The organism is Trichocoleus sp. DQ-A3 (assembly GCF_039961975.1).
Taxonomy (GTDB): Bacteria; Cyanobacteriota; Cyanobacteriia; order Cyanobacteriales; family FACHB-T130; genus FACHB-T130.
Map to the genome: position 1 here is coordinate 458,681 of NZ_JAMPKC010000002.1, position 57,671 is coordinate 516,351.

The window sequence follows — 57,671 nt, forward strand, 5'->3', positions numbered from 1 at the left end:
TTTTCCAGTGAATGGCAGATCAAGGTGGAAAAACAGCAACAATCCGAGAAAGAACGTGAAGCCACAATGGAAAAACTGGGTCCCGAATTGGCAGCGCGTGTGTTTGAGCTGGCGGAACAGTTAGCAAAACATCCGAATGGAGATTTTGGTGTCGCCTATCTGATGCGGCAAGTAGGCGTCACAAAATAGCGGAAATTGCGACCTTGTTGGATTACTAATTGTTCATCACCCATTCCTTATTCCCCGTTACCGAATGACTGAGAGCCTGTTTTGTGTAGAAAATCTGCGGGTTGCTTATCCCAGCCGTCGATCTACTGCTATGCCTTCTTGGGCAGTGGATGATGTCTCTTTCACTTTAGAACCTGGAGAGAAACTGGGATTAGTGGGAGAATCGGGCTGCGGTAAATCTACTCTGGGAAGGGCGGCGATGCGCTTGTTACCAGCTTCATCTCGCGTTGAGGGGCGGGTGACGTTTGCTGGGAATTCCGTGTTCGATCTGACTCCGGCACAGTTACGGCGGTTTCGGGGGGAAGCGGTGGCGCTGGTGTTTCAAGATCCGATGACGCGCCTCGATCCCCTGATGACGATTGGGAAGCACTGTCTGGAAACGCTTCAGAGTCATCAACCTCATCTGTCACGGCAGCAGATGAAGGAAAAGGTACTCGAAACCTTGGATGCGGTGAAGATCCCGGCAAGTCGATGGTCGCAGTATCCTCACGAGTTTAGTGGAGGAATGCGGCAACGAGTCGCGATCGCGCTGGCTTTGCTTCTCAACCCAAAGTTAATTGTGGCAGATGAACCTACGACCAGTTTGGACGTAACCGTAGCCGCACAGATTTTACAAGAATTGACGCGACTGTGCCGGGAACGGGAGATGGCACTGTTGCTGATTTCTCACGATTTGGCAATGGTGGGAGAGTATTGCGATCGCATTGCGGTGATGTATGGCGGGAAAATGGTAGAAACTGGCTCACCCCAGTCTATCTTTCGGCAACCGCAACATGAATATACGCGATCGCTTTTGGACGCGGCTTTTCACATCAGGAAATATGACACGGAAGTTGAGGAGCCGAAGAGCAATCATTCATTACCAACTCCCCTTCTGCGAATCAAAAATTTGCAGCAGTACTACACCTTAGAGAGCAATTTTATCGGACAGTTTCTTTCCAAGAATGTCCCCGTTATTAAAGCGGTAGATGATATCAACTTGGAACTTTATCCAGGGGAAATTTTAGGCTTAGTGGGAGAATCTGGATGCGGCAAAAGTACCTTGTCCCGGACGATCTTGCAGTTAATTCGCCCAACGAAAGGAAGCGTTGAGTTTCTGGGACAGGATTTAGCTCAGATGTCTACTAAAGCCGTGAGGGCATCGCGACGGCAAATGCAAATGGTGTTTCAAGATCCCCATGCTTGTCTCAATCCGCTGATGACAGTCGGTGAAAGTATTGCCGATCCCCTGTTTATCCACAAACTGGCTAGCCCCGATGAAGCGAAAGTGCAGGTAATGCAGATGCTAGAGCGAGTGGGTTTAACGCCTACAAGCGATTATGATCAGCGGTATCCCTCCGATTTGTCGGGGGGACAGCAGCAACGGGTTGCGATCGCTCGTGCTTTGATTACTCGACCCAAACTGCTAATCTGCGATGAACCGGTGAGTATGCTAGATGCTAGCGTCCAGACACAAGTACTGGAGTTAATGTTAGAGTTAAAGCGGGAATTCGATTTAACGTATTTGTTTATTACTCACGACCTCTCTGTGGCAAGATTTTTGTGCGATCGCATTGCAGTTATGAATGCCGGTCGTATTGTCGAACTCGGCTCAACCCACGAGATTTTTACGAATCCCCAGCACCCCTACACCCAGACGTTGCTACAAGCCGCCCCTTTACTGGTATCGCAGCAGCCAAAATAGAATTGTTTTGACTGGTCAGCACAACATGGCATCTACGATCGGCTTCAGAGTCAGGGACTAAATGGTGTGTTAAAATCCTTAAACATAGACTTATATTCGGCTGTAGTGTTTGTTATTTCTACTGACAGGCAGTTTCTCCGGATCTAACTCTCTACACCACTTTTTTGATTCTGGAGACATTCCATGTCAATCTATGTAGGCAACCTATCCTACGAAGTTACGCAAGACGACCTCAGCAATGTTTTTGCTGAGTATGGAACCGTTAAGCGGGTTCAGTTGCCAACCGATCGCGAGACAGGTCGGATGCGTGGTTTTGCTTTTGTGGAAATGGATACAGAAACTGAAGAAACTGCCGCCATTGAAGCTCTCAACGGCGCTGAGTGGATGGGACGAGAGCTAAAAGTGAACAAAGCTAAGCCTCGTGAGGATAAAGGAGGCGGAGGTCGTCCTGGTGGTGGCTGGGGCGGCAACAATAGAGGCGGTGGCGGTGGCGGCGGCGGCGGTGGCGGTGGCGGCTATCGACGCTACTAATGCAATTAATCAAATAGTTTAGGAGGACACCGGATGACCCAAGTAGTTGTAGGCGAAAATGAAGGCATTGAGTCAGCCCTGCGCCGATTTAAGCGTCAAGTCTCTAAAGCAGGGATTTTTCCAGATATAAGACGGCAACGTCACTTTGAGACTCCTTTGGAAAAACGCAAGCGCAAAGCGATCGCGAGAAGGCGTAAGAAGCGTTTCCGTTATTAAGTCTTACCGTCCGAAAATCGAGTTTAAGACAGATTAATAACTTCATCTGTAACATTCTTCAGCACAACGCAGCCTCAAGAGCGTTTAACAGCTTGCTATCAAGCGATCTTTGCTTAGGCTCTATTTCAAAAGCTGGTGAGGCTTTAAAGCAAAATTTGAAGGCATCACCATCACAAGTTTTGAAATAGAGCCATTTCTTGTATTTTTCTCTACAAATTTTAGCAAGCATGACCCCAGAAGCAATACGTATTATCGCTGACCTAAGGCGTGAGTTTTATTCTCTCTTTGCTACTGCTATGAATGTGCCAGTGAGAGTTACTGGAAGTTCCTATAGTAGTAATTTTCCGATTGCATCTTGGATAGACAATCGGAGCCAAGTGAACTATATAAGTATTTACGCATACACTGCACCAGACAAGTTAATTCCTCAACGCCCATTTCTTCTACGAGTGGCGATTAATAAGAGCGCTGGTAGAGTTACAACGGCACAATGGGGAAGAGAATGTCGAGGACTTAATCAGGGTTGGTACTTCGAGTTAACTGTACTACCAGAGGAAATCTTAGACTTTCTACCTTGGGTCGTCAGCTTGGTGAAAGCGCACGACCGGGGTTCCCTGTCGCTTGTTCAAGACCCCCCTCATCCATTTGAATTTAAAGTATCCGAAGGGCCTTTGTCCAATGATGCTTGGACTCATTCTGCTTTGAAGATTGCAGACTCTTCAAAGTCTCAATCTTTCGTTCCCGCGATACTTCCGGAACCGAAGAACCGAGGTGCAGAGGTGTCTAGGAGTAGAAGAGCCGGAATATAAGGCCGGATTTCACCTGAAAATCTTTCGATATCACAGATAACATTGATAAACTGTCCTGGGGATCGAGGGACTAGAATTATAAAAGATTCCTTAGTTTGATTTTGGGATAAAGCCGCACAAGCGTATTCTACTTTACGTCCCAAGACTCCGGTTATACTAAACTTACTTGTCGCCTTGAATATTCATCCTGGAAGGGAAGAATCGTTTAAAGGCGGCGTTTCAAGCAGGCAGCAAGGTGACAACCGTGGGTCACACCTTTTTAATGGAGGCAGGACGATGGACGCTCCAAGGAAATTGGCTGGAGCGTCACGAGATGCCAATCACCGTGAGTGGCAGAACATTAGTGGCCTGGGGTCGAGAAAACTGGTTCACAATGGTGACAAAGCTGAGCTTTCCAGGCAGCGCCCGCGAGGAAATTTCTTTACAATATCGTGGGCGATTTGATGCTGGGGAACGCCAATATACCTATGTACTACAGCACAATCTTTTAGGTCGTGTTGAGGGCGAGGGCTGGGTTACGCCAGATTCAATCGTTCAGCGTTACTGGGTATTAGGCGATCGCCAGCGGCGCACTGGTTTCGATACCTTGCACCGTCTCAATGAGAATACCTACTACCTTTCTAGTGGCATCATGGCGGGTCATTATTTGACTAGCACGATGGAAGCAACGATGGAGCGTCAGCCACAATCATATTCTTGATCGCTCTAGAAATTCAGCTTCAGGCTCTAGATGGTCAGTAAGAAGTATAAAGTGTGAAATATGAAGTGGAATTTGGGAAATATAAAGTAAGAGGTATGAAGTAGGAAAGAACGTTTACTGGTCTTTCCGGTTTCTTGCGTGGAACTCAATATCTGTTTTCGCTTGAAGGCTTAAAACTCCATCCTGAAGACATAAGACTTCATCCTTTGAGATAAAGTTAATAGTTCCCTATAGGTAAATATTACAAATGCTCCCGATTTTAGGAGCCAAATTATGATGACAGACCCCAACACCGATCGCTTACTCGCCAATCGCTATCAACTCTTAGGGTTGGTAGGCAAAGGCGCAATGGGTCGAGTGTATCAAGCCAGGGATATGTTACTGGGAGGTGTCACCGTCGCGGTTAAGTTCCTCTCTCAGACGCTACTAAACCAAAAAATGCGCGATCGCTTTGAGCGAGAAGCAACCATCTGCGCTGTTTTGGGAGAAAAAAGTATTCACATTGTCCGAGTCAGGGATTATGGCGTGGACGAGAACGAAATCCCGTTCTACGTCATGGAATTTCTCCAAGGGGAGAGTCTGAGCGAGGTTCTCAAAGACCGGCCCCTGTCCTTGCCCCGATTTTTGAATATCACTCGCCAAATTTGTTTAGGGCTACAATGCGCTCACCAGGGCATCCTCATAGATGGTGAAGTCTGTCCGATTATTCATCGGGATATAAAGCCTAGTAATATTACAGTCGTTCAAGATACGACTTTAGGTGAGTTAGTCAAGATTCTGGATTTTGGCATCGCCAAGCTGCTCCAGTCCGACATCGCTCAGACTAACTCGTTTATGGGCACTTTAGCTTATTGTTCTCCAGAACAAATGGAGGGCAGAGAACTAGATAAACGCTCTGACATTTATAGTCTGGGCGTAATGATGTTTGAGATGCTGACGGCTGAGATGCCCTTGATGGCAGAGACTCACTCGTTTGGCGGCTGGTATAAAGCTCATCACTTTATCCCCCCAAGAACTTTTGATTCGGTTAATCCCGATCTAAAATTGCCAAAATCTCTAGAAAGCTTAGTGATGAGCTGTTTGGCAAAAGTCCCTAGCGATCGCCCCCAAAATGCGGCTCAAGTGTTGCAAGCATTAGAGCCATTGGAGCAACGTTTTGGTCAAGGTCGGCAATTAGGTCAGCGGATTGGAGAAGTTTTATCTAAACTGCCCGTCGTAGCCGATCCCAAACCTAAGAACGCCCCGACAGCCGATGAAGTCTGCCGCTTAACTTCCTGGCCTAAAAACAAACCAATTGCAGAGATTGTATTTCCCCATCTGCTTCGCACTAGCCGCGAAGTTTTACCTACCCTGTGGGTCATGCTTCACAAACCGGAAATTCAGAATCGCCTGATCAGCACTCGCTACAATCAGTTTCTGTTTTTGATGTCTCCTCATCCCATGCTGCTGTGGATTACCGCCCTGCACAACCGCGAACAAGGCCCTCGCTGGCTCAGTTGCTACCTGGATCTAAAAACTTCTATGGGTCAGGATATTGTGCGACAACTGGGAGAAAACGGGATTTACCGGATTTTGTTCTTTGCTTTGGAGGAACCGCATCGGTGCGCGAATGTAATGATTTCCACAATTGCCCCTGTCCAACGCCAAATGTTGCAAGAGTGGGCAAATACAAGCCAAACCTTACCCTCAGTGGCTCAGCCCCAAATGAGTAAAAGTCTGCTCAAGCAAGAGTTTGAGAAGCTAAAGCCCAAGATTTTGATGAAGCTGGAATCTGTTCAGACCGGAGATTATTCTTCGGATATCTCAGGCTAGTCTGGGTGCTGAGTTAGGGCAAGAGAGTCAGGAGTTCATGGAGAGTCCAATAGACTCGCGCTTGATTATTTTTAATTTTACACTTGATTGCGATCGCGTCGCCTATGCCCGCAGGAGTGCCTGCAAAGCGTCTATTCACTAGCGGTTCTCGCTTTCGCTCATGTCTGCACAGCGATCAAGCTGTCGCATTTATTTTTGTAGTATGAAAATTTTTGTAGTACGAAAACCTAAACTCAAAAACCAATTTCTCTTATGCCAGTACTGCCAAACTTGTCATAAACTATTCAACTTCATGTCAAAACTCTGAAAAATCGGTACCAATTCAGCAAGCTTGACACGCCAACCGAGAAATCTTGGTCTACGTTCATCTACTTAAACACGCTTCCTTACTACAAGATATTATCTTTGTCCTTCGGATATTTAAATAGACAACGCTTCCAACCGTAAGCAATTTCCTAAAACTCAACGTTCTTGAAACTGAAGTTGACGCCCCAGCACCCCCAGCTTCTTTCCCCTGAGGAACAAAGCAAGAGACGGAGGTCGCCCACTGCGACACGGATACTCTATTCCTGAGGATTTGGCTCTAAGCCCCATTGGTGCTTCAGAAGATGCTTGTATGTAGCTTCGCGCATCACCATTTGTTCATAGAGTTTGACCAAGAAGTGCTGAGCTTGTTCGCGGCTCATATTCTCCACTTGGCTTTCAAAGGAACGGATGCTGAATTGTTGTTCGAGAGACAGTTCGATAGGTTGGTTCATGGTAAGCTCCGACTTTAGAGAGAGTGTATGTTTATCAATCGCTGAAGCACTCACAGGGTAAGGGCTGAACATCGCTGAACCGTCTAACCATTTCCCTGTTATTACGAAAGATAACAATAATTTGACAAAATGCCCATCTTTCTTTGTGTATACTTCAGTTGATCCCAAAGATGGAATATGCACCCAGAAAGTTTCATCTAGGGTTGAGGTAGTTTTAGCAAGTTGTTGGAGGGAAAATTGCTCATCACGAACAAACGGCTAAGTAAATATACTTACTAAGCCATAGCAGTGCCGCTCTTCAGCCAGTAAAGACGCAATACAGTTCCCTAAACACATTGCATTCAAAACATTTGCTCTCCCAAGTGACTCTACCCGCCCAGAGGATGTCTGAGAACTCGGTTATGGCACCATCCATCTGTACCCCTTTTCTGCATTTGGGCGACTCATGCGGTAGCCGCCCCTACGATAGGCTCATCGAGCAATCCTCAAGGGTTGTCAGAATTAATCGCGTTGGCGATCTCGTAGTGGGGCTGTATGGCGCTCAGCTCGCGCCTTCGCACTGCATAGCGCTAAGGAAGGGAAAGAAGAGAGATGGAAGATTTCATGAATGATTTAAGATGAATGGCGCTGACTTAAGCCCTGAACTAAAACCCTAAACTAAAGTTTGGGCTAAGAGCTAAGGTCAATTAAAACTGACTAAAATACTGCCAGAACAAAAGCTTTCAACCTGTGAAAACAGGTTAAAAGCTTTAAGGTGAGAGATTTATCTCAAGGCTCTTATGTCAGTGCCATTCGATTTAAGATGGCTATACTACTTTTCAAATATCCTCTTAAACTGATATCTGAGAGATTAAAGGTTGACTTGCTGAATCGTTTGGCGCAGGATTTGACTTGATCGTTGCAATTGTTCTGACTCTGTAGGGGTCAAAGAGAAATTCAGAACCCTGGTAACACCCTGACGATTTACGACCGCAGGCAAACTCAGACAAACATCATTAATTCCGTGAAGACCATTTATCAAACTACTAACAGTCAAAACTCTGTTTTGATTGCGTAAAATTGCTTGCACAATCTGAGTAACCCCTAAACCAATCGCGTAGCAAGTTGCTCCTTTGCGTTGGATAATCTCATAGGCGGCGTTCTTGACCTGTTGGAAAATCTCGTCAATTTGTGCAGTTTTCGTAAAATCATTATTGTCATGAACATCTAATAAATTCATTCCCGCAATATTGGCTTTGCTCCAAACGGGAACTTCACTGTCTCCATGTTCCCCAATAATGTATGCGTGCAAACTACGCGGGTCAACTTGTAACTTTTGGGCTAACAGATAGCGAAAACGAGCTGTATCTAACACCGTGCCCGAACCAATCACACTAGAACTCGGCAACCCAGAAAGCTTCCAGGAAACATAGGTCATGATATCTACTGGATTCGAGACAATTAAGAGAATCGCTCCTGGAGAACATCTCACGATTTCTGGAATCAAATTTTTAAAGATTTCGATGTTGCGCTGCACCAAACTTAACCGATTTTCTCCAGGCTTTTGTTTTGCTCCTGCTGTGACAATTACAATATCGGCATTTTCCCCATCTTCTAGGGTTCCCGCTCGTACTAGGCTAGGTTCGACAAAGGGTAGTCCGTGGACTAAATCCATGACTTCCCCTTCTAGCTTTTCTCGATTAACATCAACAATCACCATTTCATCCAAGGTGTTTTGAATCAGGATTGAGTAAGCGCAAGCCATTCCTACCTGACCTGCACCAATAATGACTCCCTTCCGGGGACGACGAGCGATCGCTAAGTCAAGATTAGTCTCGGTAGGGGTTGTAAATAATTCTTCAAACATATCTATCTGATGGAAAATGTCGTTGATGTAATGATATCGAAAACCAATCCTTTTCAGATAAAGCTAACCTTCTTTTCCTTTAATTATTTTTATCATTGTGTCTCAACAACAGTCTTTTAGCGTCTCCAGAATGTTTTGGGAACGCTAAACCACGGCGTTAATTTTAACAATTCGCTACTTCTATGAAACCTTGTTTAACTCGATTCTTTCTCTATCAAAAGTTTTATTTCCGTAGTCACTACTAAACAAATCAAAAATAATAGATAACGCTCCATCGGCAAGTTGTTTTACATGAAGCAAGCTAAAATTATTTTTAGTACATACATATATTTTTTCTATTTTGTAGGGACTTTTAGTTTCATTACTTTCAATAAAATTTTCATCAATGACTATCTTTTGTAATATGTTCATAGCAAATTTACTTAAAGATGCATAGGCGATACCGCTAGAAGTAAGCTGAAACACTTTAGCCGATGGAGATTGCTCGTGGGATAACTTGAAAGCAGCTCCCATGTGTACATCTCCGCTCAAAAATACAATAGGTTTCTTGGTTTTTTGGGAAACCTCAAAAACCTTCTTTAATAGTTGATCTCGTTCTGCCCAATTAGATTTATGATCCCAATGATCTCGTAAATCATCAGTGTACTTCCAATAGGGGATGTCTAAATTATTAACAGCAAAGCTCTTAAAGTGAACGACTGGAACTGGCGACACAATAAATAAAACGCGGGATTCAGAATCATATTGGGAATTTAGCCAACCGTCAAAACGTTTCCACTGCTCGGCACCTAAAAGACGCAGCTCTTGCCGATTATAATCATGATGTCCCCTCATATCTAATACATAAAAACTACAGAATCCACAATTGAACTGATAGTCAAATTGATCAATACTGGTATCTGTAGGAGGATTATGAGAATGTTCGTATTCTTGATAAACTTGCTTAGCCGCCTCAAACATTTCATTTGCTAGCCGCAAATGTTCTTGAGTATTTCGCAACTGCCATGAAGTATCTAGCTGTGCGGCTAATTCGTTGGGTGTATAAGAACCCCAACCATCCATAATTTCATGGTCATCCCAGATCATATATGTGGAAAAAGTTTGAAAAAGTTGTTGCACCTGGGGGATGCCCCAATAACCCCGATAGATATCTCGATACCAGGAAATCATATCGATTTTAGAAGGGTTTTGTTTTTTGTTCTTCTTCAACCAGCTCCAGATATTTAATTGTTTATTTCCTTCTCCATCCACATATACTTGGTCGCCAGTACCTATCAAAAAAATTGCATTTGTATCCAATAATTCTTGCTTAAATTTATCCCACATTTCCAAATTGAGGAGCTGATGCTCGTCGTAAGGCATATGGCAACTGAACATCCCAAAATTCACCTCTGTGGGATGTTCTGGAAAGGTTTGAAATGACAGGTTTTGTTCGTTGCCCAGTTCCCAGGGTTTTTCTCTATCCAAGTGAAATAGAGCGTAATAATAGCGAGTATCGGGTTGGAGATTTTTTAGGTCTACTACACCTGTTAAGTCATGCTCTTGATTAAGTTGGAGTGGGACAAGAGTAACGCTATAAATTTCTTGGGAAGTACTTGGAGAGGTTAATCGCAACCAATGCCCTTTTTCGTCGTTGATTATCTCCGGAGTGCCATTGGTAGGAATTCGATGGCGAGAAAATACTAGCCAGTAATCTCCAGGAGAAGACGCCCGGAACCACAGGCGGGTGCTAGTGGGAGTAGTATGTCCAATGATGCTGGCACACTCGAGACGGGAATTGGGCCAGGGGCGCTGTTCGGGGTCATAAAAATTGAGGTGGGACAAGGTCAAATTGAAACTCGGCTTTGATAGAATGTCTGCGAATTTCAATATTAACTAGAAACGGTTGATATTGATGGTTTAGCGGACATTTAGGCGACAAACACAAGGAACCGAATCATCGGCGCGATATACTTTGCGATCGCGCGTTATTCCTATCGCTGCTTGTTTTGGATTCTAAACTGCTGCCCAGAACCTCTATAAATCAAACGCTGTCAGTCACGCTGCTAAAATTAAACGCCCCCACTCGCACCCCAGGCACAACACTGCTGCCATAGCGTTGGACTGTACTCAGAGCATCCACATCCCGCAGCATTTCAGGCAAACTCTGGTTAAAGCGCAAGTTCTTAATTGGGTAAGCAATTTGACCATCCTCGATCCAGAAGGTGCCATCACGACTCATTCCCGTTACGACTAATGATCGAGGATTCACATAGCGCACGTACCAAGCCCGACTCACCAAAATTCCTCGCTCTGTCTGGGCGATTAGGTCAGCTAGACTTCGATCTGAGCCAGTCATCACAATTGGATACATCGCGCCTGTCGGCTTTTTGCCCTGCTGTGCCGCCCAGTAGCGGCTATAGGAAAGCGTTTGAGGGATGCCGTCCTGAATGACTTCTTTGTAGTCGTTGCTTAATCCATCGCCAAAGAAAGTGCCTAACCGCAACAGAGGATGAGCGGCATTTCGCTGTACTTGCACGATAGGGCTAAACATTGCTTCGCCTAAACGGTTGCCAGCGGGTTTGCCTGACTCATCAGTGCGAGACATAAACGACCGCCCTTCATCTGCTGCGCGTGCATCCAAATTCCAGACGAGCCAAGGGAGCAAAGCGGCGAAAGCGGCTCCATCAAAGACAACTGGATACGCGCCAGGATGGACTTCGCGGGGTTGGCGCGACTTGATTGCCCGCTCAATTAGCTGCTGGGTTAATTCCTCAATTGGCAACTGTTCTAGCGCCCAAGCGGAGCGATTACACCAGGAGGAACCATCGCCAATGCGAGCGGTAAAGCTGAAATCTGCCTCTGTAGTTTGATTGCAAGCGCGTAGTCCCCGCGAATTCGCGATCGCATATAAGTTCGTCTCTGTACTCAACGTTCCCGAACCATCCACTCCCGCCTTCGCACTCATGGCGCAGACACGCTGGATAATTTCGCCCCGTGCTAGCGGTGAAAGGGTTGCTGTTGCTCGATCGAAGGCTGGGGTGCGCTCTTCGTAAACTTGAGGTTCTAGCAGTGGCACCCACTCCGGATCTTCTGGGGCGAAACGGGCAAGTTCTTCCGAGCGTTTGATGGCAGATGCGATCGCATCTGAATCTAAATCTGTCGTAGAACTAGAGGCACTCTTGCGTCCGAAGTAACTGGTGATGGTGAGCTTAAACTGAGTGCTACTAATATTTTGGCTAATTTGATTTTCCGAGAAGCGGCTGAGGGATTCTTCACCAGTGCTGAGGCTGACAAATACCTCCTCTGCTTCCGACTGTTTAATAACTTCTTCTAATAGAGAGATCGCCCGATCTTTACTGATTAAACTGGGTGCTGTTGCTAGAGTCACGATAATTCTGAGATTTGTGGATGGTTGAGTCTGGGATGAAGCGATGCGATCGCGTTTTGATTTCGGGTGCGAGGCTTTTCAAATGCCAATCAACAAAATAATTAAAACCTCTATTCCAGAGTGCCAGATTATTCGTAAATTCAGCAACGCTGCAACAGTCAGTCGTTCTGATGTCCGTGAGTTTTCTATCTTTACATCCCAATAGGTTATCCCAGCTTGCTTTATTCTAGTTACAAAATATTACATTTATGCTAAAACAAGGTACTAAAGATAGTATTGACAAGAAAGAAATATTATTTTGCAATTCTGGAATAGAGGCGAGAGATGACCTACGAAAGAATACGAAAATCTTCTTCTTGGAATCCCGCTTCTAGCCAGAAAAACAGCCACAGCATTCAGTCGCGCCCTTTTGCAATCCAACCAAAACCTGATTCGCAGCTGCCTCCTACCCAGCAGGAAATAGAAAATCAAGCATTTGACCAGCATAAGTTTGAGGCGACCGGGCTAGAAATACAGGCAAAACACGGCAGCATAACGCCAGAGGGACAGGAACGACTAACGGTATTACAGGCAAAGATGGATGCCTTTTGGCAGCAGAAAAGAGAAAGTACGCAACGCCAAGGCATTAACTTATTAGAAATCCCCAACCTATTTGCTCCCCGCCAAATATCGACACCCCAACCAATTCAGGCAAAACTGACGATTGGAGAACCAGGGGATCGGTACGAACAAGAGGCAGATCGAGTAGCGGCTCAAGTCGTGAGTCAGATTAATAACGCACCTGCGCCTAAACAGTCAGCTTCGGGTGAAACTGTCCAGCGAGACGAAATGCCCCAGATGGATGAGGAGGAAAAACTCCAGCAGAAACCAGAAGGCAGCATCCAGCGGCAAGATACGCCCCAACTCGATGAAGAAGACGAACTCCAGATGAAGCCAATAGTGCAGCGTCAGTCTGGAGCGGATGGAATGGCTGCAACAGCGGAGCTGGAAACATCCATCCAACAAGCCAAAGGTAGCGGACAATCCCTCTCCGAAAGCATCCGAGAACCAATGGAAAAGGCATTTGGCGCAGACTTCAGCAGTGTCAAAATCCATACTGATGCCCAATCTCACCAGCTAAATCAATCAATTCAAGCCAAAGCTTTCACTACAGGTCAAGATATCTTTTTTCGGCAGGGGGAATACAATCCAGGGAGCCGCGGGGGACAAGAATTGTTGGCGCACGAGTTAACTCATGTGGTGCAGCAGAATGGGGGTCAGGTACAGCGGCAAATACAGAAATCATCTGAATTGTCCCCTGGCTCTCAAATCATGAGATTGAATGATACGCAGACTGGGGAACTGCCACTCATTCAAGCAAAAGAAATTATGGGAGTGAAAGCGTTTCAAGCAGCAACTTCGGTTTCCTTCTCCCGTCGTCCATCCGAACTAAAAAAAGTTGATGAAGCACTGAAGAAAGTACAACAGGCAGGTACAGATAGCATTCTGCTGGGTGAGTTATTAGAGGCAATCGATCGCTGTCTAGATAAATTCTCAGATCTGCATCCTAGAAGATCGGGCGTTATTAGCTTGCGCGACCAAGTTATAGAACAGCAGACAGAAATTAGCCTGAACCTTCAAGATAATGACCAGCAGGCTCCAGCGGAAGGAAGAAGCCGAAGTGGAGCTTTTTCTGCTGAGAAACAAAGTGTTGGCAAAGGCAGCAATTTTAGTGATTTTGACAGCAAGCAATATCGAGTGTCAGGGCGATCGCCAAATCGGATAATTGAGGAAGTTAAGCGCACTCAATTAGGAAATGGGAAAGTCGTTTATTTCGCAATGGGTTTGGTGACTGGTTTTAACGGCAAAGCACCTCGCGTAGCACCCTATCCACAACCCGTCTCTCTGGGAGATTGGTACCCATCTGTCACTCATATCAATGGTATGCAAGTAGCGCCAAAATCGGGACTTTTAAGCGCCGCAGCATTGCAAGAATCAGTCAACGAAGCGCTAGATGGTCAAGACGATGCCGCATTAGGACAGAATGCCATAGATGTTCTTTACACCTACAGCGCTCAACGGGGTGGTGTGGTAGCCGATCTGATTGACTGCCTTAAAGGAAAAGTCCAAGTTGACGACGAAGCAACAGAGAAGCAGGAAGAAATCATGCTAGATGCGGTGCGCCGCAAAACACGGGTTACTGTTTCTGCTCACAGCCGAGGAACGATTAAAACTGACAATGCAGTTAGAAATGTACACGAAGTTTTGAAACAAGAATATCTATTATTAGCAAGACAAGACCCCGCAGTTCTCAAAATATATCAAGATTTTGCTCTGTTCTATCAAGAAAATGATATGGGACTAGGTATAGACCCAGAAATATTAGCGGCGGCGGCGCGAGAGGAAGCCGCTAAGAGGATGGCTAGCGATCGCGCTAAGGAGGATATGAATACTTATATCCAATTAATTTTTGCCGGAAATGCTGTACAGCATCCGTCTTCAATATTAAAAACCGACCTATATGTGGGTGGATTTGACCCAGTTAGTTTTGCCGTCGGGACTTATAGCCACATTGGTAGCAGGATAGACTCTGCTATTGGTACGGGAGGACACGCTAAATCAACAGTTCATAGCGTGGGTAAAACTAAGGGACATGGTTTTGTCGGGAATTATGTTCCCGCTGTTAGCGATAAAATTGCTGAAGACTTAAGCGGACGGGAAGATATCCAAGACAAGCGAGCTAACCAAGTTTTATCTAATATTGATCCCGAAAGGTTAGCAGAATTAGAGCAAATGGGTAATAACTCTAGAAGACGTAGGGGTAGGTAGGTTCGTTCGATTAGCGATCGCGTTTCTACTTAATGATTTGAATTTGCTTTTTCTGCTGTCAATAGTAGGAAAAACTATATTTTATTCAGGTCAAAATTTTGCTGAAAGACGATGTAAATGCTGGTTTAGCAGCAATAAGTAAGCCAGATACTTCACCTAAATTAATTTTAGATGAATCAGGTGGCTGCACTATTTCGCTCCCCTTTCCTCCTTCAATCGTTAAGTTGTCGGGAGGACAGTTGCAGGTAGAAATAAGAATGGCAAAAACCGGTGAGTTTTTTACTTTGTTATCACCTTTAGCAGCGGTTCACGGTCAACTAAGCCGAGAATTTTTAGACGCTTTATTGCACAGGCAATTTTATGCGGAACAGGTTTCTAGCCTGAGTTTTGCGATCGCATCTGTTGGCGATCGCGATTTACTGGTGGCAGTTCATCATTGGATGCTGGATGCGATCGCACCAGAAGAATTTAAACGTTTATTTCAAAAATTTATCTCGGCAGTTTTATCTGCTATTCCAGAAATTAATAATATGGCTAGTTCTGAAATATCGCTAGCACCGATTCATTCAGAGCAAAATTCTTAAATTATTGGCAGAGTTTTCGGGAATTTTGCTGTTAAATTATCTAAAATTAGAAAAAATAATCTACTTTTTCTGTAGGAAGATAGCGATCGCCTTAGAAATTGAAGATGATAGGGATGCGATCGCATCTCCATTTCAAATCACGAGGAACTGCCAATCTGAATATCGCGCACTCGCACGGGTACGCAGGCGTGAGTCATTTGGGCAATTTGGATCGGTTCGCCTTTGCCGCAATTGTTAGCACCGCACTGCATCCATTCTGAGGCGGGACCAACTGCATCCACGCTATTCCAGAAGTCAGTTGTCATTGAATGGTAGGTAACATTTTTGAGCATCCCTACCACTTTCCCTTTCTCGACTTTCCAGAAAGCATCGCCGCCAAATTGGAAATTGCGGCGCTGTTGATCGATGGAGAAACTGCCAATCCCGTCGATTAAAATCCCGTCTTCGGTGTCAGCAATCATCTGGGCTAAAGTGGCGGTGTGGCTGCCTCCCTCTGGCCCTGGTTCTAGCCCTAAGTTGGGAATGCGAACCATCGGCACGCTTGACCAACTATCAGCATAGGCGCAACCGTTACTGCTGGGGCGTCCGAGTCGATGGGCAGTTTCGCGGTCTGTTAGATAGTCTACTAAAGTACCATCTTTGACAACGTACCAATCTTGTGAAGCAACGCCTTCATCGTCGTAGCCTGCGGTACTGCGTCCTCCCGGCTGAGTGCGATCGCATTTAAAATTCACCCAAGGTGCGGCATATTGCAGTTTGCCTAATTTATCAGTTGTGGCAAAGCTAGTGCCTGCAAAGTTGGATTCGTAGCCGTACACGCGATCGAGTTCTGTGGGATGTCCGACTGATTCGTGAATGGTCAAAAATAAGTTAGTCGGCTTGAGAATTAAAGTCGAACGAATCCCCGAAGGACCAACAGGCGCGTGAACTTTCTCAATCGCTTCTTCCGCAACCCGATCGACTTGGCTAAGGATATCCGATCGATCGATATGCTCATACCCGATGTTCAAGGGTGGGCGTTCGTAACTGCGGCTTTGAGCATCGCCATTGGCGATCGCTGTACAGCCAAATCCCGGATAGCTACGGTAGATTGTTTGGTGAATGAGAGAGCCTTCTGTAGAAGCGAAGGTTTTGTCTTCGCGGCTGAAGCTGAGGTAAGAATAGGCTTTTTTGATGCCGCGATCGCCATAATTCAACAACTGCTCGTTCACATTCAGCAGCAGTTCTGCCTTTTCAGCAATTGGCACCGTAAAGGGGTCAATCTGGATCGGAGTGATGTAAGTATCCCGGTGCGCTTCAACAGGAACTAACTGCACCCGCGTTAGTTGGGAAAGGCGACTGGCTTTGGCGATGTCTACCGCTAAAGCAACAATTCTGGCAACTTCTGCCGGAGTTTTGTTATGGCTGGCAGCGAAACCCCAAGCGCCATCTAGCAGCACCCGCACCCCAAAACCAGAATTGACATTGTCTGACAAATTGCTCAAAGAGCGATCGCGTGCATAAAGATTCTGAGTTCGGTAGGAGCAAAAGCGGACATCTCCGTACTCGCACCCAGCTTTCCGAATCAGGTTGATCGCGAGTTCGCTCAATTCAGTCGTATAGCCTGGGGTTTTAACCTCAGAAATGGGTGCAGGAGCTTGTACCATAGCGATCTCCAATTAAAAACTAAAAATGTAAAATTAAATGCAAAAAGACTCTTTTTTAATTTTACATTTCTAATTCATTCTAATCCCGCCATAAAGCAATTCCACCCAATAAACCTGTCACATTGGGCACGATTTTCGTGTTTGACGGTAACTCAAACGCGATTTTTTTCGCTTCGCCGCCGCCGATATAAAGAGAATCGTAATTAAACAAATGTTGAAGAGATGCGAGCGCTTTTTCTAGACGATTATTCCATTTTTCCTTACCGACTTTATCCAAAGCAGCACGCCCCATCTGCTCTTCGTAGGTTTCCCCTTTGCGAAACGGATGATGACCCAGTTCCAGATTGGGTACCAGTTTCCCGTCTACAAACAAGGCGGAACCAAAGCCGGTGCCAAGGGTAATGACCAACTCAACACCCTTGCCGGAAATTGCCCCCATTCCCTGAATATCGGCATCATTTGCCACCCGCACCGGCTTGCCCAAGCGATCGCTCAGCACGGTTGCCAGATCGAATCCAATCCACTCTGGAGTTAGATTAACCGCCGTTTTCGTCACCCCGTCGCGCACAACACCTGGAAAACCTACTGATACGCGGTCAAATTCACCGGCTCCAGCAGCAAGACTTGCGATCGCATCAATCACAGCCTCCGGTTTGGCTGGAGCTGGAGTCTCTACTCGACTACGTTCGGTCTGTGGCTCTCCAGCTTCGTCTAAGACTATCACCTTGATGCCACTGCCGCCAATGTCAACCGCTAGGGTACGCATACATCTATTCTCTCTATTTGATAATGAATTGATTGCGAATTTTAGATTGACAATTTACGACTCGTGCAAATGTTAAAACTAACCTTTTTACACCGCTAGATTGTAATCCAAAATCCAAAATTCTCTTACGCCTGTGAAGTTGGAGTCGAGGCAGCTACGGAATCGGTTCCAGTTGGAAAGAAAAATTTATTTGTCACCCACTTTGTCAAAATATGAGACAACAGTCCCATTGGCCCTGCAAATAAGCACAACACCAGCGAGTGGATTGTCCAGACACCAGTACGCTGTCCTTCCCAGTAGATATAGCGACCGACGAATAAATCCATTACCAGAAAATGAACCCACCCAATCGCAGCAGCTTTCTCGTCTGCAAAGAATTGAGCAATATCAGCGAGCTGAGGATTGGACATTGCTTGAGCAGATTCCGGTGTAATGGATGTAAAAAACCAATACACGTATAAAGCTGCTAAAGCTACGAAGGGGAGATAAGATTCCATCACCCGTTTCGTCACGCCCCAGTTGGGTAGGAAAATCATTAGCGCCCAGAAAGGCAGAACAAACAGATTCGCGCCGTTGAATAATTGAGTAATTGTCATAGATATGAAGAATTAACCTGACTATCGTCATCGTAAGCGACTGTTAAGCACATTGCCGGTTAGAATCGGTGCCCAGAAACCCAATCCAATCGTCGCAGGAGCTTTCTGAATGAAGGTCAAGATGATTTTACCGGCTTTGACTGAAGCACTCAGCCCCCATTGGCGACCGATTAAATATTCACTGTTTCCGCCACTGGGATTAGCGACGATTGCCAGTTTTTTCAGCGAAGATGATGAAATTATCCTGCAAGACGAACACGTTGAGCGACTGGATTTAGATGATGAGCCAGATTTGGTGGTGATTCAGGTTTATATCACCTCAGCTTACCGAGCTTACGAATTAGCCGACCACTACCGTAAAAAAGGCGCATACATTTGTCTGGGTGGATTGCACGTTACCTCCCTTCCAGAAGAAGCTGCGACTCATGCGGATACAATTTTCCTAGGTCCTGGTGAAGATACCTGGCCTGAATTTCTCCAGGATTTCCGGGCAGGTCATCCTGGTAAAGTGTATCAGTCGAAACTGCGATCGCTCCTCGGCGTTCCTCCCATTCGCCGCGATTTAATTAAGCGCCATCTGTACTTAATTCCGAACTCCATTGTCGTTTCGCGGGGTTGTCCTCACACCTGCGATTTTTGCTACAAAGAAGCTTTCTTTAAAGGCGGCAAATCTTTCTACACGCAACCTGTAGACGATGCACTGGCTGAGATTGAGCGGCTACCAGGGCATCATCTTTATTTTCTCGACGATCATCTGTTTGGCAACGCTGAATTCGCCGCCGCGTTGTTTGAGGGGATGAAGGGGATGGGGCGCGTGTGGCAAGCAGCCGCAACGGTACAATCTATCTTGCAGCCGGGATTGTTGGAAAAAGCAGTTGAATGTGGCTTACGCAGCTTGTTTGTTGGCTTTGAAACCCTTAACCCGACGAATCTCAAAGAACAGCATAAATATCAAAATCTCAATCGAGATTACAGCGCTGCGATTCGCCGTTTGCGGGATTTGGGCGTGATGGTGAATGCTAGCTTCGTTTTTGGCATGGATGACGATGATGAAACCGTGTTTGCGCGCACGGTAGAATGGGCGGTGCAACAGGGATTGGAAACTGCCACGTTTCACATTTTGACGCCTTATCCCGATACTGCTTTGTACAAACGCATGGCAGCGCAGGGACGAATTACTCATTCCAACTGGGATTTATACGATACTCGTCATGTTGTCTACAAGCCAACTAAGATGACACCGGAGGTGCTAGAGGCAGGCTACTGGCAAGCGTATCGAGATTTTTATCGTTGGAGTAATATTTTCCAAGGTGCTTGGGCTAAGGATCGTTGGTCTGACCGGATGCGGCATTTGGTCTATGCTGGGGCGTGGAAGAAGTTGGAGCCAGTTTGGGACGGGATCATTCGGGCGAAAAAGGTCACTCAATGCCTGCCAACTTTGGAAAGTGTTTTAACCAGTTTTGGCGCTCATCCATCCCCGCAACCCCGAGAAAAGTTACCTCTTAAGGAGGAGGCAGCTGTTCTACAAGAGCAGATGCCAGTTTTATAAAAGTCTCTATAATCTTCCAGAGCGGGTTTTCCCTGACCTACAGATGGGAAACAAGAGAATAGTGGTACAGGTTGCGCGGTAGGCTGGTATTTAGGGAATTGCCCGCTGGAGGGATCGACCGAGATGGAGTTCAAACTAACAAATGCCTTTAAGTTTTATCAGAATTTAGAGCATCAAAATCAAGCGATTGATGAGCTTGAGCAATGGTTCAAAGATAATCACCCAGAGCAGTTAGAGAAGTTTCACCAAGCTTTATTAAATGGCCCTAGCCCCGATCTTGCGCCGGAGGCGATGGAGAAACTGACATTCAAAAGTAGCCAACCGTTGGCTTTGGCAACCTATTCGTCTTCGTCAGAAATTCATCTGAACGATCCGATCATTGCGGGTGGTGACTTGACGTGGGCAGACGCGATTCCTAATGGCGATCGCCATCTCCCCGAAAATCTAGAAGTCGTGGAGAATATTATCGCTCTTGCCAAGCAGCTACAAGTTGCCAGAGACCAGATTGGTAAGCCTTTCCTGATCACCAGTTGGTATCATCACAAACCCTTTGGGGCTAAGGTTCATGGCGCGTCCAAAAATCAACCGATGACGGGCGGTGCTGTTGATTTCAGGGTGGAGGGCTACACCGGGCGACAGCTTGCAAAGATGCTGGATTGGTGGGAAGGCGGTTTAGCGACCTATATGTATGTGCCCTATATGCTGCATCTGGACATGGGTCCCCAGCGACGCTGGCAAGCACAATATCCAGGCTAGGGAACAATTAAAAATTAAAAAGCCTCAATTTTTAATTCTTAAGTTCACGCGGTGTGCAACTTTTTCTTAACCTCCCTTGGCAAGGGAGGCAGAAATACAGAGAGTTGCACGCCGCGTTAGTTTCTTAACGAACACCAGGAAAGCTATTGACAAACTGAATCTGGATATCGGGAAAATTCTCGACAATCTGCACCTTGAGATCGGGAAAAGACTCAACAAATTGCCACTGACCGCACCGTTGGGGAAAAGCGGTGACAGGTTCGACGATTAAATCCGGGGAGGATGAGACAATCTTTACCTTGATATCTGGCAAGCTTTCAACAATTTTTATTTTGCCGTAAAGTGGCTTGCCATTGTAGGTGCAAGTGGCTTTGTTAATGACACTTTGAGCAGAAGCGATCGCTCCTAGCGGCAGCGTCACCAGTAGGCTAGTGCCAAATACAACCCAGTTCAACCAACGTTTCATCATCAAGATACCTGGAACAAGTTTAAATCTGCTCAATCTCAATCTATAAATTTAGGATTTGTGACTTTTATATTCTGCTTATTCAGTTAATGTATCCAGTTCCTCTTTGACAACCCGTAGAATTCGATCGAGATAGGCTTGTCGCCACTGTTCTCTCTCTTGTTCTACCTGCTCACTTGGCTGGTAATTCTCAATTTCTTCAATCGAAATCAGACCTTTTGTTTGAGCCAACCGTTCAACTGTATCGAGACGTTCGTGTAGAACAGAGACTTCCCCAGTTAGCGCCAAAACCATTGCCAGTAACTTGTCGCTTTCGGGATTTTCAAAATAAATAGGTTTTTTTCCCTTAGCTTTTTTTGCCATTACTACAAATTCTCTTGAATAACTTTATTTGTATTTCTTCGTTTTTGACAAATGGGTAAAAAATGCTGGAAATAGACTTTTTATAGAAGTCGGGGAAAGGTTAAAGTAACTATTTTTTCCTTCTTTTTTACCCAATCAAATCAACCAGTCGATGATTTTTACCAGAAGTCTCATGACGAGTCTTTAGTCAGTCGTTACTCACTCATCACTGATGACCGATCGCTAATCACTGGTGACTTATTTACTGGCAACCAAGAGAAACCAATTGCCCCGACTGCCAAAACCGCCTCCTTGGGATGTGCCTTTCCAGCCACCTGTAGCAGCAACAGTTGGGGTAATTTTATCTGCTTCAAAACCAGCTTGGCTAGTCAGCGCTACCAAGTCTAGATCGCGCATGGCACTCCACCAAGGTTCGTTGTTATTTTGCGTTTCCCAATCAAACATGAAGGCGCTGTAGGGTTCCATGTTTTGATAAAGGGGAGCTTCCACATGAACCATCAGTCCACCCGGTGCTAATAGTCGATAGCATTCGCGCAGAATATTCGCGATCGCTGGTGGCGATGCTTCGTGCAACAAAATATGGGAGACGATCAGATCGAACGACTCATCGGGGAAATCTGTAGACTCACCATTCTGCTGCGAGAAGTGTACTCGCTTACCCAAAGCCTCCGCTCTTGCATGAGCGTACCGCAGCATCGGTGCCGCTACATCAATCGCATAAACTTCAGCTTCTGGGTAAGCATCCACATAAGGAAGCGTGCTGTGACCGACGGAACATCCGATGTCGAGAATTTTCCGAGGATGGAAGTTGGGATACTGCGGCTGTAAGTAATTGCGAACCACAGACTGCCCTAAGTCGTCATTCATTGGTCCTAGACGACCCATTACATAAACGTAAACACCGCGGTCGTAGACAGCCCCTGCTGCGATGTCGTTTTCGGTATATTCGCTGTGGTATCCACCCGGCATACAGTGAATATCGACTGCGGTGTGATAGGCGGGTATTTTTAAATCTGCATTTAAGGTTAAAGAACCCAAAGGGGTAACCTTGTCCTGCGCCTGCTCAATCAAATCGGCAAGCTGCCGATCGACGCTAGTATTGACTGAATCCCACATCATTTCTTGAGTGGTACGCCGCAATGCACCCCACATTCGGTAATAGGGTTCGTGCTGCATCAGACGGCGAACTTCATGCCGATCTTGAGGCGATCGCTGATGCTCCTGCTCAAACTGCGGTTTAAGCCGCTTCTCGTAAATTGCTTTATTTCCTGGGGTAATCTGACTGGTCAGGTAGCCTTTTAAGCTATTGACAAAGTTTTGGCGTGCTAACTCGTCATGGGTCGCTTGAGGTAACATCCGGTGTTGGAATTGTGTATCCATATCCTAATTTCCTAACCCCTTATTGTTTACTCTAACAAGTTATCGTTAGCTTTCAGGGGTTTTGGTGTAGGTAAACCCTCGCATTCACATCACGTTACTCTTCCCGAAGCGATCGCTTACCAACTTAAGAGCAGAAGCGATCGCCCCTAAAACCAAAGTCTAGAAGCGATCGCTCTTTTCTCAGTTAAGGACAGAATCGCTTACTTGAGGTGACTGGCTATTTTTTGCCTTCTTCTATCGAGCACTGAGGTAAGCTTCTAGCTTCTCAGAACCCCCAATCAACTTGCCATCAATAAATACTTGGGGAACCGTTGTTCCGCCACTGACAGCCCGTAAAGAGCGAGTAGTAATCTCTTTACCTAAGACAATTTCTTCGTAATCCAATCCATGCTCCTTCAGCATCACCTTTGCACGAGCGCAGAAAGGACAACCTACTTTTGTAAACAGGGAAACGATCTGAGGCTTTGCTGCTTCAGGATTGATATAGTTAAGCATTGTCTGGGCATCAGACACCTCAAAGGGGTCTCCCTCCACGACTGGCTCAATGAACATCTTTTCAATGGTGCCATCCTTCACCAGCATGGAATAACGCCACGACCGCTTCCCAAACCCTAAATCAGCTTTATCAACCAGCATTCCCATGCCTTCGCTGAATTCACCATTCCCATCGGGAAGCAGAGTTAGATTCTCTGCTTCTTGGGATTTAGCCCATTCATTCATCACAAAGGCATCATTGACGGAAATACAGATAATGTCATCAACGCCATTTTCATGAAAGACCTTAGCCAACTCGTTGTAGCCAGGGAGATGGGTTGATGAACACGTCGGAGTAAAAGCACCCGGTAGAGAGAAAACAACCACTGTCTTCCCAGCAAATAAGTCGTTAGTCGTCACATTCACCCACTCGTTGTCACGGCGAGTACGGAAGGTGACGTTGGGAACTTTTTGTCCTTCTCGATTAGGAAACATGAATTTCACTCCTTGACTACAAGCGATCCGAATGATGAACTTCTACTAAGCGTACTCATTATGACTACAGCTTGTCAAGGCAAAGACTTTTTTAACTCGCTTTCATAGCTAGAGAAAAATTCGGTAAAACTGGGCAACCTGGCTCTGAAGGTGGGGCTACATAAACGAAGCCTGCTCTGGGCAGGCTAAAATTCTTCAGGCTCCCAGCAGTCTTTGGACGCGCCAGCCCCGCCCTGAAGGGTGTGGGCGTATACATGGCGTATACATTGGGTGGGATGCTCCCATGATTTTCTAGTCGTCTTCTCGTCTTCTTGAAGCTCAGAAAAAATGCAGGCAACGGTCGAACAACTTTCTCGGATTTTGGTTTTTGTAGATTTAACTTTGCCAGAATTAGAGCGTTTACAACCCCACACGCAGGTGCAGCACTACAGCCAAACAGAGATTGTCATGCAGGAAGGCGATCGCCTTCCTGCAAAGCTATATGCTCTCCTGAGCGGCTCCTTACAAGTCGTTAAAACGGCAATAACCGGCAAGGAAACCATTCTCCGTACTTTGCCACCAGGAGAAATCTTTGCGGCTCCCGCTTTATTAGGTGATGGAATTGCTCCAGCGACAGTCACTGCTGAGTGTGATTCTCAGATTCTGACGGTAAAACGAGATGCACTCCTAGAAGCGATTCAACAAACCCCGGAAATTGCCTTACGAATGCTGATGGTTTTCAATTCTAGGCTGCAACAACTCCATGAAACGGTGCATGGATTGGTTTCTGAGCGGGCAATTGTGCGCTTAGCTAGATTGATTCAGTATTCTGCAACTCGATATGGTACCTCTCCAGCGGTGGAAGGTCAGTGTTTGAAGGAGAAGCTTTCTTATTATCAAATGGCTCGCAGTATTGGGATTACCTATGAGGAGTGCGTGCGACTATTTAAAAGTTTGAAGCCGGTTATGGCTTACAGTCGCGGTGGAAAAATTACAGTGCATGATGCACAGAAATTGGAAGCGATCGCTTCTGGCATGATTAACGAGTAACGAATAAGTGGGGGGTGAAGTTTGCCCAATCTGGAGTTGGTAGCTATTTTGCGATCGCCCAACCAGGAGAGTCATGAAATCTTTTTTTCTTTACTGAACAAGCGCTTTTAGGAGCTAGCTAGCAATACTCCTAACACCATTCCCCTCAGCTTGAGCTTTGAACTTTCTTTTCGCTTCGTAGAATCGACAGGCGACAGATCCCAGCGAGTAAAGCAATGCAGCGTTATTCGACGCTCCAACTACAGCACCGATTACAGGCAAGAGTTCGATAAAGCCTAGTCCAACTTTCAGGACTCCAGAACCGCCAACAGACAAACCGAAAATGGCTAGAACTTCGCCTCGTCGAGTTGGATCTTCTAACGGAAAACCGTATGCAGCCGCAATGCGGTAGATCATCTCTGCTTGCAGTGCTGTAACCGCTGCCACATCGACTGCAAACAGAGTGAGCGCTATCGGAGGCACGAAGTTAGTGAGTAATCCAACTCCCCCGCCTTTCAGGGAAGTGTCAACAATAATTCGGTGAGCCAACTGCTCAGAGCTTTCTAGAGGATATTCTTGTCGGAGCTTGTTTACCTCATTCTGAGCTTTTTGGGCATCAACTTGACCCAATGCAGTCGTTAACCAATTGATGCCTGGAACCTTGGCAGCAAACTTCACGACTGGATTTTCAGCGATTGGGGTGACGATTTTGCCTACGTTTTCCGTCCCCTGCTCCACGAAGCGCACAGCCGCAGATCCAACCGTTTCTCCTACGGCAGTAGTCGTGCTGGTAACGTTTTCAGCAGTAGACTGCAATGTATCAGAAGCTAATTTAGCAAACTGAATTGCTGTAGCGATCGCTTCACTCATTGGGTCTGTGCTTGAACCTTGTTTGCCTGGTACTGCCATAGATTTTGGTCACTTTTAAACTTTAGACTGAAACCTACTTTATAAAAGGCAAAGACTCAGTAGCCTCTATCCTCTGATAGTGATTGAATCTTCTAAAAGTCTGAAATTCAGTCCCCAGTCTCATCGCTCAATTTTTTACAGATACCAAGCTTAGGAAGTTTAGAATAATTAGCGATCGCGTTTTCTCTGCTAGATTTCGGTGCTGGAGGCGATCGCTTTGAAATAACTGCCACGCTTCAGCAACTTTAGAACAAACCCAAAGTCAGGGATTTGTCAATCGGTAAAGTAGCACCAATTCCTAGCCAGAGTGTAACTAAGGTACCCACTAAGAAAACAACTGTGGCAACTGGGCGACGGAATGGGTTTTGGAACTTGTTAACGTTTTCGATGAAAGGAATTACGATTAAGCCCAAGGGAATCGAAGCATTGAGTACAACTCCCAATAGTTTGTTAGGAACAACGCGAAATATTTGAAACGTTGGATAGAGATACCACTCTGGCAAAATCTCTTGAGGGGTCGCAAAAGGATTTGCCGGTTCTCCTATCATCGCCGGATCGAGAACTGCCAGCCCTACACACAATGCAATGGTTCCTAAAATCACTACTGGAAAAATATAAAGCAGATCGTTAGGCCAAGCTGGTTCTCCATAGTAGTTATGCCCCATCCCTTGAGCTAGCTTTGCCCGCAGTTTTGGATCGCTCAGATCGGGTTTCTTCTTGATTCCTGTCATATCACAAACTCCACTGCTGCCATGTAAAGCGAGTTATTTGCTTATGGCTGTTCAGTTTAGCGATCGCTTGATATTGCTGTCTTGCCTATTCTTCTGAAAATGTTCTAATCTTCCAAAAATCTTAGAGAGCGTCCCTATAGGCTTTTGGCGTAGTTGTAGTATATTGACGAAAGACTCTGGTAAAGTGGCTCTGACTCTTAAAACCTACTTGCTGAAGTATTTCTGCAATTGTCAACTCTTGCCTAGCTAGCAGCAATTTAGCTTTCTCAATCCGACATTTGGTTACATATTGATGCGGTGCAAATCCGGTAGATTGTTTGAACAAGCTGGCAAAGTAATGTGGACTCATCTGAACGGTGGCGGCAATTTCAGCCAACATCAAGTCTTGATCTAAATAGTCGTTGATGTAAGCGATCGCTTCTCTTAACTTGTGAAGAGGTAATCCTCCGGTGTAGTCTGACATGAGCGATCTCTTGACAGAGTATCGCTGTAGCAAATGAGCCGAGAGAGCAGTTGCCATAGACTCAGCGTACAGACGACTATCTACTCCACCTGATTCAAGTTCAGTTTTCAGTGATAAACCAATTTGCTGAATCAGCGGATCGTGTACTTTGAATTGCGGCACTATCTCTACTCGATCTGCATCAACTGATTCATACGCAACACGAGCAAATGTTGCTGGTTCAAGATAAAGATTAATAAACTCAGCTTTGCGATCGCATTTAGCGATTAAATCTGATTGATTGGCGGGAAAAATACCAACATCACCATCTGTATAGCGCTCACTCTGCCAGTGTCCATTTCTTTTTAGTCTTATCTCGAATTGCCCAACACAGATGGTGATAATATGCTGGGCAAAGCAACATTCAGGAAGTTCGTGAGCAGACTGTCGATGATAAGCGAAGTGAATACCTGACCACGCAGAAGTATTACTTGAGAGTACAGGTGCGTTTAGGACAAGCTGCTTCCAAACTTTTTCTTGTGTGAGATCGATATTCGGTAGTTGAGCTTCTGGCATGACTGGTATAGCTTTGCATGGCTATCCTTAGTTTATGGGGTTAACCGAATGAATGTGACACCGGGACACTTTATCCGTGAAAAGAAAAGCTTAAAGCAGTTATTAGAGTTACCTTTTTTGCGATTATTGATTCTGGTACTTACTATTTACCCTGCTATCAGAATGGACAACGATATCGTTCTTTTTCTTGCCGGTGTTGGCGTACTCGTCTTCTATCTCATCTTCTCGGCGCTGACTGAAATGGGGACTAAACTTCCCTGGAAGAAATAGCTAGTTTTGTTGTATGGTGGGCTTCTGCCCACACGTTTTGAAACATTTATAGAAAGATGCGATCGCGTCCTTCTACGCCTAAAATTATTGAAGATCCGCAATCATCCTTGGGCAGAAAGAAGGGCGATCGCACTTGCTTCTTACGTTACTTTTCACAGTTACAGAACCATTGGAAGCAGGCGTTAGGTAAACATTCTCTCAGTTTTCCGTTTTGGGGCTGCTGAGAAAGCTTAAATTATTCAATCATGTATCGTCAAGAAGTTAGAGGCAAACTGCGGAAATCATTGCCTTACTTAGTGACTGGAATAGCATTTTTGAGAAGAGCAGCAGTCTCTTCGGGTTTTCCAGAGGATGGAAAAACCAAAATACTCTTAATTTTGGGGTTATTAACCAATTCTTTTAAGCGATATAACTGCTTATCTGAGATGGCTACTCCCTCATACTTTTCGGCATAATCTAGCTCCTGGTTGAAGTTAGCATCGTTATAAATTTGAATGAAAACTCGATCGATATTCCAATTCTGCCAATCAGCCGCAAAATAACGTTTACCCCAATAAGGATTATGATGGCAAAGATCGAAACTAACAGTGGGGTTAGCTTTCTTCATATCAGCTCTCATTTGCCGCACAAAATTAGTCAAATGGGCGGTGCGATCGACTTTTCCAGGTAATTCAGCATGATAACCAAGGTAATCATCCCACTGAACCGCATCGATGTTTGGATACTTTTTAACAAATTCTACTGATATCTTTTTGAAGAAGTTAGCAACTTCTGGGAGTTCCACATCCAGTAAGTAGTGATCGATGCCAGCATAGGTTTTATCCACCCCAGGCACAATCCATCGTTTAGAAATTGCCAAGTCGAAAATTGGGCTATTTTTATCAATTTTAATGCCCTTCTCAAAATAGGCGTGAACTTGCATTCCCTGCTTGTGCGCCTCATCAATCAGCCAATCTAACCATCGATCTTGAAATTGGTTAGGACAACTTTTATATCCGAGGGTTTGCTGCATCACCTCACTGTTATACATCGTGCAACCATTCCCCCACACTCCATGAATAATTGTATTGATTCCTTGAGAGCGGTAATAACGAACTCGTTCGCGAATCGTTCTTTCGTTAGCATTATTAGTTACTTGATATCGACTTAAATAAATTCCCCTTATTTTCTTCTTCTCCCAAGGATTTTGAGGTGATGGTGAATTTTTGGGGGTTACGGGTAATGCTGAAACTTGTGGTTTGGTTGTTGGTGTGCCAGCCGGAGTCGCTTGCGGAAGGGGGGAATTTGTAACAGGTAATGGTATAACTTGTGGCTTTGTTGTTGGTGTGCCAGTCGGAATTGCTTGTGGAAGGGGCGATTTGACAACCGTTACACCCTGGCTAGGCGCAGGGGTCAAAATAGGAGTCATTGGTTGTTGATTATTTTGTTGATTATTAGGCAAAAATTGGCTGATATTTAGACGATCTAGCTGCCTAAAACCCCAATAACCAACTCCAAACAAAACGATGATTAATGAAAATGGAATACTCGCACATCCACATCCATTATTTTCTTTTTTAGGTGGCATGATAACAAGGGTGATTGTTCAACTCGGAGAGTAACTCTCTTGACTCAATTGAGGCTTGCTTGTAGTAACAGATACTTTGGAAGCGCGGAAGGAAGAATTTAGAGAAAATGGTGGTATATCTAGGTACTTCACTTCGCGATCGCTTAATTCCGCATCACTGCGGCGACAAAAACCCACAACCTGTCCTAAGACAGCGTTCATCGTTGTCAGAATTAATTAAATGACACGAATTGGTTTAAAACGTCGTTAAACGACATTAATCTGTTAACGACGACAAATAATGTGTTAATTGACAAAATAAATGGAGGTTAGCGGACTCGAACCGCTGACATCCTGCTTGCAAAGCAGGCGCTCTACCAACTGAGCTAAACCCCCAAACTTGAAGTTGGAACTTCAGACACTTTTGTTATATTAGCTCATCTGCTTCCATTAGGGAAGGGGGTAGAGGAAGAAATATTTAGATGCATATCATCACAGAAGCTTACTCTGTTAGGTTAGGTGATGAATCAGCGTAAAACATTTTTACTCATTGCTGTTGAGTGGGGAAATGACCCAAGTTGTTGTAGCTTTCTATAAATTTGTCAAGTTGCCAGATTTTGCCGATAAGCAAGACCCCTTATTGTCGCACTGCAAAAGACAGGGTATTAGAGGGACAATTCTGCTGGCAGCAGAAGGTATTAACGGGACGATCGCGGGTTCTCGTGAAGCAATCGACTCAGTTTTATCATTTTTACGCTCCGATCCGCGCCTAGTTGACTTGGAGCATAAAGAGTCTTATGCCGATTCTCCGCCGTTTGACCGGATGAAGGTGCGGTTGAAGAAAGAAATTGTCACCTTGGGATTGCCGGAAATCGATCCGAGCGATCGCGTTGGCACTTATGTCAGTCCGCAAGCGTGGAATCAACTGATTTCCGATCCAGAGGTGACGATTATTGACACCCGCAACGATTATGAGGTGACAATTGGCACTTTTCAAGGAGCGCAAAATCCCAAAACCGCTTCATTCCGGCAGTTTCCCGCCTATGTTCGCAATAACCTCGATCCCAGAAAACATAAAAAGGTAGCTTTATTCTGCACTGGCGGGATTCGCTGCGAAAAAGCGACATCATTTATGATGGCTCAAGGGTTCCAAGAGGTCTATCACCTCAAAGGTGGCATTCTCAAGTATTTAGAGGAAGTTCCCCCAGAAGACAGTCTCTGGCAGGGGGAATGTTTTGTCTTCGATCAACGGGTTGCTGTACGCGAGGGTTTGGAGATAGGAACTCATGATATGTGCTCTCGTTGCGGTCATCCTATCTCCGACGCGGATAAAACTTCGCCTGATTATCAGCAAGGGATTTGCTGTCCCTACTGTTGCGATCGCTTCACCCAGGAAAAATAAGTAGCACCGTAAGCGAGGTGGCGACAAATTAATTTGGGCAGATTCTCAGAAGAAGCGATCGCAGTGCAAAGCTTACCTTGCAAGTGGCTGTGTTTTCCTTGTTGCGACATCAGCTTGGAGTGCTAAGTCTGTTCGCCCTATCGTGGTGGGTATAAGAGCGATATAAGCGCGATCGCTTCCATGCATTGCAGACATGGATAAATAGCGATCGCGCTTATCCTTGCACAAGAGAAGATGGGCGATTCCCTGCGGGATAGCTTTGCTTCACGGAAATTTTACTTAGGCGGATAATTTCCGTACATAATTCAATATTTTAGAAGTTTTAATGAAGTTTGATTTGCCGTCCTTGACGGTTTCACAAATAGTAGCTTTCAATATAGTTAACTCGTGTTGGATGTTACAAGGCTAGAGTGAAATTGCCCAGTATTTCCAGGGAATGAAAGAGGCGTTCGCGCCTCTTTCATTTAAGCTGCATTGTATAGATACTGGTTATACATATTAATTGTTTTGAGTTTTTTACTTAGCGAATAAATGTTTAAAATTAATATCCAGGAAATAGAAGCTGTAAGTTCTAGGTTCCAAGAAACAGCCTCAGAGATTGTTTCAAATACTCAAGGTGCAGTATCAGAGGCAATCTCAACAACCCAAGAGGCTACAGATAGTGCAATTCAAGAGGTTTCCAACTCAGTCACTTCCATAGCTTCTACGTTTCAAAAAACAGCATCAGAGATTGTTTCAAATACTCAAAATGCAGTATCAGAGGCGATATCAACAACCCAAGAAGCTGCGAGTAATTTAATTATTGAGGCTCAACAAACTTCTAGCGCCGTTACCGGCGCTGCAACAATTGCTGCACAAGAGGCATTCAAAGTTGCTCATAATATTAAATTTGAGAACTTACCTCACAACTTACAACTGAAATTTCACCGAGCTGGGGTACGCGAAGGCATTCATAATGTTCAAGAAGCTGCCAAGGTGTATGAGACGATTCCAGCACAAATTCGCGCTCAAGGATATGAGGCGATTCGCGAGTTTTGCAGTGATAAGGATTGGAGCCATATAAAAGCACACGTTAACGGTGGAGGAAAAGAAGCTTCAAACGGCATCTTCGAGAACTTCCGAATCAACCGATCTCGTGGTGGAGTTGATATGACTCCTGAAGAACTTGCAGCAGCACGTAAAGTGCTTGGCGATGCAGCTTTTAAAGTAAGTTTAGAGCAAGTAATTGGAGCCGTTGTTCAAGGTGCTTTGGTAGCAGCGGTGATTGAGCTTGTCTTCTCAACTTTAGAAAATTCACTGTCCTTTGCTGAAGGAAAAATTACGCAAGATGAGCTAATTCGTAACGTTGCAGTTGCAACAGCAAAAGCTGGATTAGCTGGTGGTGTAGTTACAGCTATTTTGATGGTCATCTGTATGATTTTTCCACCAATTGCGGCTCTACTTGGTTACGCTGCTATTCCTCTTGCAGTGATTGGTATCGGCTTCATGTGCGTTCGCGCCTGGGAAATTTTCATCCGTGCGGATAAGCTCTTTGGCATTACTGAAGAACTGGAAAAATTTATACAAAACATTGAGCAATCAGTCTTAAATTTTGACGCGATGTGAGAAGCGATCGCTCTTTGTTAAACTCAGTTTATACGCACTCAGCTCCTATCAAAAAATCTCCAATTTTGAATGAACGGTGGGAGCGATCGCGCTACTTAGTTAACCGATAATTCTATAAGTCTTTAAATATGATAGAAAATATGGCTGCTAGCGCATTTTATCCTTTGGCAGGCTTGTTTGAGGCTCTTATCAAAGAAGTTTATGCTGAAAAACAAAGAAAACACGAACAGCGAATGAAAGAACTTCAAATTATTTCTGACTCTAGCCTTCGTGATGCTTATGTACAGCAGCTTTTACTTGATAAATTTCTTGCTCCTGTTGAGAATGCACAGCATCAAATTCAAAATACAGCTAAATACGCACAGTATTTAGCAGAAACCTTTAACTATTACTATCAAGACCACATCGCAACAAAAGAAGAAGCGAAAGAAATATGTTATCAACTTCGGGTTTTAGCAATTAAGATATCTCAAGTTGATTCACTCTATGAATTAAAAGTAATTTATCAAGCAGCTACTCTGTTTGTTTATCAACTATCAAGATTTCAACACAAAGAGCGCAAATACTCTTTAGAGCGAGCGCTCCGCAAAAACATATTAGATGTATTAAATACTTGCATTGCTGTTGAGACAAATTTTCAAAGACGAGTTGATTTTATGGGTGTTAATTGAGGGGAAAATTGCCAGAACAAACCAGAGAAACTGAGCCAAGAATTAGAAACTAGATAAAAGAATCACGATTGTGCTGTGTCATCGACGCATCAGTAAAACCTCGGCCTGTACCAAGTTTGCAAGTTGAGAGAGGGACGCTTTTTAGCTTCCGACGGCGTGGTTGAGATGCGATCGCTTACTGGTTTCATGGTTTGTTCTCCTTTCCACACTGGAGGTAAGAGCGAAGTCTGAAAGAGGGCGACTACAGTGCAGCCACCCTTAACAAAATTAGGAAACTAATGAGCGATCGCCAACGCCAACTCGATCGCGATCGCGGGCATCAACTGCAAGTACGAGACACAAAGCAGCGATCGCTGTTTGCCATTCCTGACGCACTTGGGCATCCTCTACAGCCTCAAATAATCCTACCAGGCGAGGAGTTGAGCGTTCTAGAGCGAGACGGGGAACGGGACGATGCAGCTCAACTAAGCGCATCAGGCTTTCCTGACGCTTTAGGAAATTAACCACCCATTGAGTCGTATGATCGGGGCCATCTGGGACGCGCTGCACCTTTAACTCGTTTTTGAGCCAATCATAAAAAGGCGGTAGCTTGTCTTCCAAAACGGTCTTTGCTATAGGCAAAGTTTGTTGCAGCAACGCGATATTTAAACTATCTAGTTTCTGCTGAATTGCAGGCGAGTTGAGCAAATCCTGCAAGCTGAATGAGAGTAGCGTTTCTACTTCAGAAGTCGATAGGTTGAGGTGTTGAGTAAAAGTATTCAGCATGGTTAATTTCTTGGTGACTGAGTATTAGTATTGCAGTTTGAAGATGGTGGGACTATGAGCTACCTCAGTTAGTCGCCACTTATTTTTGTTGGGGATTTTCCGAAAGCGTCAGCAGAAAAGCTAGATTTTCTTCGGCTTTCAAAGCGTGGGGAGCATTGGCAGGCATGAAGATAAAACCACCCGGTTCAAGTGCTATTTCTTGCCTTTGCAAAGTTAATAGCCCTCGCCCTTCAATGACGTGGACGGTTGCATTTCGAGGCGAGGAGTGTTCCGAAATATTTGTACCTGCGGCTAGACACAACAGCGTGTATTGACAGCAGGAATCTTTAAGCAAAACTTTGCTGAGGACTCCCTGCTGGGGATACTCAATCTTTTCTGACAATTGAATCGCTAAAGATGGATGAGGTATCAGTGTATTAGTCATGATTGATTCACTTTTTTAGGCGCGTTTTGCACGTAGGACGATGTAACCCAAATCCTGTTGATATTGCTGGAAGACACGGCGCATTGCCAAAACTCGTTTCCGCAGCGCTGGGCGCGTCAGAACATTCCACAGAATCCGGAGGGTATCCATAACGCCTTCGTCTTGAAGTACCCGATGCAGATTCAACAAACCCATTGACCCGGTTTGATGCTGTTGTACTTGCAGTCCGGCAGCTTCACAAGCAGCCAGCCAATTTGCCTGGGATAACGGGGTAGAATTGACCCGAATTACCTGTGCTAAAGCTTGATGAATCTCTGCTTCCTGGTTACGGGCGAGTAATTCGTGGCAAAGAAATTTGCCTCCTGGCTTCAAGCGATCGCGCACCCCAGCCAAAATCCTGGCTTTCCCCGGTACAGATTGCATGGTTAGAATCGCTTCTGCCAAAACATAATCAAACTGTTCGGAGATAGCATCTAGGTGGAACACATCGCCCTCAATGATTTCCACCTGACCTGTTAACCCTGCCGCCTCAATGTTGGCACGGGCACGGGCTACACTTTCGGGGTTTTTCTCTACGCCGACCACCCGCACGCCGTAGCGTTGAGCCAGAGCGATCGCGCTGTAGCCAAAACTAGAAGCTAATTCCAGAACTGTCTCACCTACTTGGAAGTCTGCCCACTCAAACAATTGCTCTGTCGCAATTCGTCCGCCGGGTCGCAACATTTTCTTGCCGGCTGCGGCTAGAACTTGATGTCCGGTGGCGGTTTGGAAGTCGAGGGTAGCGTTGGTCATTTCCTTGACCCTCCTGTGTGGTGATATCTTCACTTTGACAGGAAGGTTCAAGTAAGTCTTTGAGCTAGCTCATATTGGGGGAATTATCTACAGCAGTTCTCTATGAGATGTAGTAAAGTTTCACCCCACCCCTGCCCTTTCGGCGAACGGGCAGGGGTTCAATATTCGCCCCTCTCCGTTTACGGAGAGGGGTTGGGGGTGAGGTTCCTTAGGATTGTGGATTCAATAAAAGGCAAAATTCACGTTTTGTAGGGGAATGGCACTGCCATTCCCCTATCGATTGCCCCTTCCCTCGTTGGGAAAGGGTTAACTGAGCGTCAATTAGCTGGACTGAGTGGCTAGTAAATCAGCAGGGAGACGCTTGAAGGCAAGGCGCTCATTTTCCACATCAACAAAGATGGTGTCGCCGTCGTTGAATTCGCCTCGCAAGATCCCTTTAGCGATTTGCGTTTCCAGTTCCCGCTGAATCGCACGCTTGAGCGGACGCGCTCCATAAACGGGGTCATATCCGACTTCCGCTAAGAAGTAAAGGGAAGCATCGGAAAGTTTCAGAGACATCTTGCGATCGCTCAACCGTGATTCGAGCCGCTTGACTTGCAACTGCACAATCTGCCGCAATTCCTGCTTGTTCAAGCCGTGGAAGATGATAATCTCGTCGATCCGGTTCAGGAACTCCGGACGGAAACTCGTCCGCATCGCATCCATCACCCGACTCCGCATTTCTTCGTAACGGGATTCATCGCTAGCAACATCTAGGATAAACTGCGATCCGATATTGCTGGTCATGATAATAATCGTGTTCTTGAAGTCTACGGTGTGACCGTGAGAATCGGTGACGCGACCATCATCAAGAATTTGCAGCATGATGTTGAACACATCCGGGTGTGCCTTTTCGATTTCGTCGAACAGCAACACCGCGTAGGGACGACGCCGGATGGATTCTGTCAGCTGTCCGCCTTCGTCATAACCGACATAGCCGGGAGGCGCACCAATTAAGCGAGAGACGCTGTGCTTCTCCATATACTCGGACATATCGATCCGTACCAGGGCTTCTTCTGTATCGAACAGGTAAGCTGCCAAGGCTTTTGCGAGTTCTGTCTTCCCGACGCCCGTGGGACCGAGGAAAATGAAACTAGCCGTTGGGCGATTCGGATCGGCTAAACCAGCACGCGCCCGCTGGATGGCATCGGCAACTGCTGTCACCGCTTCGGCTTGCCCAATCACGCGCTTGTGCAGTTCATCTTCCAATTGCAGAAGTTTTTCTTTCTCCGATTCCACGAGTTTGCTGATGGGGATACCAGTCCACTTGGAAATGATTTCAGCAATGTCGGACTCGGTGACTTCTTCCCGTAAAAGTGACTTACCACTATGCTGAGTTTGAACGAGTTGGGCTTCTGTCTCTTCTAGCTGATGTTGCAACTCGGTTAACTTGCCAAATTTCAGCTCAGCCGCTCGGTTAAGATCGTATTCTCGTTCCGCTTGTTGAATTTCCACATTCACCCGGTCAATTTCTTCTTTCAGGGTTTTGCGGCGTTCGAGAACATCTTTTTCAGCTTGCCACTGTGCATTCAGGGTTCGTTGATCCTCTTTGAGATCGGCAAGTTCTTTTTCCAGTCTTTGTAACCGTTCTCTAGAAGCAGGATCGCTTTCTTTTTGCAGAGATAGCCGTTCCATTTCTAACTGGAGGATTTTGCGGTCGATTTCGTCGAGTTCCTCTGGTTTGGAGGTACTTTCCATCTTCAACCGTGCCGCCGCTTCATCTACCAAGTCAATCGCTTTATCTGGAAGGAAGCGATCGCTAATATATCGAGTAGACAAAGTAGCCGCTGCCACTAACGCACTATCAGAGATTTTCACGTTATGGTGCGTTTCGTAGCGATCTTTCAAACCCCGCAGAATCGAAACCGTATCTTCAACGCTGGGCTGATCGATATAAACTTGTTGGAAACGACGCTCTAGCGCGGCATCTTTTTCAATGTATTTGCGATATTCATCCAGGGTTGTTGCACCGATACAGCGCAATTCACCCCGCGCCAGCATCGGTTTGAGCAAGTTACCCGCATCCATCGCGCCTTGAGTCGCACCCGCACCAACAACGGTGTGGATCTCATCGATGAACATGATAATGCTGCCCTGAGAATCGGTGACTTCCTTAAGAACCGCTTTTAAGCGTTCTTCAAATTCACCCCGATATTTGGCACCCGCAATCAACGCACCCATATCCAGCGCAATCAGTTTGCGATCGCGCAACGACTCCGGCACATCTCCGCTGACAATTCGTTGTGCCAAACCTTCAGCGATCGCTGTTTTACCTACCCCCGGTTCCCCAATCAGCACCGGGTTATTCTTGGTGCGGCGCGACAGAATCTGAATCGTGCGGCGAATCTCATCATCGCGCCCAATTACCGGGTCTAACTTCCCTTGGCGAGCGAATTCTGTCAAGTCGCGCCCGTATTTTTCTAAGGATTCGTACTTGCCTTCTGGATTTTGGTCAGTCACTTTTTGGCTCCCGCGAACTTGGGCGATGATAGTTCTTAGCTTGTTTTCGTCCAGCTTAAATTCTTGAAACAAAGCCTTACCAAAGCGATCGTCTTTGGGATAAGCCAGCATCATGTGTTCGATGGAGATAAAATCGTCTCCATACTCTTTGCGAAATGCTTCAGCCCGATCCAGCAGAGAATCTAAGCTACGTCCGACATAAACTGAGGTGCTACTGCCGGAAGTTTTTGGCTGACGCTTGATGAAATCTTCGGTGCGTTCTCTGACTCGCGACACATTTACGCCCGCTTTGTTCAGAATACTGCTGACGAGTCCTTCTTGCTCCAGCAGTGATTTCATCAAGTGTTCGCTTTCGATTTGTTGATGCTGGGCAGATTTAACAATATCTGGGGTGCGAGTGATGGCTTCCCAGGCTTTTTCTGTAAATTGGTTGGGGTTGGTTGGTTGCATAAGGAGTTACTCAATTAATAAACCCTAGAGACACCCATAACATACAGAAATTTGCAGTTCATCCCACTTATGGCTGTCCCTATCAGTCATTGTAAGTAGACTGGCTACACTCTTAGGATCGGTGTTCACGGCTTTTAGATAGGTATCTCCGTCCGTTTTTAAGCTTCCGGTTCAACTCCAAGCGCCCGTAACTGTGCTGCTAATCGCTCGGCGCGTTGACTTTCTTGCTCAGCGCGTTCGTAACCCGTCAACAAGAGATTTCCTTCTCGATCCCACCAGCGCAACCAGGGCAGCGTAGCATTTTGATATTCACCCTGCCAAATTCCTAACTCTACTCCTAGAAGTGAAATTGGATAGTGTCCCCGCTCGTTAGCACTCTCAATTGGATTTTTATGCCCATAACGATTAATTTCTTTTATTAACTCTTAGATACCCAATTTTTATTCATCACTGCCTGTTGTTGGTGCAAATGGAGAAAGCCAAGCTAAGAACTGACCGAAAAAGCCTCGCTAAAGCGGCGAGTCACCGGCTCAATTAAAAAAGTGAGAACTGATTTTTTTCGAGTAATAATTTCTCCAGTTGCCGCCATACCTGGAGTAAAAGCAACCTTCTGACTTTGCACCTGAAGTGAATGCTGTTTAAGCCGAATTCGGGTAGGGAAAACTAAGCCTAATTCTTTGTCAGCGATCGCATTCGGACTCACTTGCACCACTTCACCCTCAACAGTGCCAAATTCCTGAAACGGGAAAGTAGCCATTTTGACTTTTGCCTTCATTCCCTTACGGATAAAGCCAATATCGCGGTTGAGGACTTTGACTTCTACCAACAATTCTTCGGATTCGGGAAGAATTGATAACAACTCCTCTCCCGCTTGTACAGGCCCGTTGGTTGCTTTGATGCTGTAGACTGTCCCCGTAACTGGAGACTCAATAGTTTCTACTTCTCGCTGCTTTTTCGCTACCTCCAACTGACCAGCAACAGTGGTTAGTTCTTCTTGGCGCTGGTTAAACTCACTTAGAATTTCACTTTGACGCACAGACTTTAATTGGTCTGCCTGATTGCGAACAGATTGATACGCTTGTTCAGCTTGGCGAATAGTTTGCCCTTGAGCAGCGATATCTTTTTCCAAGGAGGTTATTTTGTCCTGAGCTTCCGTGACTTTGTTTTGAACATTCGTAATATTATCTTGTGCCGTAGTAACTTCGGCTTGCGCTCTGACGACTCTCTCTTGTGCGTCAACGTAATCGAGTCGAGGGACAGCACCGGAAACCAGTAGAGTCGTGAGTGCCTTTTCTCTTTTTTCGGCTAAAGCGAGGCTGTTGTTCGCTTTGTTGAGAAGGCTTTTGCTGTTGGCGAGGTTGGTCTCGGCGTTGACTCGGTTGGTTTTGGCGTTGGCGAGGTTTTCTTGCAGACGGGTAAGACGAACTTTGGCTTCATCGATCACCGCAATTTGGCGATTCGCTTCTGCGACAGCAGTAGCTCTTTTTGCTTCAAAATCTTGTAGCCGAGCGGTTAAGAGCTGGTCTTGCAAAGCGGTTCCGGCAGTTGCCGATCCAGCGCGTTCGGCTTCCAGTCGTCCTAAGTCTTCTCGAATCAGTTGGGTAGATTTGGCGAGGCGGTCAACTTCTGCTTGCGGCAGGTCGGGGTCGCGTTCGATCAGGATATCGCCTTTTTTAACGCGATCGCCTTCTTTGACTTTTACGGTTTTGATCGCGCCTCCTCCTAGCGATCGCAGGGGTCGCACTTGCGTTGAGGCAATCAGTTCGCCGGAAGCGATCGCGACTTCATCCACTTGGCTGTAGTGTGCCCAAGCGATCGCCCCAAATACCAGTAAGCTAATGCTTGCTGCCAATAACCGCGTGTACAGTGGCGGCAGCTCTTGCACTGCTTTCCCTAATTCATAGGAAAGAGAATCCTCTGGATTCGCTAGTTGCTGTCTTGTTTGACGAGCTTGAGCAGGTGTTGACGCTAAGGGCGATCGCATAAAATTTTGACTCAAATGCTTTGAGCGGGCAGAGAGACACTCTAGCTGTGATTCTATCGACTGAATCCGGCAATGGATTGTCGAAAATTAAGAATTTTGGCGTAAGTTATTGTAATTGTAAGTAAATTTACGCGAAAAACTATTGTCCTTCTCCCCTTAGAGAGATTTTGATCGAGTTATATATAAGATACTTTTTTGAATTGTTGGGTGCATTTAAAACTGTGAATGTGGTGAGCAAGACCTTAGATACGCTTGGCATCGACATATCGCGGCAAATCCTCAGATATTCAATAATTTCGATTACCTCACCATTGGCAATTGGCGCAACTTCAATTTTTGCATTCATGGCTTGAGAGAAAGTGCTAGTTGTTGCGTTCAGATAATTTAAAAACCACTGTTTAGTCAATTAATATAACTTTATTTATTGCGCTTGCGATCTTAGCATTCTTAAAAATGTTCTGTCTCTAGATTTAAGGAATTACCCCGTTGTTGCACAATTTTGTGAAGACTTAAAATTGGTAATATATCAGTCTTACGATGCTCCATCGTGGAGAAAGCAAGCAAATGTTAAATGGATTTAAATTCTCAAATGAGCGCCAGTTTTTAAGTGCAGATTTCGCTAATTTTGCACCGCTAGAGTTTGATTCAAAAATAGCCGGAATCTGGTCAGGATTTAGAGGGCTGGGCGATCTGCTACAGCAAAGAAGTCTATTTAAAAGTAGCGCGATCGCTGCGGCTTCTACCGTCAGTGAGGTCGGCGGTACAATTGACACCACCGACCTGAAAAACCCCATCCGTGGCGGTAGCCTTCGGGATGACTATCTGTTGACTGGCATTAGCGCCGGAGAGCAGGTGGAGGTGAAACTAAACTCCACAGAATTTGACGCTTACCTGCAAGTGGTAAATGCCTCTACTGGAGCGGTTGTTACCTTCAACGATGATTTTGAGGGTCTGAACTCTCAAGTAACTTTTACAGCCGCTCAGGGCATTGATTACATTGTTCGAGCCACGACTTATGAACCAGATGCTACTGGTAACTATACTCTTCGTAGCAATTTGGGAGTCCTCAAACCAGCGTCTCCCATCAGTGGAAACCAAAGCTTTAGCGGCGCGATCGCGAATAGCGACCCAAGCAACCCCATTCGTGAAGGCAGTTTTTACGATGGCTATGTGTTAGGCGATTTAGTTGCCGGTCAGCAGGTGCAGGTGAACCTTGATTCGCCTAGTTTTAATGCCTACCTGCAAGTGGTGAATGCTGGAACCGGAGCAGTTGTTGCAGAAAATAATGATTTCAGCGGTACGAACTCGCAGCTAACTTTCACGGTTGCTGAGGGAATTGATTATATTCTGCAAGCTACAACTTTTGAAAAGGGTGCGACTGGCGGCTACACTCTAACTACTAAAATCGCAAGTATTCCAGACCCTTTAGATGCCGGTAATACTCTAGGAACCGCAAAAGCTCAAACTTTAGCAGTTTTCTCAAACAACCAACAAGTCAATGCTAGCGATCGCGATGACTTTTATAGCTTTAATGTTGCTCAATCTGGCATCTTTACCGCTAATTTATCTGCATTGAGTGGTGATGCCGATGTCCGACTCATTCAAGACAGCAACAACAACAGCATTATCGATCAAGGCGAAGTGTTGGGTTGGCAATGGGAGCGCGGGACTAGCAACGAATCAATCCGTCGTTTCCTGAGTGCTGGTAATTACTTTTTGCAAGTAATGAGCTACAACAACCAAGCTGCTAACTATTCTGTGGCGACTACCTTTACTGCTGCTACCAGCGATCCTCTCAGTTTTTCAATCAAAGTCAATTTTGGTCAAGGCTTGGGTAGTTTGAGTACAGAAGCTCTCAATGCTATTACAGAAGCTGCAAAAGTTTGGGAAAAAATTATTCCCTACAGCACCTTTAGCGATTCCCAAATTCTAACCATTGATGTTACGGGGGATACTTTTGGTGAAGATGAATTTCTTGCTTTTGCAGGGCCAAAAGCCTTAGCCTCCGATGCTTTTGGTAATCAAATGACGATATCAGGAGCTTCAACGATTAACACGAGCTTGGCAAATACATACAACAACAATCCAAGTTTCTTACAAGAAACGATGGTGCATGAATTTGGTCACGTTCTAGGAATTGGAACACTTTGGTCAGATTACGGACGCGATTTCATTAATGTCTCCGATGCGACATATAGTGCTAATACCTATGCAGGGTGGGCTTATGGAGAATTAAAAGGTACATTTTTACAAACTGCTGTTCCCGTTCAAAAAGGCGTGTTTGGTCATTGGGATGAAAATGTCTTTGACAATGAATTAATGTCACCTATTGCTGAAAAAAGCTCTGAGTTATTGAGTCAATTAACGATTGCTTCTTTAAAAGATATTGGGTGGAATGTGAACTATGGGGGAGCGGAATCTTATACTCTACCTGGATTCAATACTCCTTCAAATTCATTAAATGCTAACGCTTCGCTGATGAATTCATCTTTTCCGTTACGCTGTGGCTGTGCCGCTCACTTAGCATCTTCAAGCTTAGCGACACTCGGATCTTCGAGCTTAGCTGAGCATATATTTAGTAAAGTAGCTTAATTCTCATCTTTCAAAATAATGTACAACCCCATAGGAGTTAGAAACCTCTGAGGAGCTTTTGAGTCAAATTTGCTATATTCCGACCTGGGAGGAATTCTTTCGTGGATTTTCTAACCTGCGTGACTTGCATAACGATAGGAACTCATACCAAGTTGCTTTCAGACAGGGTAGGTTGGGGAGCCATACAAAAAGCAGGGTTCCCCCCGTTGAGCGCCGTAGTGTTTGAGGTAACGAAACCCAACAAGCCGTTTGAGTTTGATTTCGCGCTCGTTAAAACTAACCTACGATCTTCTCCTCTACAAAGTTTAAGTAGGGAAAGGCAAATTGGGAGCAATTCTCAAAGAGCGAATATGACGATGACAATCAAGTTACTTCCCTACGAAATTTTAGCGAGAACCGCAATTAGCTATGCTGATATTTCTCTGAGTTTTACCAATCCATCTAAAAAAAATCAGTTGATTGAAATTAGCAAAATAGAAATAGTGCCAGCGAAATCTGAGGAAGTTCTTATGAATGCAACTCCTCAAGAATTGGAACGTCCCGCTAAAGTAGTGCTAAAGCCAGGAGAAAGTAAAGTATTGGAGTATCGCCTCAAATGCAAATCGAAAATTTATCGGCGGGGTGAGAACGCGATCGCTCGCATTCACTATCAGCTAAATGGTCAAAGCCAAACCGTTGCTCAGTCAAAGTCTCAAGCAGTTGCCTTTATGATTCCTTAAAATCACCAGACAAGTCTGAATAACAGTGACATTTGCATCTAGTGGTGCAAAATCAAGTACCCAAGTAACGGCGCAAGAAAGTCTCTAGAGATTCCATCTTCATTCCAAAAATTGACTCCAAATTGTCAACTTCGTGGGGTGTGCAGAAAAATTCATTATCCAGTAACGTCCGGAGAGTTCCCAAAGCTTTAGACGCTTGAGGATTTAACAATCCCAGCGCTCCGCGTACCCCATCAAATACCAATAGTGGTGGGTTAATCACGATCGGTTCTTGGTTGAAGATGCGACTGAAAATACGAGGAATATCTTGGCGCTGGAGGATATCTGGACCTCCCACAGGGAAAATTTGATTCCGGGCACCTTCAACGTTGACGGAGTCTATCGCAATCCTCGCTAAGTCATCGGTACTCACAATCGAAGTCCGGCTTTTGGGATCGCCGATAAGCAGATAAATCCCAGTATCCCGAAATCGTTCTGCTAAGGGTAAAAGGTTAGAGGCAAAACCTGAAGGACGCAGGATAGTGTAATTGAGTCCGCTGGCTTGGAGATACTTTTCTACTTCCCGCTTCGCCTTAAAGGATGGTGCGTCTTCGTACCCGCGATCTGCTCCCAGTACCGAAATGAAAACAAAGTGCTGGACGCCAGCTTCTTTTGCCCGGTCAATGAGTTCAATATTCGCTCGGTAGCCTAACGCTTGAGCATCGCTCTCACCGCCGTGAGCAGCGATGATGTACTGAACGCCTTGGCAAGCTTTTTCGATATCTTTATCGCGCTGCAAATCACCAATAAAGATTTCTGCTCCTCGGTGTTCCAGTTCGCTGTAACGGGATGTCAGGCGGACAAATGCTCGCACCGGCATTTCCTTCTCCCGCAGCAGCCGCACAATTCGGCGTCCGAGTCCGCCTGTAGCTCCAGTTACTAAAAACATGATTTTAAGTTCCTAATCAATTTTGGGTATGGGATTGATGCTGGAAAATTTAAAATTCTACAATCACGGGGGTATGGTCGCTGGGTTTGGGCAATTTTCTGGGGGAGCGATCGATGGTGCAGCTGGATGAACGTTCGTAAAGGTCTGGCGTCAAGTAGTGATGGTCAATCCGCCAACCCCAGTTGCGTCGAAACGCCCCAGTTCGATAGTCCCACCAGCTGAAGTGTCCTGTTTCTATTGTGAATTTTCTAAAGGCATCTGCCAAACCCAACTCTAAAATGCTGCTCAAGGCTTGACGCTCTAGATCGGATGCCATAATCCGACCCTTATAACCGAGTGGATCGTGAATATCTCGGTCTTCGGGGGCAATATTGAAATCGCCGCAGATACAGAGGGAACTGGGTTGTTTTTCGAGTATTGCTTGCAGGTACTCGCGGAGGGCTTTCAGCCAAAGCAGCTTGTATTCGTATTTCTCGCTACCGACGGCTGAGCCATTGGGCACATAGAGATTCACGATGCGAATGCCATCGATAACGCCAGTAATGACCCGCTTTTGTTCGTCAAAATCCTCTCTACCCAAAATTGGGGCAAACCCGGTGCTGACATCCTCAAGAGGCGCACGGCTGAGAAGGGCCACCCCGTTATAAGATTTTTGACCGGAAATGTAGAGGTGAAGCCCTAATTCCTCAAAGGGCGATCGCGGAAAATCCTTATCGACTACTTTCGTTTCTTGCAGGCAGAGGACATCGACCGGATTATCCTGCAACCACTGCACCACCTGTTCTAAGCGGCTGCGAATCGAATTGACGTTCCAAGTAGCGATTTTCATGGGTCATTCATGATTGGTCATTGGTCATTGTTCATTAGTCATCGGTCATTGACAACCGACTGATGACTAATGACTAATCACTCATGACTCATGACTATTCCCAAATCTTGCAACTCAAATCGCCAGCCTTTTGCGTGAGGCGGAAGTTTTCGCGGTAATCTACTGGACAATCAATTACCGAGGGAACGTCCTGTTCTAGGGCAGTTTTCAATGTCGGAATCAGATCCGCTGCGGATTCAACCCGATACCCCTTCAGCCCCATACTTTCTGCCAATTTGACAAAATCGGGATTGCTAAAGTGGACAAACGCAGATTCGCCAAAGTGATTGTGTTGCTTCCACTCAATCAAGCCATAGCCCCCATCATTAAAGATTAAGGTGACAAAGGCAGTGCCGACGCGAAGGGCAGTTTCTAATTCCTGGCAATTCATCATAAAGCCACCATCGCCAGTGACAGCAATGACTTTTTTCTGGGGATACACTAACTTGGCGGCTAAGGCACCTGGAATGGCGATACCCATTGCAGCAAAGCCATTGGAGATGATGCAGGTATTCGGGCGATCGCAGTGATAGTGACGGGCGATCCACATTTTGTGCGCCCCGACATCTGAAATCACAATATCTTCTGGCCCCATAACTTGCCGCAAGTCATAAATTATTTTCTGCGGCTTAATCGGAAACCCATCATCATTGGCATACTCTTCATAATCCGCCCGGATATCTGCCCGTAATTGCAAGGCATAAGGATCGGGTTTGCCTTGGCGGTCAGCTCGGTCTAAGATTTCCCGTAGCGAGTCGGAAATATCCCCCACAACTTCCACGAGGGGAATATAGCTGCTATCAATTTCTGCTGGCGTATCCCCAATGTGGATAATCGGAATTTCTCCGAGGGGATTCCACTTTTTGGGAGAATATTCAATCAAGTCGTAACCAATTGCAATTACCAGATCCGTTTTGTCAAAAGCACAACTGATGTGGTCTCGCTGTTGCAATCCCACCGCCCACAAGGCGAGGGGATGGGTGTAGGGAATGACCCCTTTGCCCATGAAGGTATTCACTACGGGAATATTCATCTTTGTGGCAAATTCGGTCAGTGCTAGGCTAGCGTCGGCACGAATCGCCCCATTTCCCACCATAATCAAAGGATTTTTTGCCTGAGAAATGGCTTCAGATGCCTGTTCAAGGCTATGGAAGGCAGCAAAGGTTTTTTCCCCACAATTCTTGTGTAGGGGCTTGCCAGCGGCTGTCATTTCGGCAATGTTTTCCGGCAAATCGATGTGAACTGCCCCTGGTTTTTCGCTCTGAGCAATTTTAAACGCTTTGCGGATAATCTCCGGTGTGTTGCTGGGACGAACAATTTGAGTATTCCATTTGGTGACTGGCTCAAACATCGCCACCAAATCCAGATATTGGTGGGATTCGATGTGCATCCGGTCTGTGCCCACCTGTCCGGTAATTGCCACTAGTGGCGCACCATCAAGGTTCGCATCGGCAACGCCAGTCATCAGGTTGGTGGCACCTGGTCCCAGCGTGGAGAGGCACACTCCGGCTTTTCCGGTCAGGCGTCCGTAGAGATCCGCCATGAAGGCAGCACCTTGTTCGTGGCGGGTAGTAATAAATTTAATCGAAGAGGTTTTTAGGGCTTCCAATATGTCTAGATTTTCTTCGCCAGGAAGCCCGAAAATGTATTCGACTCCTTCATTTTCCAGACATTTAACTAATAGTTCAGCAGTATTCATTTTTCTTACTCCCCTCTGTATGCTCTTGGCATCTGTAGTGGTTCGTTTCTGTGTAGGGGCCAGATGCGCGGATTGCCCCTATTTAGCCCAATACGGGCGGACAGCCGTGCGCCCGTATTGACATCCCCATCCCGCAAGTGGGATGGGATTTAATTCATCGTTAGAATGCACCACCGCTTATTTCACCCACACGGTTTTGATGTTGACAAACTCGTGAATTCCCTCTTTGCTTAACTCGCGTCCGTATCCGGAACGCTTGATACCACCAAAGGGAAGACGCGGATCGGATTTAACCATGCCGTTAATAAACACGGCACCCGCTTCGAGTTCTTCAATCAAGCGATCGCGTTCTGCCTCTACTTGAGTCCAAGCACTGGCACCCAGTCCAAAGGGCGAGGCATTGGCAAGCGCGATCGCGGCGTTGATATCTGGCACTCGGAATAGCAGCGCTACGGGACCAAAAAATTCCTCCGCTTCGGCTGGGCTACCGGCTGGGATATCTGTCAAAATTGTCGGCAGATAAAAGTTACCAGGACGGTCAGATAATGGCTGTCCACCTGTGAGAACTTTTGCTCCCAATTTGGCGCTTTCTTGAACTTGCCAATCCAAATCTTTGAGAATCGATGGGGTTGCCAGTGGCCCTATATCGGTTTCCGGATGCATCGGATCGCCGATTTTGAGTGCCTCAAACTTCTCAATCAAACCTTTTTCAAATTGGTCTGCGATCGCATCCACGACAATGAACCGTTTCGCAGCAATGCATGATTGACCGTTATTCAGCATTCTGGCACTCACTGCTGTCGCAATGGCTGCATCCAAATCGGCGCTTTCTAGGACAATATACGGGTCGCTTCCGCCCAATTCCAGAACGGTTTTCTTAATTTGTTTCCCGGCGGTGGCGGCGAGGCTCATCCCGGCAGGTTCGCTTCCGGTCAAGGTTGCGGCTTTCACTCGCTCGTCTGTTACAATTGCAGCGACTTTATCTGCTCCCACTAGCAAGGTTTGAAAGACACCTTCTGGGAATCCTGCTTTGTGGAAAATCTCCTCCAGAGCCAATGCACACTGAGGCACGTTAGAGGCGTGCTTGAGTAACCCGACATTTCCCGCCATCAGCGCTGGTGCGGCAAACCGAAACACTTGCCAGAAGGGGAAATTCCAAGGCATGACTGCCAAGATGACGCCTAAAGGCTGATAGCGCACAAAGCTGTGGCTGGCGTCGGTTTGGGCTGGAACATCCGCGAGGAATTCGGGGGCGCGTTCGGCGTAGAAGCGACAGACGAGGGCGCATTTTTCCACTTCTGCGATCGCTGATTTTAAAGTTTTCCCCATTTCTAGGGTCATGATTTTGCCAAAGCGTTCGCGATCGCTCTCTAAAATCTCAGCAGCGGCATTCAACCAATCTGCCCTTTTTTGCATGGGTGTCTGCCGATACTGTTTAAAGCTTGATTGCGCTAGTGCTAGCTTCGTTTCAATCTCCGTATCTGTCAGTGCCTCAAACGTTTGAAGCGTTTCCCCAGTTGCTGGGTTAATCGTGGCTATACCCATTGCTTCAACCTCCAATGCCTAATTAGATCGGGGTAGCCCTCAAATCGTGAAGGCTGATTCACCCCATTCATCAACCCGCGCTTTTCTCAAATGCGAACTCCTAGCCGCATCTAAAACGGCATCTACTCTATAGGTCGCATCTGCTTAAAGTTAGTTTCTAGACGCAATTCCTCGCGTCTTATTGCTCCGGTTAATCCCGGGCTAACTCCGGATGATGTGGTACGACTACCAGTCTGCTATCTTGCTACTCCCGAAGATTTCTATTCTAGGTTGCCCCCTAGCCTATGTTTAGTAAGTGCTAAGCATACTTACAAGAATTGTATTTTCTTAACAAAATCTTTAGGTTATTGTAAATTTTATGTACAATAGCAATGTCAATGATAATAAGGCTCCTACTAACTTGGCTCGTCTTTTCCTCTAGATCGAGCATCGGCTCTCCAACTTAGTAGGTTACACGCGAGCCATTCCATTGCAAGCGCTTCGCCACCGCTTAAGGAGTGCCTCGTCCACTCTTCTGGTGAGGGTGACTGCCAGTCTAGAAATTAGCTGGAAATAGAGGATGGATGATTTGGAACTTTCCCACCGTACCCGTCAAAATTTTTTGAGCAGTAGCAATCAGTGTCTTACTGCCAAGTTGCCTGTGGTATTGGCAGTCGATGACGATGAAGACAACTTATTATTGCTTGCTTACGTTTTAGAGCCGCTAAATTGCTCAATCATCACAGCAATTGACGGTCATAGTGCTTTTGAAAAGGCAAGAACCGAACAGCCAAACCTGATTTTGCTGGATATTATGTTGCCTGACTTAGATGGTCTTCAAATTGTCCGTCAACTCAGGGAAGATCCTGAAACCCGGACAATTCCTGTTATCGCCGTCACGGCGCTGGCAAGGGCGGAAGACAGAGATCGCATTCTCACGGCAGGCTGCAATGACTATATTAGCAAGCCTTACTTGCTGGAGGATCTAGAGGCTGTTGTCCGGCGCAACCTGAGATGGAATCCGTCTCAGGTCGATTCGGTGGAATTCAGTCTGGATTGCGCGTCGTAGGGGTTGCGGCTAAAATCGCAACGGTACTGGTACGACTTGTTTTTAGGGCGGAGTCGATCATCAGATCGATGACTGGGACTTTCACCACTTCCTCAATTAGCTGTTTAAGTTGCAGTTGTAGGACGTGGTTTATATTCTCTCGAACTCTCTGTGCCAGCCTTTGCTGACCGCTTTGTGCCAGAAGTTGTTCGGGTCGAGTAATAGAATCTTCGATAAGAATCGCAATTTTGTCACCCATAAATTGGCAAGTCACCTGACTGGGCTGGTGACTTAGTTGGGCGTGGTAGAAAGCCCGAATTTCCTGTGACAGGGTTCGTTCTAATTCACCACGAGTGGGTTTGATTGTGTCCTGCATAGCGATCGCTCTCAGGAAAGGTAAATTCTTTCACCTTTTTTATTAGACTGTAACAGTGCGAGCAATTTTCCGGACATCTCCTAAAGATAGAGATCCACAACATTGGAAAATTTCAATATTTAGTATCTTGACAAGGTTAGTTGTTAAGCGCTAAATCCCTGATGAGGGTAGAGAGTGCCAATCTTACAAAGTAGGGATAGGGTTCGATTCCCCCAAGTATCCGAAACGGTTTTCAATATATTTGTGATGCTTTGCAGCTAACCAAGAAACGCCAAATGTATTCAAAAATTTAGTTTTTCAACGATTCTTAGCACAGAAGTGTGTATATATCTAGTGCTAAAAGTAACAATGAATATTAATGTTTAAGTTGTGCAGTTTTTTAACTAATTTTTTATAGAATCAGGGGACAAGCAACATCACCACTAGCTTGCTGTGTTCTCTTGCCAAGATGAACTTAAAAGATCAACCTAGTGGGGAAGCTACGAGCCAATCGATTCCAAGCGCCAAAAAATGCCGCCTGGGGAATGCCTCGTAATACCGTTTCACTTTTCCCGCAGCCGATCCCTAAACCCTTGTAAAACAAGGGGCAAACAGGGAATCATTCGTGTACCGTCAATCAAGTGAATGGGTATAACTTGGGCAACCCCTCGGTTGTCCACTTCTGGAGAGGATAGCTTCGTATTTTGATGAGTTCCCCCGAACAACGCTTAAATCTGCACTCTTTCTCAAAACCTGCCTCCCAGGCAAATATCGAATCGCCTCTCATTTTGGTTGTAGAAGACAATGAAGACAACTTGCTACTCATGAGCGAAGTGCTACTCGCTCTTGACTGCTCATTTATAACGACAAAGGAGGGTCGGGCAGCTTTATTTATGGCGCAACATTATCAGCCAAAGCTGATTTTGTTGGATATTCTTCTACCTGACATCCACGGCGTAGAAGTTGTGCGTTCTCTAAAACAGAACCCCGAAACGATGAAGATCCCCATTGTTGCTGTGACGGCTTTGGCAAGAGCAGAAGACAGGGAAGGTCTTCTGTTTGCAGGCTGCAATGACTACATTAGCAAGCCTTATGTCATTGATGAGTTAGAAGCTCTCATCGATCGCTATCTCAATTAATTTAAATAAATAAATCTAGATTTATAGATTGAGTCATCAATTGATAAATGGTTGTTTGTTAGTTGTTATAGAGAGACGGGATACCGCGATCGCACAAGGGTCAGATACACCCTAAAAACTGAAAAAGGCTGCTGAGTGCAAACCATCAATATAAATCTATGCTGAGCTAGATACTTAGCAGAGAAGGGGGATTAATTACGAACTTTAGGGGCGTTTGCTAAGACAGCAATCGTACCAGTACGACCTGTATCTACTTTGGCATCGCTGAGCAGGTCAATCACGGATACGCCAACTACTTCCTCAATTAGCGCTTTTAGTTTTGGCTCAAGTGCTTTTTCTAAATCTGTCCTTACTTGCTCAGCCAGCTCTTCTTGACCACTATTTGCTAAAAGTTGTTCTGGTGCCGTGATGGCATTTTCTAGAATAATGGCAATTTTTTCATCAAAAATTTGACAGGTAATTTGACTAGGTTGATGCCCCAGTTGATCCCGGTATAAAGCTTGGATGCGTTGCGATAGAGTTCTTTCTAGTTGTCCGCGCGTCGGAGAGGAAGTATCCATACTTTAAAGATTTTAAAAAAATTCTATCATCAGATAGATGATAAATCTATCTGGTTGCCCTGTCAAAATCTTTAAAAAAAGACTCTCTAAAAGAGAGTTAAATGAAGACAGACTGTTACTAAAATCACTCGGCTGTTTGGGGATAGATGAGAATTTTGTAAGTTTCGGGGGTGGGAGCGATCGCTTGTTCCACAGCAGCAGCTAAATTTTGCAAAGGATAGCGATCGCTAATTAATGCTTCCACATCAATTCGCTGGTTGAATACGATATCTGCTGCCAAATTTTGTATCCGGTAAGAAGAACTATAGCTACCCATTAAATCAATTTCTCGGCGGTAGAGAATATTTGGATTAATCGGGATTTCTACTTCATCAGGAAACTCAGCAAAAAATAAAATTTTACCGCCCCGACGGGTACAATCGAGGGCTTGGAAAAAAGCTTTGTCACTGGGAACTGCAAGCAAAGTCGTATCCACTCCCAATCCGCCAGTAAGCGCTTTAATTTTAGTTGATAAATCCGGGTCGCGGGGATCGAATGCAGCTTCTGCCCCCACGCTCAAAGCTTTCTCAATCCGAGAAGGAATTAAGTCAGTCGCGATCGCTCTAGCTCCGAAATACTTCACCAGCATGATAAACATTAGCCCAATTGGGCCAGCACCTGTAATCAAAACGGTTTGACCAGGAGCAACTTGGGCTTTTTTAACTGCTTTTAGACAGCAATTTGTCGGCTCCACAAAACTCGCTTGCTCAAAGCTGACATTATCCGGAATGGGAATTAATCCGCCGCTGCGGACAATGTGACCGGGCACTTTCACATAATCTGCAAAACCGCCGCCACTGGGAGTAAATCCAGCCGTGGTCGTGACGTTTTTGTAAACATCGCACATCGAGAAGTTGTCGTTGAGGCAATAGTCGCAGCGCATACAAGGAATATGGTGCATGACCACAACTCGTTGCCCAATCTGCCAGCCAGTCACTTCGCTTCCTACAGAAGTAATTACTCCAGCAGTTTCATGACCAAAAATGCGCGGTGGCTGGTAGAGAGGATAGCGAATTTTCTTGATGTCAGACTGACACAATCCCACAACCTTTACTTGTACCAAGACTTCATCGGGTGCAATTTCCGGCGTCGGCACTTCTTCGTAACTGAGCTGATTGACGCCTCTGAATACTTGTGCTTTCATGCTTTTCCTTAAACGATGGACTTTATACTTTCGATAGCCGATTGTTTATAGCTAATTGTCTATTGTTCGCGATCGATTGTCTATTCTGAAACGGAATTGCTGATGAATGAATTAATAGAAGTAGATGTCTTGGTTGTGGGAGGCGGAACGGGAGGAACCGCAGCTGCGATACAAGCTGCCCGTCGCGGTGCCAAGACAATGCTGGTGAGTGAATTTACCTGGCTGGGGGGAATGCTCACCTCAGCGGGGGTTGCTGCCCCGGATGGTAATGAACTTGCTGCCTTTCAAACGGGGCTTTGGGGTGAGTTTTTAGGGGAATTGCGTTCTCGGCAAATGGGAGGCTTAAACAATAGTTGGGTGAGTCTGTTTAGTTACGATCCCCGGATTGGTGCCCAAATATTTGCTGATTGGGTACAAGAATTGCCAAATCTAGACTGGGTTGCGGGGCAAGTGCCCTTAGAGGTTTTGCGAACAGGAGATCGCATCCTCGGCGTTCGATTTGCCGATTTCACCGTTCAATCCAAAATCACCCTAGATGGCACCGAACTGGGAGACTTGCTGCCTCTAGCATCTGTGCCGTATCGCTGGGGATGGGAATTGCAATCAGAGTTTGGCGAACCCAGCGCCCCGCTTTCTCCCAATGAATTGACTCAGCGATACCCAGTCCAGGCTCCCACTTGGGTGGCAATTCTGCAAGATTTCGGTGAGGAAGCAAGTGCGCCGGAAATTTCCCCCCCTCCTTCATCTTTTATCCTTCCTCCTTCATCCTTCCAAGGTAGCTGGGATCGCTACGGTTGGGAGAAATTTCTCAATTATGGGCGTTTACCGGGGAATCTGTTGATGATCAACTGGCCCCTGTGCGGCAATGACTATGGGGAAGGCGTGGGGCGTCTGGTAGAGTCGGAGGCGTCGCGGCATCAATTTCTTCAAGAGAGTCTGTGGCACACTCAAAGCTTTGTCCGCTTTATTCAAACTAAGCTGGGGCGGCGTTACGGCTTAGCGACTCAAATCTTTCCCTCACGCTTGACTCCCAAACTCAATCAAAACTCAATCAAAACTCAAAACTCTCTCGGTGGAGGTGGTTATGCCCTACACCCTTACTTTCGAGAAAGCAGACGCCTTATAGGACTCGCGACCGTGCGAGAGCAGGATATCTTGCCAGTAGCGGGGGGAAAGGTTGCACCCCTACCTGTGGATGCGACTGGGGAGGTGAATGCGATCGCCCTCGGCAACTACCCCAACGACCACCATTACCCTAACTACAACTTTCTTGTTAAACCAAAATCAATTCGCTGGGGTGGACGCTGGACTGGCACTCCTTTCACCCTTCCCTACACTTGTCTAATTCCAGAGTCTGTGGATGGACTGCTGGTTTGCGAAAAAAATATCTCCGTCTCCCATATTGCCAACGGTTCCACCCGGTTACAGCCCATCGTCATGAATATTGGTCAGGCGGCAGGAATGGCGGCGGCGCTTTGCGTGCAGCGAAGTTGTCAACCCAGAGATTTACCTGTCCGAGTCCTGCAAGAAGCATTGTTACAAGATGAGCGATCGCCAGCAGCAATTTTCCCTCTGTTCAATTTACCGCGCGATCGCGCCGACTGGCTGCACAGGCAACGAGATTACTTGGATCGCCCTGACACCTATCCCTTCAATGGCAACTGCCCTTACCTGGAACCCCAGACGCCACAGGATTCAAAATATGTGGAAGTTCCCTCACCCTTTACGAAACACAGCGATGGGGAAGCGGTTGGCGGAAGCATTGAAAAATCCGCTTCAAACTCAGCACTCTTCTGTGGAGTGTTCCATCGCCATGCCGAGCAAGATTACACCTTCACTGTAAAGGAGCCAGCTGCTGGGGAAGAGCAAACCTGGATAGCGATCGCCTTGCGCCCAGAAGTAGACGGAGAACTCCAAACCTGCCTCGATCGGCAGATGCTCTCTGTGTGCGGATATCTCAATCAATCGGGCAAATGGTTGATTGTGGAAAAAATTATTGCTCCTGGGAGCGATCGCACTCATTTTTGAGCCTTAGGCATCGTACCTCTAACCTTAAACAAAAGCAGAACTCAATCGGAACCGACTAAGCTCTAACCGAAATTTTTCCTGGTTAACGATCAAGAACTCCGTATCAGGGACTATAACCCTGACACGGACATCTGCTATGCGCCCTTACACCTCTATCATGTTGTTGAGCTTACTATCAATCTCTTCAGGTAATTTCTTAGGGATCGAGTCCGCCTCTGCCAAGCAACTGCCATCCACGTCTTCCGAGCTAGCCGTATCGCTGAAACGTGGGAACGAACCGTCTCCGGATAAAGGAACCGGACGCCGAGATGCGTTTTCGCCCGAATATATCTCTATCGTCTAGAATTATCCTCTATTTAGCCAAATCTGAACAAGTCATCGATCCGCTTTTCACCTTGCGACTGAGGTCGATGAAAGCTCATTTGAAGGCAGCAAACTAAGCTCTAGCAGGTTTGTGCCAGTGTACTTGGGGCACTATTTGTCTAACTTTGCCTGTCACGGAGAATTTATTCCCTGACAAAAGCTATATATTAGGCCGTCCTTTTCTATAATTAGAGATTATTTACGTTCATGCTATCGGGGTGCTTAGAGTTCAATAGTTTCAGCGAGTGAATTGAACTCACTGCAAATGTGGAAACATAAGCTTTTCACCATTTTCACCAAGGAACCAGTGTTTTGTCCCCTTGCGATGCGATCACCCCTGATATGAGCAACGACCTGGATCTGATCAAAAGCCTTAGCCCCGGTGCGATGGATCAGATCATGTTTTATCTGGCCTTTAGTGCGATGAGAACCGGCGGGCACCGACACGGAGCCTTCCTGGATGCTGCTGCCACGGCAGCAAAGTGCGCGATTTACATGACTTATTTGGAGCAGGGTCAAAATATCCGGATGACGGGGCACCTGCACCACATTGAGCCGAAGCGAGTCAAAGTCATCGTCGAGGAAGTTCGGCAAGCGCTGACCGAAGGGAAACTGCTGAAGATGCTGGGTTCCCAAGAACCTCGGTATTTAATTCAGTTTCCCTATGTTTGGATGGAGCAGTTTCCGTGGCAACCGGGGCGATCGCGCATCTATAGCACCAACCTGACCGCTGACGAAAAGCGATACCTTGAGGAAAAACTGCCAAATAATCTGCCGGATGCCCAGCTAATCAACGCTTTTCAGTTTCTAGAATTAATTGAATTTCTCCACAGTCGTTCCCAGGAAGACTTGCCAGAAGAACGCCGCATTCCTCTAAGCGAAGCATTCGCCGAACACATCAAGCGGCGCTTAATCTATTCCGGTACGGTAACGCGAATTGATTCTCCTTGGGGATTGCCCTTCTACGCCCTCACCCGTGCTTCCTACTCACCCGCTGAGGACGAAGAACGCACTTATATCATGATTGAGGATACTGCCCGGTACTTCCGACTGATGAAAGATTGGGCAGACCGACAGCTAAATGTGATGCGAATACTAGAGGAACTGGATATTCCACCGGATCGCATTGAGGCAGCCATGCAAGAACTGGATATGGTCATCCGGGATTGGGCAGATAAATATCACCGCGCCGACGGTCAGCCAGTGCTTCTACAAATGGTTTTTGGTCCAAAAGAAGAATAAAACTTAAGTCACATTTTCGTTGAGCAGGGTGGGCATTGCCCACCCTGCTTCAGTTAGAAGCTACATCGGTAAAATTTTTGCCTTAAGTCGGGGAAAAATTAACTTAGCTTTGTGTAGGCATTGCCCCAATAGTTTGATGCTGAATGCGCGGTTCTACAAACAAATTTGAAATAAGTATCGCTGCTCAGTTGACCCACATTGGTATAAAGTTTTTCCTCCTCATGCAAAAACACAATCGGGATCATTCGCACACTGCATAGCCAAACAGTTTAGTGTAACAATTTTTACAAACTTACTTTGAAATTTTTTATACGACTAATTAAGAAGATTGTAAAAATAGGCGTTATAAAACTGCATGACCGGCAAAAAGAATCTTATTGTTATTGGCAACGGTATGGTAGGACACAAGTTTCTAGAACTGATGATCGCCAAGGGAGCGGCGCAGGAATGGAACTTGATCGCATTTTGCGAAGAGCCGCGTGTTGCTTACGATCGGGTTAATTTGAGTGGCTTCTTTTCGGGCAAAACTGCGGCAGATTTATCATTGGTTCAACCAGGTTTGTACCAAGAAAACGGAGTTGAGATTCATATCGGTGATAAGGCAGTTGCGATTAACCGGGAAGAAAAAACAGTTACATCAGCGAATGGTATAACAATCGCCTATGACAAAATTGTTCTAGCAACAGGCTCCTATCCTTTTGTACCGCCAATTAAAGGGAATGATGCGAAAGGTAATTTTGTCTACCGGACAATAGATGACCTTGAGGCAATGTCATCCTATGCGAAAAATTGCCAAACTGGTGTCGTCGTTGGGGGTGGATTATTAGGTTTGGAATGTGCGAACGCTCTCAAAAATATGGGTTTAAAAACCCATGTTGTTGAGTTCGCAGCCAGATTAATGCCACTACAAATTGATGATGTCGGTGGCAACATCCTTCGCAACAAGATAGAAGAACTTGGGGTTTCAATTCATACCAGTAAATCTACAACGGAAATTGTCAGCATTGATGGCAAGGTTACTAAAATGACCTTTGCTGATGGTGAAGAGTTAGAAACAGATATGATTGTCTTTTCTGCGGGAATTCGCCCTCGCGATGAAATCGCTAGAGGATGTGGATTAGCAGTAGGCGATCGCGGTGGTATCATTATCAACGATTCTTGCCAAACTTCCGATCCAAATATTTATGCCATTGGAGAATGCGCCCTCTATCAAAATCGAATTTACGGCTTAGTCGCTCCTGGCTATACAATGGCAAGCGTAGCGGCAGATATCCTGAGCAAAACGGCGACGAGCAGCTTTACCGGCGCGGATATGTCCACCAAACTCAAATTGTTGGGAGTGGATGTTGCCAGTTTCGGGGATGCCTTTGCCAAATCTCCCGGCGCTAAAGAAATTGCCATTACTGATAGCATCCAGGGTGTTTACAAAAAACTGGTTCTAAATGAAGATGGTAGCCATCTTTTAGGCGGAATTTTAGTAGGAGATGCTTCAGCTTACGGTACGCTGCTGCA

52 protein-coding genes, 1 tRNA gene and 1 pseudogene (2 of these 54 running past the window's edge) are annotated in these 57,671 nt (G+C 45.9%); 24 read left to right on the plus strand and 30 right to left on the minus strand.

Annotation, left to right across the window (positions count from 1 at the left end; all coding sequences use genetic code 11):
* The 7 genes from NDI44_RS05265 to NDI44_RS05295 all read left to right on the plus strand — a co-directional run.
* Positions 1–189, plus strand: the end of a protein-coding gene (locus tag NDI44_RS05265) for a zf-TFIIB domain-containing protein (RefSeq protein ID WP_190412661.1). Its footprint begins 381 nt before the window's first position; the window shows 189 of its 570 coding nt (coding positions 382–570); its start codon lies beyond the left edge, outside the window; it ends in the stop codon at positions 187–189.
* Between the two features lie 64 nt (positions 190–253).
* The gene (locus tag NDI44_RS05270) at positions 254–1,912 is read left to right on the plus strand and encodes an ABC transporter ATP-binding protein (protein WP_190412662.1); all 1,659 of its coding nucleotides are present in this window, start codon (positions 254–256) and stop codon (positions 1,910–1,912) included.
* Between the two features lie 183 nt (positions 1,913–2,095).
* A complete protein-coding gene (locus tag NDI44_RS05275) occupies positions 2,096–2,443 on the plus strand; it encodes an RNA-binding protein (RefSeq protein ID WP_190412663.1) in 348 nt (115 codons plus the stop codon).
* Positions 2,444–2,476: 33 nt separating this feature from the next.
* Positions 2,477–2,659: a 30S ribosomal protein S21 gene (rpsU, locus tag NDI44_RS05280; RefSeq protein ID WP_190412664.1), complete on the plus strand. Its 183-nt coding sequence runs from the start codon at positions 2,477–2,479 to the stop codon at positions 2,657–2,659.
* 227 nt (positions 2,660–2,886) lie between these two features.
* Entirely contained in the window at positions 2,887–3,468 is a 582-nt protein-coding gene (locus NDI44_RS05285) for a hypothetical protein (RefSeq protein ID WP_199300607.1), read from the plus strand.
* A 244-nt stretch (positions 3,469–3,712) separates the two neighbouring features.
* On the plus strand, positions 3,713–4,168 hold the full coding sequence (locus tag NDI44_RS05290; RefSeq protein WP_190412887.1) for a hypothetical protein: 456 nt from the start codon (positions 3,713–3,715) through the stop codon (positions 4,166–4,168).
* A gap of 273 nt (positions 4,169–4,441) precedes the next feature.
* Positions 4,442–5,980 (plus strand): serine/threonine-protein kinase, encoded by a 1,539-nt coding sequence (locus NDI44_RS05295; protein ID WP_190412665.1) that lies wholly within the window; start codon positions 4,442–4,444, stop codon positions 5,978–5,980.
* Positions 5,981–6,543: 563 nt separating this feature from the next.
* On the opposite strand, the gene NDI44_RS05300 is transcribed toward NDI44_RS05295, so the two are convergent.
* From NDI44_RS05300 to NDI44_RS05315, 4 genes are all read right to left on the minus strand, one after another.
* Complete coding sequence (locus NDI44_RS05300; RefSeq protein WP_190412666.1) at positions 6,544–6,738, minus strand: NblA/ycf18 family protein; 195 nt, start codon at positions 6,736–6,738, stop codon at positions 6,544–6,546.
* 850 nt (positions 6,739–7,588) lie between these two features.
* Positions 7,589–8,584, minus strand: a complete 996-nt coding sequence (locus NDI44_RS05305) for an L-lactate dehydrogenase (RefSeq protein WP_190412667.1) — start codon at positions 8,582–8,584, stop codon at positions 7,589–7,591.
* A gap of 180 nt (positions 8,585–8,764) precedes the next feature.
* On the minus strand, positions 8,765–10,198 hold the full coding sequence (locus NDI44_RS05310) for an alkaline phosphatase D family protein (RefSeq protein WP_190412668.1): 1,434 nt from the start codon (positions 10,196–10,198) through the stop codon (positions 8,765–8,767).
* Between the two features lie 409 nt (positions 10,199–10,607).
* Positions 10,608–11,954, minus strand: coding sequence for a metallopeptidase TldD-related protein (locus tag NDI44_RS05315; RefSeq protein ID WP_190412669.1), 1,347 nt, complete (start codon positions 11,952–11,954; stop codon positions 10,608–10,610).
* 324 nt (positions 11,955–12,278) lie between these two features.
* Between NDI44_RS05315 and NDI44_RS05320 the strand changes: the two genes are divergently transcribed.
* Both NDI44_RS05320 and NDI44_RS05325 read left to right on the plus strand, forming a co-directional pair.
* Positions 12,279–14,762: a DUF4157 domain-containing protein gene (locus tag NDI44_RS05320; RefSeq protein WP_242037056.1), complete on the plus strand. Its 2,484-nt coding sequence runs from the start codon at positions 12,279–12,281 to the stop codon at positions 14,760–14,762.
* A 257-nt stretch (positions 14,763–15,019) separates the two neighbouring features.
* The gene (locus NDI44_RS05325; protein ID WP_190412670.1) at positions 15,020–15,346 is read left to right on the plus strand and encodes a hypothetical protein; all 327 of its coding nucleotides are present in this window, start codon (positions 15,020–15,022) and stop codon (positions 15,344–15,346) included.
* A gap of 137 nt (positions 15,347–15,483) precedes the next feature.
* Here NDI44_RS05325 and NDI44_RS05330 read toward each other — a convergent pair whose 3' ends face one another.
* From NDI44_RS05330 to NDI44_RS05340, 3 genes are all read right to left on the minus strand, one after another.
* Positions 15,484–16,992, minus strand: a complete 1,509-nt coding sequence (locus tag NDI44_RS05330) for a TldD/PmbA family protein (protein ID WP_190412671.1) — start codon at positions 16,990–16,992, stop codon at positions 15,484–15,486.
* A 79-nt stretch (positions 16,993–17,071) separates the two neighbouring features.
* A complete protein-coding gene (locus tag NDI44_RS05335) occupies positions 17,072–17,758 on the minus strand; it encodes an ROK family protein (RefSeq protein ID WP_190412672.1) in 687 nt (228 codons plus the stop codon).
* A gap of 125 nt (positions 17,759–17,883) precedes the next feature.
* Positions 17,884–18,354 carry an ABA4-like family protein gene (locus NDI44_RS05340; RefSeq protein ID WP_190412673.1) on the minus strand — a complete coding sequence of 157 codons (471 nt, stop codon included), beginning with the start codon at positions 18,352–18,354 and terminating at the stop codon, positions 17,884–17,886.
* 109 nt (positions 18,355–18,463) lie between these two features.
* On the opposite strand from NDI44_RS05340, the gene NDI44_RS05345 reads away from it, so the two are divergent.
* Together NDI44_RS05345 and NDI44_RS05350 are read left to right on the plus strand one after the other, a co-directional pair.
* On the plus strand, positions 18,464–19,903 hold the full coding sequence (locus tag NDI44_RS05345; protein ID WP_190412674.1) for a radical SAM protein: 1,440 nt from the start codon (positions 18,464–18,466) through the stop codon (positions 19,901–19,903).
* A gap of 123 nt (positions 19,904–20,026) precedes the next feature.
* Entirely contained in the window at positions 20,027–20,659 is a 633-nt protein-coding gene (locus NDI44_RS05350) for a D-Ala-D-Ala carboxypeptidase family metallohydrolase (RefSeq protein ID WP_190412675.1), read from the plus strand.
* A 124-nt stretch (positions 20,660–20,783) separates the two neighbouring features.
* On the opposite strand, the gene NDI44_RS05355 is transcribed toward NDI44_RS05350, so the two are convergent.
* The 4 genes from NDI44_RS05355 to NDI44_RS05370 all read right to left on the minus strand — a co-directional run bounded on the left by NDI44_RS05355 (position 20,784) and on the right by NDI44_RS05370 (position 23,837).
* The gene (locus NDI44_RS05355) at positions 20,784–21,125 is read right to left on the minus strand and encodes a hypothetical protein (protein WP_190412888.1); all 342 of its coding nucleotides are present in this window, start codon (positions 21,123–21,125) and stop codon (positions 20,784–20,786) included.
* A gap of 78 nt (positions 21,126–21,203) precedes the next feature.
* A complete protein-coding gene (locus tag NDI44_RS05360; RefSeq protein ID WP_190412676.1) occupies positions 21,204–21,488 on the minus strand; it encodes a hypothetical protein in 285 nt (94 codons plus the stop codon).
* A gap of 237 nt (positions 21,489–21,725) precedes the next feature.
* Positions 21,726–22,868 carry a class I SAM-dependent methyltransferase gene (locus tag NDI44_RS05365; protein WP_190412677.1) on the minus strand — a complete coding sequence of 381 codons (1,143 nt, stop codon included), beginning with the start codon at positions 22,866–22,868 and terminating at the stop codon, positions 21,726–21,728.
* Positions 22,869–23,102: 234 nt separating this feature from the next.
* Positions 23,103–23,837: a glutathione peroxidase gene (locus NDI44_RS05370; RefSeq protein ID WP_190412678.1), complete on the minus strand. Its 735-nt coding sequence runs from the start codon at positions 23,835–23,837 to the stop codon at positions 23,103–23,105.
* A gap of 327 nt (positions 23,838–24,164) precedes the next feature.
* Between NDI44_RS05370 and NDI44_RS05375 the strand changes: the two genes are divergently transcribed.
* Positions 24,165–24,866 carry a Crp/Fnr family transcriptional regulator gene (locus tag NDI44_RS05375; protein WP_190412679.1) on the plus strand — a complete coding sequence of 234 codons (702 nt, stop codon included), beginning with the start codon at positions 24,165–24,167 and terminating at the stop codon, positions 24,864–24,866.
* 114 nt (positions 24,867–24,980) lie between these two features.
* On the opposite strand, the gene NDI44_RS05380 is transcribed toward NDI44_RS05375, so the two are convergent.
* From NDI44_RS05380 to NDI44_RS05390, 3 genes are all read right to left on the minus strand, one after another.
* Positions 24,981–25,754 (minus strand): EcsC family protein, encoded by a 774-nt coding sequence (locus NDI44_RS05380; RefSeq protein ID WP_190412680.1) that lies wholly within the window; start codon positions 25,752–25,754, stop codon positions 24,981–24,983.
* Between the two features lie 245 nt (positions 25,755–25,999).
* Positions 26,000–26,485, minus strand: coding sequence for a cytochrome b6-f complex subunit IV (petD, locus tag NDI44_RS05385; RefSeq protein ID WP_190412681.1), 486 nt, complete (start codon positions 26,483–26,485; stop codon positions 26,000–26,002).
* Between the two features lie 121 nt (positions 26,486–26,606).
* Entirely contained in the window at positions 26,607–27,503 is an 897-nt protein-coding gene (locus NDI44_RS05390) for an AraC family transcriptional regulator (RefSeq protein WP_190412682.1), read from the minus strand.
* A gap of 48 nt (positions 27,504–27,551) precedes the next feature.
* Here NDI44_RS05390 and NDI44_RS05395 point away from each other — a divergent pair, with 48 nt between their 5' ends.
* Entirely contained in the window at positions 27,552–27,773 is a 222-nt protein-coding gene (locus NDI44_RS05395) for a hypothetical protein (RefSeq protein ID WP_190412909.1), read from the plus strand.
* 289 nt (positions 27,774–28,062) lie between these two features.
* Here NDI44_RS05395 and NDI44_RS05400 read toward each other — a convergent pair whose 3' ends face one another.
* Positions 28,063–29,340 (minus strand): family 10 glycosylhydrolase, encoded by a 1,278-nt coding sequence (locus NDI44_RS05400; protein WP_190412683.1) that lies wholly within the window; start codon positions 29,338–29,340, stop codon positions 28,063–28,065.
* A 302-nt stretch (positions 29,341–29,642) separates the two neighbouring features.
* Positions 29,643–29,715, minus strand: a tRNA-Ala gene (locus tag NDI44_RS05405).
* 172 nt (positions 29,716–29,887) lie between these two features.
* On the opposite strand from NDI44_RS05405, the gene NDI44_RS05410 reads away from it, so the two are divergent.
* From NDI44_RS05410 to NDI44_RS05420, 3 genes are all read left to right on the plus strand, one after another.
* Complete coding sequence (locus NDI44_RS05410) at positions 29,888–30,721, plus strand: rhodanese-related sulfurtransferase (protein WP_190412685.1); 834 nt, start codon at positions 29,888–29,890, stop codon at positions 30,719–30,721.
* A 531-nt stretch (positions 30,722–31,252) separates the two neighbouring features.
* Positions 31,253–32,326 carry a hypothetical protein gene (locus NDI44_RS05415; protein ID WP_242037058.1) on the plus strand — a complete coding sequence of 358 codons (1,074 nt, stop codon included), beginning with the start codon at positions 31,253–31,255 and terminating at the stop codon, positions 32,324–32,326.
* A 140-nt stretch (positions 32,327–32,466) separates the two neighbouring features.
* The gene (locus NDI44_RS05420; RefSeq protein WP_190412687.1) at positions 32,467–32,997 is read left to right on the plus strand and encodes a hypothetical protein; all 531 of its coding nucleotides are present in this window, start codon (positions 32,467–32,469) and stop codon (positions 32,995–32,997) included.
* Between the two features lie 267 nt (positions 32,998–33,264).
* Here the strand turns inward: NDI44_RS05420 and NDI44_RS05425 are convergent, their stop codons facing one another.
* The 7 genes and pseudogenes from NDI44_RS05425 to NDI44_RS05455 form a co-directional block, all read right to left on the minus strand.
* Positions 33,265–33,762 carry a hypothetical protein gene (locus NDI44_RS05425; protein ID WP_190412688.1) on the minus strand — a complete coding sequence of 166 codons (498 nt, stop codon included), beginning with the start codon at positions 33,760–33,762 and terminating at the stop codon, positions 33,265–33,267.
* 79 nt (positions 33,763–33,841) lie between these two features.
* Complete coding sequence (locus NDI44_RS05430) at positions 33,842–34,186, minus strand: cupin domain-containing protein (protein ID WP_190412689.1); 345 nt, start codon at positions 34,184–34,186, stop codon at positions 33,842–33,844.
* A gap of 15 nt (positions 34,187–34,201) precedes the next feature.
* A complete protein-coding gene (locus NDI44_RS05435; RefSeq protein WP_190412690.1) occupies positions 34,202–34,978 on the minus strand; it encodes a class I SAM-dependent methyltransferase in 777 nt (258 codons plus the stop codon).
* Between the two features lie 321 nt (positions 34,979–35,299).
* Positions 35,300–37,927, minus strand: coding sequence for an ATP-dependent chaperone ClpB (gene clpB, locus NDI44_RS05440; RefSeq protein WP_190412691.1), 2,628 nt, complete (start codon positions 37,925–37,927; stop codon positions 35,300–35,302).
* A gap of 158 nt (positions 37,928–38,085) precedes the next feature.
* Positions 38,086–38,301 (minus strand): annotated as a pseudogene (locus NDI44_RS05445) (Uma2 family endonuclease); the annotation flags it as partial.
* Between the two features lie 110 nt (positions 38,302–38,411).
* The gene (locus tag NDI44_RS05450) at positions 38,412–39,911 is read right to left on the minus strand and encodes an HlyD family efflux transporter periplasmic adaptor subunit (protein ID WP_190412692.1); all 1,500 of its coding nucleotides are present in this window, start codon (positions 39,909–39,911) and stop codon (positions 38,412–38,414) included.
* Positions 39,912–40,050: 139 nt separating this feature from the next.
* Positions 40,051–40,317, minus strand: coding sequence for a hypothetical protein (locus tag NDI44_RS05455; RefSeq protein ID WP_190412693.1), 267 nt, complete (start codon positions 40,315–40,317; stop codon positions 40,051–40,053).
* Between the two features lie 158 nt (positions 40,318–40,475).
* On the opposite strand from NDI44_RS05455, the gene NDI44_RS05460 reads away from it, so the two are divergent.
* Entirely contained in the window at positions 40,476–42,503 is a 2,028-nt protein-coding gene (locus NDI44_RS05460) for a pre-peptidase C-terminal domain-containing protein (RefSeq protein WP_190412694.1), read from the plus strand.
* 356 nt (positions 42,504–42,859) lie between these two features.
* The gene (locus NDI44_RS05465; protein WP_190412695.1) at positions 42,860–43,222 is read left to right on the plus strand and encodes a hypothetical protein; all 363 of its coding nucleotides are present in this window, start codon (positions 42,860–42,862) and stop codon (positions 43,220–43,222) included.
* A 52-nt stretch (positions 43,223–43,274) separates the two neighbouring features.
* On the opposite strand, the gene NDI44_RS05470 is transcribed toward NDI44_RS05465, so the two are convergent.
* The 4 genes from NDI44_RS05470 to NDI44_RS05485 form a co-directional block, all read right to left on the minus strand.
* Positions 43,275–44,150 (minus strand): SDR family oxidoreductase, encoded by an 876-nt coding sequence (locus NDI44_RS05470; RefSeq protein WP_190412696.1) that lies wholly within the window; start codon positions 44,148–44,150, stop codon positions 43,275–43,277.
* A 49-nt stretch (positions 44,151–44,199) separates the two neighbouring features.
* Complete coding sequence (gene xth, locus NDI44_RS05475) at positions 44,200–44,979, minus strand: exodeoxyribonuclease III (protein ID WP_190412697.1); 780 nt, start codon at positions 44,977–44,979, stop codon at positions 44,200–44,202.
* A 94-nt stretch (positions 44,980–45,073) separates the two neighbouring features.
* Positions 45,074–46,717: an acetolactate synthase large subunit gene (locus NDI44_RS05480; RefSeq protein WP_190412698.1), complete on the minus strand. Its 1,644-nt coding sequence runs from the start codon at positions 46,715–46,717 to the stop codon at positions 45,074–45,076.
* 177 nt (positions 46,718–46,894) lie between these two features.
* Positions 46,895–48,262, minus strand: a complete 1,368-nt coding sequence (locus tag NDI44_RS05485) for an NAD-dependent succinate-semialdehyde dehydrogenase (protein ID WP_190412699.1) — start codon at positions 48,260–48,262, stop codon at positions 46,895–46,897.
* A gap of 559 nt (positions 48,263–48,821) precedes the next feature.
* On the opposite strand from NDI44_RS05485, the gene NDI44_RS05490 reads away from it, so the two are divergent.
* A complete protein-coding gene (locus NDI44_RS05490; protein ID WP_190412700.1) occupies positions 48,822–49,310 on the plus strand; it encodes a response regulator in 489 nt (162 codons plus the stop codon).
* On the opposite strand, the gene NDI44_RS05495 is transcribed toward NDI44_RS05490, so the two are convergent.
* A complete protein-coding gene (locus NDI44_RS05495; protein ID WP_190412701.1) occupies positions 49,288–49,665 on the minus strand; it encodes a DUF2294 domain-containing protein in 378 nt (125 codons plus the stop codon). The genes NDI44_RS05490 and NDI44_RS05495 overlap by 23 nt on opposite strands.
* A 686-nt stretch (positions 49,666–50,351) precedes the next feature.
* On the opposite strand from NDI44_RS05495, the gene NDI44_RS05500 reads away from it, so the two are divergent.
* Positions 50,352–50,783 (plus strand): response regulator, encoded by a 432-nt coding sequence (locus NDI44_RS05500; RefSeq protein ID WP_190412702.1) that lies wholly within the window; start codon positions 50,352–50,354, stop codon positions 50,781–50,783.
* A gap of 191 nt (positions 50,784–50,974) precedes the next feature.
* Here NDI44_RS05500 and NDI44_RS05505 read toward each other — a convergent pair whose 3' ends face one another.
* Positions 50,975–51,343: a DUF2294 domain-containing protein gene (locus NDI44_RS05505; RefSeq protein ID WP_190412703.1), complete on the minus strand. Its 369-nt coding sequence runs from the start codon at positions 51,341–51,343 to the stop codon at positions 50,975–50,977.
* A 124-nt stretch (positions 51,344–51,467) separates the two neighbouring features.
* Positions 51,468–52,526, minus strand: coding sequence for a zinc-dependent dehydrogenase (locus NDI44_RS05510; protein WP_190412704.1), 1,059 nt, complete (start codon positions 52,524–52,526; stop codon positions 51,468–51,470).
* Between the two features lie 102 nt (positions 52,527–52,628).
* On the opposite strand from NDI44_RS05510, the gene NDI44_RS05515 reads away from it, so the two are divergent.
* The 4 genes from NDI44_RS05515 to nirB all read left to right on the plus strand — a co-directional run.
* A complete protein-coding gene (locus NDI44_RS05515) occupies positions 52,629–54,554 on the plus strand; it encodes an FAD-dependent oxidoreductase (RefSeq protein WP_190412705.1) in 1,926 nt (641 codons plus the stop codon).
* A 136-nt stretch (positions 54,555–54,690) separates the two neighbouring features.
* Complete coding sequence (locus NDI44_RS05520) at positions 54,691–54,897, plus strand: hypothetical protein (RefSeq protein WP_190412706.1); 207 nt, start codon at positions 54,691–54,693, stop codon at positions 54,895–54,897.
* A gap of 362 nt (positions 54,898–55,259) precedes the next feature.
* On the plus strand, positions 55,260–56,159 hold the full coding sequence (gene hetR / locus NDI44_RS05525; protein ID WP_190412890.1) for a heterocyst differentiation master regulator HetR: 900 nt from the start codon (positions 55,260–55,262) through the stop codon (positions 56,157–56,159).
* A 355-nt stretch (positions 56,160–56,514) separates the two neighbouring features.
* A protein-coding gene (gene nirB, locus NDI44_RS05530) for a nitrite reductase large subunit NirB (RefSeq protein ID WP_190412707.1) crosses the window boundary here: on the plus strand, positions 56,515–57,671 show its 5' end (the start). 1,387 nt of this gene lie beyond the right edge of the window; only the first 1,157 of its 2,544 coding nucleotides appear in the window; its start codon is at positions 56,515–56,517; its stop codon lies off the right edge, out of view.

Excerpts from the sequence above, each read along its gene's own strand:
- NDI44_RS05270 (WP_190412662.1), top strand. The coding sequence starts at position 254 with ATGACTGAGAGCCTGTTTTGTGTAGAAAATCTGCGGGTTGCTTATCCC.
- NDI44_RS05275 (WP_190412663.1), top strand. The coding sequence starts at position 2,096 with ATGTCAATCTATGTAGGCAACCTATCCTACGAAGTTACGCAAGACGAC.
- rpsU (WP_190412664.1), top strand. The coding sequence starts at position 2,477 with ATGACCCAAGTAGTTGTAGGCGAAAATGAAGGCATTGAGTCAGCCCTG.
- NDI44_RS05285 (WP_199300607.1), top strand. The coding sequence starts at position 2,887 with ATGACCCCAGAAGCAATACGTATTATCGCTGACCTAAGGCGTGAGTTT.
- NDI44_RS05295 (WP_190412665.1), top strand. The coding sequence starts at position 4,442 with ATGATGACAGACCCCAACACCGATCGCTTACTCGCCAATCGCTATCAA.
- NDI44_RS05300 (WP_190412666.1), bottom strand. The coding sequence starts at position 6,738 with ATGAACCAACCTATCGAACTGTCTCTCGAACAACAATTCAGCATCCGT.
- NDI44_RS05305 (WP_190412667.1), bottom strand. The coding sequence starts at position 8,584 with ATGTTTGAAGAATTATTTACAACCCCTACCGAGACTAATCTTGACTTA.
- NDI44_RS05320 (WP_242037056.1), top strand. The coding sequence starts at position 12,279 with ATGACCTACGAAAGAATACGAAAATCTTCTTCTTGGAATCCCGCTTCT.
- NDI44_RS05325 (WP_190412670.1), top strand. The coding sequence starts at position 15,020 with ATGGCAAAAACCGGTGAGTTTTTTACTTTGTTATCACCTTTAGCAGCG.
- NDI44_RS05330 (WP_190412671.1), bottom strand. The coding sequence starts at position 16,992 with ATGGTACAAGCTCCTGCACCCATTTCTGAGGTTAAAACCCCAGGCTAT.
- NDI44_RS05335 (WP_190412672.1), bottom strand. The coding sequence starts at position 17,758 with ATGCGTACCCTAGCGGTTGACATTGGCGGCAGTGGCATCAAGGTGATA.
- NDI44_RS05340 (WP_190412673.1), bottom strand. The coding sequence starts at position 18,354 with ATGACAATTACTCAATTATTCAACGGCGCGAATCTGTTTGTTCTGCCT.
- NDI44_RS05345 (WP_190412674.1), top strand. The coding sequence starts at position 18,464 with ATGAAGGTCAAGATGATTTTACCGGCTTTGACTGAAGCACTCAGCCCC.
- NDI44_RS05350 (WP_190412675.1), top strand. The coding sequence starts at position 20,027 with ATGGAGTTCAAACTAACAAATGCCTTTAAGTTTTATCAGAATTTAGAG.
- NDI44_RS05355 (WP_190412888.1), bottom strand. The coding sequence starts at position 21,125 with ATGAAACGTTGGTTGAACTGGGTTGTATTTGGCACTAGCCTACTGGTG.
- NDI44_RS05360 (WP_190412676.1), bottom strand. The coding sequence starts at position 21,488 with ATGGCAAAAAAAGCTAAGGGAAAAAAACCTATTTATTTTGAAAATCCC.
- NDI44_RS05365 (WP_190412677.1), bottom strand. The coding sequence starts at position 22,868 with ATGGATACACAATTCCAACACCGGATGTTACCTCAAGCGACCCATGAC.
- NDI44_RS05370 (WP_190412678.1), bottom strand. The coding sequence starts at position 23,837 with ATGTTTCCTAATCGAGAAGGACAAAAAGTTCCCAACGTCACCTTCCGT.
- NDI44_RS05375 (WP_190412679.1), top strand. The coding sequence starts at position 24,165 with ATGCAGGCAACGGTCGAACAACTTTCTCGGATTTTGGTTTTTGTAGAT.
- NDI44_RS05380 (WP_190412680.1), bottom strand. The coding sequence starts at position 25,754 with ATGGCAGTACCAGGCAAACAAGGTTCAAGCACAGACCCAATGAGTGAA.
- petD (WP_190412681.1), bottom strand. The coding sequence starts at position 26,485 with ATGACAGGAATCAAGAAGAAACCCGATCTGAGCGATCCAAAACTGCGG.
- NDI44_RS05390 (WP_190412682.1), bottom strand. The coding sequence starts at position 27,503 with ATGCCAGAAGCTCAACTACCGAATATCGATCTCACACAAGAAAAAGTT.
- NDI44_RS05395 (WP_190412909.1), top strand. The coding sequence starts at position 27,552 with ATGAATGTGACACCGGGACACTTTATCCGTGAAAAGAAAAGCTTAAAG.
- NDI44_RS05400 (WP_190412683.1), bottom strand. The coding sequence starts at position 29,340 with ATGCCACCTAAAAAAGAAAATAATGGATGTGGATGTGCGAGTATTCCA.
- NDI44_RS05410 (WP_190412685.1), top strand. The coding sequence starts at position 29,888 with ATGACCCAAGTTGTTGTAGCTTTCTATAAATTTGTCAAGTTGCCAGAT.
- NDI44_RS05415 (WP_242037058.1), top strand. The coding sequence starts at position 31,253 with ATGTTTAAAATTAATATCCAGGAAATAGAAGCTGTAAGTTCTAGGTTC.
- NDI44_RS05420 (WP_190412687.1), top strand. The coding sequence starts at position 32,467 with ATGGCTGCTAGCGCATTTTATCCTTTGGCAGGCTTGTTTGAGGCTCTT.
- NDI44_RS05425 (WP_190412688.1), bottom strand. The coding sequence starts at position 33,762 with ATGCTGAATACTTTTACTCAACACCTCAACCTATCGACTTCTGAAGTA.
- NDI44_RS05430 (WP_190412689.1), bottom strand. The coding sequence starts at position 34,186 with ATGACTAATACACTGATACCTCATCCATCTTTAGCGATTCAATTGTCA.
- NDI44_RS05435 (WP_190412690.1), bottom strand. The coding sequence starts at position 34,978 with ATGACCAACGCTACCCTCGACTTCCAAACCGCCACCGGACATCAAGTT.
- clpB (WP_190412691.1), bottom strand. The coding sequence starts at position 37,927 with ATGCAACCAACCAACCCCAACCAATTTACAGAAAAAGCCTGGGAAGCC.
- NDI44_RS05450 (WP_190412692.1), bottom strand. The coding sequence starts at position 39,911 with ATGCGATCGCCCTTAGCGTCAACACCTGCTCAAGCTCGTCAAACAAGA.
- NDI44_RS05460 (WP_190412694.1), top strand. The coding sequence starts at position 40,476 with ATGTTAAATGGATTTAAATTCTCAAATGAGCGCCAGTTTTTAAGTGCA.
- NDI44_RS05465 (WP_190412695.1), top strand. The coding sequence starts at position 42,860 with ATGACAATCAAGTTACTTCCCTACGAAATTTTAGCGAGAACCGCAATT.
- NDI44_RS05470 (WP_190412696.1), bottom strand. The coding sequence starts at position 44,150 with ATGTTTTTAGTAACTGGAGCTACAGGCGGACTCGGACGCCGAATTGTG.
- xth (WP_190412697.1), bottom strand. The coding sequence starts at position 44,979 with ATGAAAATCGCTACTTGGAACGTCAATTCGATTCGCAGCCGCTTAGAA.
- NDI44_RS05480 (WP_190412698.1), bottom strand. The coding sequence starts at position 46,717 with ATGAATACTGCTGAACTATTAGTTAAATGTCTGGAAAATGAAGGAGTC.
- NDI44_RS05485 (WP_190412699.1), bottom strand. The coding sequence starts at position 48,262 with ATGGGTATAGCCACGATTAACCCAGCAACTGGGGAAACGCTTCAAACG.
- NDI44_RS05490 (WP_190412700.1), top strand. The coding sequence starts at position 48,822 with ATGGATGATTTGGAACTTTCCCACCGTACCCGTCAAAATTTTTTGAGC.
- NDI44_RS05495 (WP_190412701.1), bottom strand. The coding sequence starts at position 49,665 with ATGCAGGACACAATCAAACCCACTCGTGGTGAATTAGAACGAACCCTG.
- NDI44_RS05500 (WP_190412702.1), top strand. The coding sequence starts at position 50,352 with ATGAGTTCCCCCGAACAACGCTTAAATCTGCACTCTTTCTCAAAACCT.
- NDI44_RS05505 (WP_190412703.1), bottom strand. The coding sequence starts at position 51,343 with ATGGATACTTCCTCTCCGACGCGCGGACAACTAGAAAGAACTCTATCG.
- NDI44_RS05510 (WP_190412704.1), bottom strand. The coding sequence starts at position 52,526 with ATGAAAGCACAAGTATTCAGAGGCGTCAATCAGCTCAGTTACGAAGAA.
- NDI44_RS05515 (WP_190412705.1), top strand. The coding sequence starts at position 52,629 with ATGAATGAATTAATAGAAGTAGATGTCTTGGTTGTGGGAGGCGGAACG.
- NDI44_RS05520 (WP_190412706.1), top strand. The coding sequence starts at position 54,691 with ATGCGCCCTTACACCTCTATCATGTTGTTGAGCTTACTATCAATCTCT.
- hetR (WP_190412890.1), top strand. The coding sequence starts at position 55,260 with ATGAGCAACGACCTGGATCTGATCAAAAGCCTTAGCCCCGGTGCGATG.